Source organism: Streptomyces sp. NBC_01198 (genome assembly GCF_036010485.1).
Lineage (GTDB): Bacteria > Actinomycetota > Actinomycetes > Streptomycetales > Streptomycetaceae > Actinacidiphila.
Genome location: NZ_CP108568.1, coordinates 3271580 through 3328215, shown reverse-complemented (window position 1 = coordinate 3328215; position 56636 = coordinate 3271580). Strand labels below are relative to the sequence as shown.

The 56636-nt window shown below is 72.3% G+C and carries 55 protein-coding genes and 1 pseudogene (1 of these 56 cut by a window edge); 35 read left to right on the top strand and 21 right to left on the bottom strand.

Annotated elements, in window-relative coordinates; genetic code table 11:
• The 3 genes from OG702_RS14850 to argS all read right to left on the bottom strand — a co-directional run.
• Nucleotides 1-704, bottom strand: the 5' portion of a protein-coding gene (locus OG702_RS14850; protein WP_327289356.1) for an acyltransferase family protein. The gene continues 367 nt to the left of window position 1, outside the view; only the first 704 of its 1071 coding nucleotides appear in the window; its start codon is at nt 702-704; the stop codon falls past the left edge of the window.
• 243 nt (nt 705-947) lie between these two features.
• On the bottom strand, nt 948-2168 hold the full coding sequence (locus OG702_RS14845; RefSeq protein WP_327293233.1) for a PP2C family protein-serine/threonine phosphatase: 1221 nt from the start codon (nt 2166-2168) through the stop codon (nt 948-950).
• 117 nt (nt 2169-2285) lie between these two features.
• The gene (gene argS, locus OG702_RS14840) at nt 2286-4094 is read right to left on the bottom strand and encodes an arginine--tRNA ligase (protein WP_327289355.1); all 1809 of its coding nucleotides are present in this window, start codon (nt 4092-4094) and stop codon (nt 2286-2288) included.
• A gap of 231 nt (nt 4095-4325) precedes the next feature.
• Between argS and lysS the strand changes: the two genes are divergently transcribed.
• Nucleotides 4326-6050: a lysine--tRNA ligase gene (gene lysS / locus OG702_RS14835; protein ID WP_327289354.1), complete on the top strand. Its 1725-nt coding sequence runs from the start codon at nt 4326-4328 to the stop codon at nt 6048-6050.
• A gap of 166 nt (nt 6051-6216) precedes the next feature.
• On the opposite strand, the gene OG702_RS14830 is transcribed toward lysS, so the two are convergent.
• From OG702_RS14830 to OG702_RS14820, 3 genes are all read right to left on the bottom strand, one after another.
• Nucleotides 6217-7764, bottom strand: a complete 1548-nt coding sequence (locus OG702_RS14830) for a DUF2637 domain-containing protein (RefSeq protein ID WP_327289353.1) — start codon at nt 7762-7764, stop codon at nt 6217-6219.
• Nucleotides 7765-7974: 210 nt separating this feature from the next.
• Complete coding sequence (locus tag OG702_RS14825) at nt 7975-8697, bottom strand: DUF3558 domain-containing protein (RefSeq protein ID WP_327289352.1); 723 nt, start codon at nt 8695-8697, stop codon at nt 7975-7977.
• Nucleotides 8698-8853: 156 nt separating this feature from the next.
• Entirely contained in the window at nt 8854-9651 is a 798-nt protein-coding gene (locus tag OG702_RS14820) for a hypothetical protein (RefSeq protein WP_327289351.1), read from the bottom strand.
• A 249-nt stretch (nt 9652-9900) separates the two neighbouring features.
• Here OG702_RS14820 and OG702_RS14815 point away from each other — a divergent pair, with 249 nt between their 5' ends.
• The 3 genes and pseudogenes from OG702_RS14815 to OG702_RS35460 all read left to right on the top strand — a co-directional run bounded on the left by OG702_RS14815 (nt 9901) and on the right by OG702_RS35460 (nt 12467).
• Complete coding sequence (locus OG702_RS14815) at nt 9901-11094, top strand: RtcB family protein (protein WP_327289350.1); 1194 nt, start codon at nt 9901-9903, stop codon at nt 11092-11094.
• Nucleotides 11095-11279: 185 nt separating this feature from the next.
• Nucleotides 11280-11693, top strand: a pseudogene (locus OG702_RS35465) (ricin-type beta-trefoil lectin domain protein); the annotation flags it as partial.
• A gap of 51 nt (nt 11694-11744) precedes the next feature.
• Complete coding sequence (locus OG702_RS35460) at nt 11745-12467, top strand: polysaccharide lyase family 7 protein (protein WP_442814711.1); 723 nt, start codon at nt 11745-11747, stop codon at nt 12465-12467.
• Between the two features lie 55 nt (nt 12468-12522).
• On the opposite strand, the gene OG702_RS14805 is transcribed toward OG702_RS35460, so the two are convergent.
• The 4 genes from OG702_RS14805 to OG702_RS14790 all read right to left on the bottom strand — a co-directional run bounded on the left by OG702_RS14805 (nt 12523) and on the right by OG702_RS14790 (nt 15575).
• On the bottom strand, nt 12523-13287 hold the full coding sequence (locus OG702_RS14805) for an SDR family oxidoreductase (protein WP_327289348.1): 765 nt from the start codon (nt 13285-13287) through the stop codon (nt 12523-12525).
• Nucleotides 13288-13396: 109 nt separating this feature from the next.
• A complete protein-coding gene (locus tag OG702_RS14800) occupies nt 13397-13912 on the bottom strand; it encodes a hypothetical protein (RefSeq protein ID WP_327289347.1) in 516 nt (171 codons plus the stop codon).
• A gap of 69 nt (nt 13913-13981) precedes the next feature.
• Nucleotides 13982-14848, bottom strand: a complete 867-nt coding sequence (locus OG702_RS14795) for a bifunctional 5,10-methylenetetrahydrofolate dehydrogenase/5,10-methenyltetrahydrofolate cyclohydrolase (protein ID WP_327289346.1) — start codon at nt 14846-14848, stop codon at nt 13982-13984.
• An 88-nt stretch (nt 14849-14936) separates the two neighbouring features.
• Nucleotides 14937-15575: a cyclodeaminase/cyclohydrolase family protein gene (locus OG702_RS14790; protein ID WP_327289345.1), complete on the bottom strand. Its 639-nt coding sequence runs from the start codon at nt 15573-15575 to the stop codon at nt 14937-14939.
• 206 nt (nt 15576-15781) lie between these two features.
• On the opposite strand from OG702_RS14790, the gene OG702_RS14785 reads away from it, so the two are divergent.
• Nucleotides 15782-16348 carry a dihydrofolate reductase family protein gene (locus OG702_RS14785; RefSeq protein ID WP_327289344.1) on the top strand — a complete coding sequence of 189 codons (567 nt, stop codon included), beginning with the start codon at nt 15782-15784 and terminating at the stop codon, nt 16346-16348.
• Nucleotides 16349-16432: 84 nt separating this feature from the next.
• Nucleotides 16433-16720, top strand: coding sequence for a hypothetical protein (locus tag OG702_RS14780; RefSeq protein ID WP_327289343.1), 288 nt, complete (start codon nt 16433-16435; stop codon nt 16718-16720).
• On the opposite strand, the gene OG702_RS14775 is transcribed toward OG702_RS14780, so the two are convergent.
• Nucleotides 16707-17588 carry a LysR family transcriptional regulator gene (locus OG702_RS14775; RefSeq protein WP_327289342.1) on the bottom strand — a complete coding sequence of 294 codons (882 nt, stop codon included), beginning with the start codon at nt 17586-17588 and terminating at the stop codon, nt 16707-16709. The two genes, OG702_RS14780 and OG702_RS14775, sit on opposite strands and share 14 nt — an antisense overlap.
• Before the next feature lie 43 nt (nt 17589-17631).
• Nucleotides 17632-18060 (bottom strand): hypothetical protein, encoded by a 429-nt coding sequence (locus OG702_RS14770; RefSeq protein WP_073501961.1) that lies wholly within the window; start codon nt 18058-18060, stop codon nt 17632-17634.
• Nucleotides 18061-18442: 382 nt separating this feature from the next.
• Between OG702_RS14770 and hemL the strand changes: the two genes are divergently transcribed.
• The 9 genes from hemL (at nt 18443) to mqnP (ending at nt 28645) form a co-directional block, all read left to right on the top strand.
• Nucleotides 18443-19750, top strand: a complete 1308-nt coding sequence (hemL, locus tag OG702_RS14765) for a glutamate-1-semialdehyde 2,1-aminomutase (protein ID WP_327289340.1) — start codon at nt 18443-18445, stop codon at nt 19748-19750.
• Nucleotides 19747-20406 carry a histidine phosphatase family protein gene (locus tag OG702_RS14760; protein ID WP_327289339.1) on the top strand — a complete coding sequence of 220 codons (660 nt, stop codon included), beginning with the start codon at nt 19747-19749 and terminating at the stop codon, nt 20404-20406. The genes hemL and OG702_RS14760 overlap by 4 nt, the downstream gene beginning before the upstream one ends.
• 204 nt (nt 20407-20610) lie before the next feature.
• Complete coding sequence (locus OG702_RS14755) at nt 20611-21891, top strand: hypothetical protein (protein ID WP_327289337.1); 1281 nt, start codon at nt 20611-20613, stop codon at nt 21889-21891.
• A 126-nt stretch (nt 21892-22017) separates the two neighbouring features.
• On the top strand, nt 22018-22629 hold the full coding sequence (locus OG702_RS14750; RefSeq protein ID WP_327289336.1) for a TlpA family protein disulfide reductase: 612 nt from the start codon (nt 22018-22020) through the stop codon (nt 22627-22629).
• Between the two features lies 1 nt (nt 22630).
• Nucleotides 22631-23407, top strand: coding sequence for a cytochrome c biogenesis CcdA family protein (locus OG702_RS14745; protein WP_327289335.1), 777 nt, complete (start codon nt 22631-22633; stop codon nt 23405-23407).
• Between the two features lie 4 nt (nt 23408-23411).
• The gene (gene resB, locus OG702_RS14740) at nt 23412-25130 is read left to right on the top strand and encodes a cytochrome c biogenesis protein ResB (RefSeq protein WP_327289334.1); all 1719 of its coding nucleotides are present in this window, start codon (nt 23412-23414) and stop codon (nt 25128-25130) included.
• A complete protein-coding gene (gene ccsB / locus OG702_RS14735) occupies nt 25127-26239 on the top strand; it encodes a c-type cytochrome biogenesis protein CcsB (RefSeq protein WP_327289333.1) in 1113 nt (370 codons plus the stop codon). Before resB ends, ccsB begins: the two co-directional genes overlap by 4 nt.
• A gap of 34 nt (nt 26240-26273) precedes the next feature.
• Complete coding sequence (locus OG702_RS14730) at nt 26274-27725, top strand: menaquinone biosynthesis decarboxylase (protein ID WP_327289332.1); 1452 nt, start codon at nt 26274-26276, stop codon at nt 27723-27725.
• The gene (gene mqnP, locus OG702_RS14725; protein WP_327289331.1) at nt 27722-28645 is read left to right on the top strand and encodes a menaquinone biosynthesis prenyltransferase MqnP; all 924 of its coding nucleotides are present in this window, start codon (nt 27722-27724) and stop codon (nt 28643-28645) included. The genes OG702_RS14730 and mqnP overlap by 4 nt, the downstream gene beginning before the upstream one ends.
• Before the next feature lie 86 nt (nt 28646-28731).
• On the opposite strand, the gene OG702_RS14720 is transcribed toward mqnP, so the two are convergent.
• Nucleotides 28732-29955 carry a hypothetical protein gene (locus OG702_RS14720; RefSeq protein ID WP_327289330.1) on the bottom strand — a complete coding sequence of 408 codons (1224 nt, stop codon included), beginning with the start codon at nt 29953-29955 and terminating at the stop codon, nt 28732-28734.
• Between the two features lie 229 nt (nt 29956-30184).
• Entirely contained in the window at nt 30185-30781 is a 597-nt protein-coding gene (locus OG702_RS14715) for a rhomboid family intramembrane serine protease (RefSeq protein WP_327293232.1), read from the bottom strand.
• Nucleotides 30782-30933: 152 nt separating this feature from the next.
• Between OG702_RS14715 and OG702_RS14710 the strand changes: the two genes are divergently transcribed.
• The 6 genes from OG702_RS14710 to OG702_RS14685 all read left to right on the top strand — a co-directional run bounded on the left by OG702_RS14710 (nt 30934) and on the right by OG702_RS14685 (nt 35344).
• Nucleotides 30934-31701 (top strand): UbiX family flavin prenyltransferase, encoded by a 768-nt coding sequence (locus OG702_RS14710; protein ID WP_327289329.1) that lies wholly within the window; start codon nt 30934-30936, stop codon nt 31699-31701.
• A gap of 50 nt (nt 31702-31751) precedes the next feature.
• Nucleotides 31752-32207, top strand: coding sequence for an Lrp/AsnC family transcriptional regulator (locus tag OG702_RS14705; protein ID WP_251500241.1), 456 nt, complete (start codon nt 31752-31754; stop codon nt 32205-32207).
• A 53-nt stretch (nt 32208-32260) separates the two neighbouring features.
• Nucleotides 32261-33424, top strand: coding sequence for an aminofutalosine synthase MqnE (mqnE, locus tag OG702_RS14700; RefSeq protein ID WP_327289328.1), 1164 nt, complete (start codon nt 32261-32263; stop codon nt 33422-33424).
• 45 nt (nt 33425-33469) lie between these two features.
• On the top strand, nt 33470-33991 hold the full coding sequence (locus OG702_RS14695) for a GNAT family N-acetyltransferase (RefSeq protein WP_327289327.1): 522 nt from the start codon (nt 33470-33472) through the stop codon (nt 33989-33991).
• 397 nt (nt 33992-34388) lie between these two features.
• Nucleotides 34389-34706, top strand: a complete 318-nt coding sequence (locus tag OG702_RS14690) for a DUF4229 domain-containing protein (protein ID WP_327289326.1) — start codon at nt 34389-34391, stop codon at nt 34704-34706.
• The gene (locus tag OG702_RS14685; RefSeq protein ID WP_327289325.1) at nt 34706-35344 is read left to right on the top strand and encodes a TetR/AcrR family transcriptional regulator; all 639 of its coding nucleotides are present in this window, start codon (nt 34706-34708) and stop codon (nt 35342-35344) included. Before OG702_RS14690 ends, OG702_RS14685 begins: the two co-directional genes overlap by 1 nt.
• Here OG702_RS14685 and OG702_RS14680 read toward each other — a convergent pair.
• Nucleotides 35310-35891: a TIGR03086 family metal-binding protein gene (locus OG702_RS14680; protein ID WP_327289324.1), complete on the bottom strand. Its 582-nt coding sequence runs from the start codon at nt 35889-35891 to the stop codon at nt 35310-35312. The two genes, OG702_RS14685 and OG702_RS14680, sit on opposite strands and share 35 nt — an antisense overlap.
• A gap of 49 nt (nt 35892-35940) precedes the next feature.
• On the opposite strand from OG702_RS14680, the gene OG702_RS14675 reads away from it, so the two are divergent.
• Nucleotides 35941-36393: a MarR family winged helix-turn-helix transcriptional regulator gene (locus tag OG702_RS14675; protein ID WP_327289323.1), complete on the top strand. Its 453-nt coding sequence runs from the start codon at nt 35941-35943 to the stop codon at nt 36391-36393.
• Between the two features lie 47 nt (nt 36394-36440).
• On the opposite strand, the gene OG702_RS14670 is transcribed toward OG702_RS14675, so the two are convergent.
• Both OG702_RS14670 and OG702_RS14665 read right to left on the bottom strand, forming a co-directional pair.
• A complete protein-coding gene (locus OG702_RS14670) occupies nt 36441-37262 on the bottom strand; it encodes a MaoC family dehydratase (RefSeq protein WP_327289322.1) in 822 nt (273 codons plus the stop codon).
• Nucleotide 37263: 1 nt separating this feature from the next.
• Nucleotides 37264-38508, bottom strand: a complete 1245-nt coding sequence (locus OG702_RS14665) for a 3-oxoacyl-ACP reductase (RefSeq protein WP_327289321.1) — start codon at nt 38506-38508, stop codon at nt 37264-37266.
• 82 nt (nt 38509-38590) lie between these two features.
• On the opposite strand from OG702_RS14665, the gene OG702_RS14660 reads away from it, so the two are divergent.
• Both OG702_RS14660 and OG702_RS14655 read left to right on the top strand, forming a co-directional pair.
• Nucleotides 38591-39871, top strand: a complete 1281-nt coding sequence (locus tag OG702_RS14660; protein WP_327289320.1) for an acetyl-CoA C-acetyltransferase — start codon at nt 38591-38593, stop codon at nt 39869-39871.
• Nucleotides 39872-40083: 212 nt separating this feature from the next.
• Entirely contained in the window at nt 40084-41997 is a 1914-nt protein-coding gene (locus OG702_RS14655; RefSeq protein WP_327289319.1) for an AMP-dependent synthetase/ligase, read from the top strand.
• A 96-nt stretch (nt 41998-42093) separates the two neighbouring features.
• Here the strand turns inward: OG702_RS14655 and OG702_RS14650 are convergent, their stop codons facing one another.
• Nucleotides 42094-42297 (bottom strand): cold-shock protein, encoded by a 204-nt coding sequence (locus OG702_RS14650; protein ID WP_033177709.1) that lies wholly within the window; start codon nt 42295-42297, stop codon nt 42094-42096.
• Between the two features lie 278 nt (nt 42298-42575).
• Here OG702_RS14650 and OG702_RS14645 point away from each other — a divergent pair, with 278 nt between their 5' ends.
• The 5 genes from OG702_RS14645 to OG702_RS14625 all read left to right on the top strand — a co-directional run bounded on the left by OG702_RS14645 (nt 42576) and on the right by OG702_RS14625 (nt 48677).
• Nucleotides 42576-43436: a menaquinone biosynthetic enzyme MqnA/MqnD family protein gene (locus tag OG702_RS14645; protein ID WP_327289318.1), complete on the top strand. Its 861-nt coding sequence runs from the start codon at nt 42576-42578 to the stop codon at nt 43434-43436.
• Between the two features lie 70 nt (nt 43437-43506).
• Nucleotides 43507-44700 carry a cyclic dehypoxanthinyl futalosine synthase gene (gene mqnC, locus OG702_RS14640; RefSeq protein ID WP_442814710.1) on the top strand — a complete coding sequence of 398 codons (1194 nt, stop codon included), beginning with the start codon at nt 43507-43509 and terminating at the stop codon, nt 44698-44700.
• Between the two features lie 43 nt (nt 44701-44743).
• Nucleotides 44744-45451, top strand: coding sequence for a demethylmenaquinone methyltransferase (locus tag OG702_RS14635; protein WP_327289316.1), 708 nt, complete (start codon nt 44744-44746; stop codon nt 45449-45451).
• Nucleotides 45452-45569: 118 nt separating this feature from the next.
• Complete coding sequence (locus OG702_RS14630; protein ID WP_327289315.1) at nt 45570-47252, top strand: zinc ribbon domain-containing protein; 1683 nt, start codon at nt 45570-45572, stop codon at nt 47250-47252.
• 138 nt (nt 47253-47390) lie between these two features.
• Nucleotides 47391-48677 (top strand): geranylgeranyl reductase family protein, encoded by a 1287-nt coding sequence (locus tag OG702_RS14625; protein ID WP_327289314.1) that lies wholly within the window; start codon nt 47391-47393, stop codon nt 48675-48677.
• Nucleotides 48678-48741: 64 nt separating this feature from the next.
• Here the strand turns inward: OG702_RS14625 and OG702_RS14620 are convergent, their stop codons facing one another.
• Together OG702_RS14620 and OG702_RS14615 are read right to left on the bottom strand one after the other, a co-directional pair.
• Nucleotides 48742-50682 (bottom strand): serine/threonine-protein kinase, encoded by a 1941-nt coding sequence (locus OG702_RS14620; protein ID WP_327289313.1) that lies wholly within the window; start codon nt 50680-50682, stop codon nt 48742-48744.
• 119 nt (nt 50683-50801) lie between these two features.
• Nucleotides 50802-51239 (bottom strand): VOC family protein, encoded by a 438-nt coding sequence (locus OG702_RS14615; protein ID WP_327289312.1) that lies wholly within the window; start codon nt 51237-51239, stop codon nt 50802-50804.
• Here OG702_RS14615 and OG702_RS35455 point away from each other — a divergent pair.
• The 6 genes from OG702_RS35455 to OG702_RS14590 all read left to right on the top strand — a co-directional run bounded on the left by OG702_RS35455 (nt 51217) and on the right by OG702_RS14590 (nt 55620).
• Nucleotides 51217-51765 (top strand): ATP-binding protein, encoded by a 549-nt coding sequence (locus tag OG702_RS35455; RefSeq protein ID WP_442814422.1) that lies wholly within the window; start codon nt 51217-51219, stop codon nt 51763-51765. The genes OG702_RS14615 and OG702_RS35455 overlap by 23 nt on opposite strands.
• Nucleotides 51766-51813: 48 nt before the next feature.
• Nucleotides 51814-51957, top strand: a complete 144-nt coding sequence (locus OG702_RS14610; RefSeq protein WP_327289310.1) for a hypothetical protein — start codon at nt 51814-51816, stop codon at nt 51955-51957.
• 505 nt (nt 51958-52462) lie between these two features.
• The gene (locus OG702_RS14605) at nt 52463-52930 is read left to right on the top strand and encodes a pyridoxamine 5'-phosphate oxidase family protein (protein ID WP_327289309.1); all 468 of its coding nucleotides are present in this window, start codon (nt 52463-52465) and stop codon (nt 52928-52930) included.
• Between the two features lie 148 nt (nt 52931-53078).
• Nucleotides 53079-54455 carry an IS1380 family transposase gene (locus tag OG702_RS14600; RefSeq protein ID WP_327289308.1) on the top strand — a complete coding sequence of 459 codons (1377 nt, stop codon included), beginning with the start codon at nt 53079-53081 and terminating at the stop codon, nt 54453-54455.
• Nucleotides 54456-54737: 282 nt separating this feature from the next.
• Nucleotides 54738-55172: a hypothetical protein gene (locus tag OG702_RS14595; RefSeq protein WP_327289307.1), complete on the top strand. Its 435-nt coding sequence runs from the start codon at nt 54738-54740 to the stop codon at nt 55170-55172.
• 19 nt (nt 55173-55191) lie between these two features.
• Nucleotides 55192-55620 carry a hypothetical protein gene (locus OG702_RS14590; RefSeq protein ID WP_327289306.1) on the top strand — a complete coding sequence of 143 codons (429 nt, stop codon included), beginning with the start codon at nt 55192-55194 and terminating at the stop codon, nt 55618-55620.
• A gap of 76 nt (nt 55621-55696) precedes the next feature.
• Here OG702_RS14590 and OG702_RS14585 read toward each other — a convergent pair whose 3' ends face one another.
• Entirely contained in the window at nt 55697-56584 is an 888-nt protein-coding gene (locus OG702_RS14585; protein WP_327289305.1) for a C40 family peptidase, read from the bottom strand.
• Between the last annotated feature and the right edge of the window lie 52 nt (nt 56585-56636).

The window sequence follows — 56636 nt, the reverse complement described above, 5'->3', positions numbered from 1 at the left end:
AGCCCGCTCATCTGGTGCAGCCCGTCGAGCCAGGAGGCGGCTATCAGCAGCCACGGTCCGGTGCGGTGGCCGAACCGGTACAGCAGATACATGGCGACACCGCCGATGAAGAACGGCGCGTAGACGGGGTCGGCGAGCACGGTCAGCAGGTCGTTGTCGGCGTGCTCGGCCACCAGGGCGGCGACCAGCCAGATGACGCAGAAGCTGACGACCCGCCGGTAGGTCGCGCCCATCACGGCGACGACCGCGAAGATCAGATAGAAGCGCAGCTCCGCCCACAGCGACCAGTACACGCCGTCGATGTTCGGAGTGCCCAGGCCCTGCTGGATCATGGTCGCGTTGGTCAGCACGTCGGTGAGCCGCGGATTCGACACGTCGGGGCTCAGCCACAGCATGGTCGACGTCGCGATCAGCGCGACCCAGTAGGCCGGGTAGAGGCGTATGAAACGTGACACCGCGAACTGCCGCGGGGTGCGCCCCCAGCAGGACATGCAGATCATGAACCCGCTGATCAGGAAGAACAGATACACCCCGAGCCAGCCGTAGACGGCGAAGCGGTGCGGCAGCGGGAAGATCTCCTGGTTGTCCCTGCCCCACGGATACGACCGGTTGTAGCCGAGGTAGTGGTAGGCGACCACCATCAGCGCGGCGACCAGCCGCAGCCCGTCGAGGACGTACAGCCGCCGCTTCGTGGGATGTCTCACCGGGGGCTCGGGGCTGGGGGACGCCTCGGGGCGGGGCCCGGGTATCTGCGGCGACCCCGGGCGGGGCTCGGAGATCTGCGGCGACCCCGGGCGGGATCCGGGCTCAGGCATCGGCACGGCTGCCTGCCGGGGGAGGATCCGATCCTCGTCCACGGGTGAAGTCATTCGGGGGTCCTGCCCGCTCGCCATGTCCGTACACGTGCCATCAAGCTATCGCACGTGCATGTGCGGCCCGGGGGGCGATCAGAGCCGCAGCACGACCAGGGCCGTGTCGTCGGTCGAGCCGGTCGGCGGGATCAGCTCGGTAAGCAGCAGGTCGGCCAGCGTCTCCGGGTCCGCCAGCGGGTGCCGGTGCAGCGTGGCCGCGAGCCGGGCCAGGCCCACGTCGATGTCCTCGCGGCGGCGCTCGATCAGGCCGTCGGTGTAGAGGACGAGGGTGGACCCCGGGTTGAATCCGACGCCTGCCTCCGGGCGGTCCTCGTGCTGCGGGCGCGCGCCGAGCGGCGGGTCGGTGGCCCCGTCGAGGAACTCCACCGTGCCGTCGAGGTGCAGCAGCGCGGCCGGCGGGTGCCCGGCGTTGCTGTAGGTGATGGTGCGGGCGGTCCAGTCGATGAAGGCCTTGACCACGGTGGTGGACTCGGCGCCCTCCACCGACCTGGCGTAGAGCCCCAGTGCGTTGAGCGCTTCCGCCGGACCCGAGGTGACCCGGGCGGCGGCGCTCAGCGCGCTCCTGAGCTGGCCCATCACGCAGGCCGCGGTCAGCCCGTGGCCGACGACGTCACCGACGGCGATCGCGATCCGGTCGCCGGGCAGGTCCACCAGGTCGTACCAGTCGCCGCACACGTTGAGCGCGCTGACCGCCGGCTGGTAGCGCACGGCCGCCCGGTGGCCGACCGGGCTGGGCGCGGGCAGCAGCGCCGCCTGGAGGGTGAGCGCGACCTCCCGCTCCCTGGCGTGCGCCTTGCGCATCCGCTCGTTGATCTCCTGCAGCTCGCGGGCCCGCATGTACACCTCGGCCTGCAGGCTGCTGTCGCCGTGCCCGCCGCTCCTGGTCCGCATGAAGGCGGTGACCTCCTCGACGCGGTGGACGATGAGGACGACCTCGCCGTCGCTGTCGAGGATCGGGGTGTTGATGGTGCTCCAGTACCGCTCCTCGTACGTGCCCGGGCGGTCGGACCGCTCGACGTCGTAGCGCTGGAGGGCGAGGCTGTCGCGCTCCCCGGTGGCGAGCACGTGCTCCAACGAGGCGCCGAGGGTGGTCGGGCCGTTCGCCGTGTGCGCCCTTTTCGGGCTGTCGGGGAAGACGTCGAAGATGTACTTGCCGAGGAGGTCGCCGAGGTGGTGGCCGGACAGGACCAGATACGCCTCGTTGGCGTCGGCGAACAGCAGGTCAGGGGTGAGTAGCGCGATACCGGCGGGCAGCTTGTTGTACACCGCCCGGTAGTCGATCTCCGGATCCGTCACGTGCAGCCCGCCCGCTCGCCTCGGTGCCGTCATTGCCGTACCCACCATCGGATCACAGGTGGCGGCGGCCCGCCCGCCGGAATACGGCGGGCGGGCGGGCGACGGCGCCGGCTGGGGTCAGAGCCGTTCGGGCGTGCGGATGCCGAGCAGGCCGAGGCCGTGGTGCAGGGTGCGGGCGGTCAGGTCGCACAGGAACAGCCGGTTCTCCACCTGGGCGGGCCCGCCCGCCGCGGTGAGCACCGGGCACTGCTCGTAGAAGGTGGTGAACAGCGAGGCGAGCTGGAAGAGATACGACGCCAGCCGGTGCGGCTCGTAGACCTCGGCGACCTCGGCGAGGGTGTCGCCGAACGCGTCCAGGTGCAGCCCGAGCGCCCGCTCGGCCGGCTCCAGCGCCAGCTCCGGGTGCGCCACCGCCCGCTGCCCTTCCGCGGCCTTGCGGAAGATCGACCGCGTCCTGGCGTAGGCGTACTGGATGTAGACGCTGGTGTCGCCGTTCAGCGACACCATCCGGTCCAGGTCGAAGACGTAGTCCCGGCCCAGCGACGTGGACAGGTCGGCGTACTTCACCGCGCCGATGCCGACCTGGGTGCCGTTGGCGGTGATCTCCTCCTCGGTCAGGCCGATCTTCTCGCCCTTCTCCCGGACCACCGCGGTGGCCCGCTGCACCGCCTCGTCCAGCAGGTCCTCCAGCCGGACGCTCTCGCCGGCCCGGGTCTTGAACGGCTTGCCGTCCTTGCCCAGCAGGGTGCCGAACGGCAGGTGCCTGGCGGTGACCCCGTCGGTCAGCCAGCCCGCCCGCCTGGCGGTCTCGAAGACCATGCGGAAGTGCAGCGACTGCCGCACGTCGACCACGTAGAGCAGGGTGTCGGCGTGCAGGTCACCGGTCCTGTTGCGGATCGCGGACAGGTCGGTGGCCGCGTAGCCGAAGCCGCCGTCGGTCTTCCTGACGATCAGCGGGACCGGCTCGCCGTCCTTGCCCTTGATGTCGTCGAAGAACACGCACAGTGCTCCGTTCGACCACACCGCCACGCCGGACTTCTCCAGCAGGTCGCAGGTCTCCACCAGCATGTCGTTGTAACCGGACTCGCCGACGATGTCCTGCTCGCGGATCTCGATGTCCAGCTTCCGGTAGACCGAGTCGAAGTAGATCTTCGACTCGTCCACGAACCGCTGCCACAGCGCGACCGTCTCCGGATCGCCGGCCTGCAGGTCCACCACCCGGCGCCTGGCCCGCTCCTTGAACTCCTCGTCGGACCTGAACAGCGCGCCCGACGCCTTGTAGAGCCGGTCGAGCCGGGACATCGACGCCTCGCCGGTGTCGCCCTCGTCCTCGCTGTGGTCCAGCTCGTGCGGGTGCTCGATCAGATACTGCACGAGCATGCCGAACTGGGTGCCCCAGTCGCCGATGTGGTGCCTGCGGACGACCTGCTCGCCGCCGAACTCCAGGATCTTCACGATCGCGTCGCCGATCACCGAGGACCGCAGGTGGCCGACGTGCATCTCCTTGGCCACATTCGGCTGGGCGTAGTCGACGACCGTGGTGCCCGGGTGCTCCTTGACCGGCACACCGAGCCGGTCGTCGGCGGCCCTGGCGGCGAGATTGCGGGTGATGGCGGCGTCGGCCACCGTGATGTTGAGGAAGCCGGGACCCGACACCTCGACGGCGGCGATCAGGCCGTCGTCGGCGCTGCCGCCGTCCGCTGCGTCGCTCCCGCCCTCGGGCAGCGCGGCGACCACCTCGGCCGCGAGCGCCTGCGGGTTGGTCTTCTGCCGCTTGGCAAGGCCGAGCACCCCGTTGGCCTGGAAGTCCGCCCGGTCGCTGCGTCGCAGCAGCGGGTCGGCGGCGGCGGCCGACGGCACGGCCGCCGCGAGGGCGGCCGAGACACGCTGCTGGAGCGAAGCGGAAAGGGAAGCGACCGAGACCATGGAGGTGCCGTTTCGTGTGTCGGGATCGTGGGCTTGCGGCACGTGGCCGCGCCACGGGCTGCGAACCTCCAGTCTCCCATGCGCGCCGGCCCCGGCGAGCGGGTTATCCACAGGGGGGCGGGCGGCGGCCCGGGTTGTCCACAGGGGTGGCCGGGCGCGGTCGCGGGTCTGGGAGACTGGAGCGGTCGGGGCACCGGTAGGAGCGGCCCCGCCGACCAGGAAGGAAGAGCCGTGGCTGGCAGCACCGAGACCGACTGGGTCTCCCGTTTCGCGGACGACGTCATCGCCGAGTCGGAGCGCCGCGCCCCCGGGAAACCCGTTGTCGTCGCGTCCGGGCTCAGCCCCTCAGGGCCGATCCACCTGGGCAATCTGCGCGAGGTCATGACCCCGCACCTGGTCGCGGACGAGATCAGGCGGCGCGGCCACCAGGTCAGGCACCTGATCTCCTGGGACGACTTCGACCGCTACCGCAAGGTGCCCAACGGTGTGGACGGCGTCGACCCCTCCTGGAGCGAGCACATCGGCAAGCCGCTGACCTCGGTGCCGGCCCCGGCCGGATCCCCGTATCCGAACTGGGCGGAGCACTTCAAGGCCCAGATGTCGGCGTCGCTGGCCGAGCTCGGCGTCGAGTACGACGGCATCAGCCAGACCGCGCAGTACACGTCGGGTGCCTACCGGGAGCAGATCCTGCACGCCATGCGGCACCGCGCCGACATCGACGCGATCCTGGCGCAGTACCGCACGAAGAAGGCCCGCGCCAAGCAGTCGCAGAAGCCGGTGGACGACGCGGAGCTGGCGGCCGAGCAGGGCTCGGGCGCGGCCGAGGAGGACGACGGCGGCGGCAGCGGCGCCGGGTACTTCCCGTACAAGCCGTACTGCGGGCAGTGCGGCAAGGACCTCACCACGGTCACCGCCTACGACGACGAGACGACCGAGCTGACGTACACGTGCGCCTGCGGGCACGGCGAGACGGTGCTGCTGAGCGAGTTCAACCGCGGCAAGCTGGTCTGGAAGGTCGACTGGCCGATGCGCTGGGCGTACGAAGGGGTCGTCTTCGAGCCGTCCGGGGTGGACCACTCCTCGCCCGGGTCGTCCTTCCAGGTCGGCGGGCAGATCGTCGGGCCGATCTTCGGCGGCCGGCAGCCCATCGGGCCGATGTACGCCTTCGTCGGCATCTCCGGGATGGCGAAGATGTCCTCGTCCAAGGGCGGGGTGCCGGTGCCGGCCGACGCGCTGCGGATCATGGAGCCGCAGATCCTGCGCTGGCTCTACGCCCGCCGCCGCCCCAACCAGTCCTTCAAGATCGCCTTCGACCAGGAGATCCAGCGGCTCTACGACGAGTGGGACGCGCTGACCCGCAAGGTCGGGGAGGGCACCGCGCTGCCCGGCGACGTGGCCGCGCACACCCGTGCGGCCGGCACCGCCGCCGGGGACCTGCCAGGTACGCCCAGGCCGCTGCCGTACCGGACGCTGGCCTCGGTGGCCGACATCACCGCCGGCGCCGAGCAGCAGACGCTGCGGATCCTCTCCGAGCTGGAACCGGACCGGCCGCTGGCCTCGCTCGACGAGGTGCGGCCGCGGCTGGACCGGGCCGAGGCGTGGATCTCCACCCAGGTGCCCGCCGAGCAGCGGACCGTGGTGCGGGCCGAGCCCGACGCGGCCCGCCTCGCCTCGCTGGACGACGGCGAGCGGGGCGCGCTGAAGCTGCTGGCCGACGGGCTCGGCTCGCACTGGTCGCTGGACGGCCTGACGACGCTGGTCTACGCGGTGCCGAAGGTGCAGGCCGGGCTGGCGCCGGACGCCAAGCCGACGCCCGAGCTCAAGGTCGCCCAGCGGTCGTTCTTCGCGCTGCTCTACGAGCTGCTGGTCGGCCGTGACACGGGCCCCCGGCTGCCGACACTGCTGCTTGCGGTCGGCCAGGACCGGGTGCGGGCACTGCTCGGCGCCGGCGGTTGACAGCCGCCGCGGTGGCCGGGCCGCCCTTCGCGGGCGGGCCCGGCCCCACCGGGCGGGCCGTCAGGGTGAGAGGCGGTTCAGGGCGTCGGGCAACGGCCCGGGTGGACGGTGTCCACCCGGGCCGTTCGCCGTCGTCCTCGCCGTGCCGCGGTCCTCGGCGGCGGGCCTACGGGATGTGTTCGGTGTCGGCCTCGGACTGGAAGCGGTAGCGCATGTCGCGGATGGACGCGACCAGGTGGCGCTCCTCGGGGGCGGTGCCGCCGTAGAGGCCGGGCAGATACCGGGCGAACTGCCGGGCGTTGGGGAAGTGGCCCTGCTCGCGTACGTACTGGCGGTACGCGGCGAAGTACGCCTCCTCCACCGACACGCCGTCGGGGATCTCAAGACCCGACTCGGGTACGGGCTCCGGCACGACCACCGGCTCCGGCACGATCTCCTGCACCGGCTGCGGCTGCGGCTGCGGCTGTTGCTGCTGCGGTTGCTGCAGCGGCGCCGGTGAGGGGATCTCCTCGGCGCGCGGGCCGGGGATCGTCCGGGCGTGGGTGCCGTTGACGCCGTTCGCACCGTTCAGGGGGGTGGCGCCGCCCAGCGGGCGGGTGCGGTTCGGCCCCGCCGGGACCCGTATCTGCCCGGCCGGCTCCGGCTCCGGCACCGGCTCGGGGACCACGCCCTGCTGCGCCTGGTACTGCTGCTGCTCCTGCAGGTAGCTCTGCTGGGCCGCGAACCACGGGCTGTTGTGCGGCGCGCCCTGCCACTGCTGCATCTGCAACTGCTGCTGGTCGTAGGCGTACCTGGGGTCGTACCGCGGGTCGTACCTGGGGTCGAAGTGCGGGTCGTAGCGCGGATCGTACGGGTGCCCGTAGACCTGCTCGGCGAACAGCGGCTCGGGCACGTCCACCGGCTCGGCGAGCTGCGCCGCCACGGCCTCGGCGGGCCCCTCGGCGGTCACCGCCGGCACCGGCGCCGTCACCGCGGGCGCCGCGGCCGGCTCCGGCGCCGCCGGCAACTCCTTGGCCGCCGCCTGCGGTTCGATGCCCGCCGCCGCCAGCCCGGCCTCCGCGGTCTCGGTCAGCGGGACGCCGTAACGGGCGAGGCGCAGCGGCATGATGGCCTCGACCGGTGCCTTGCGGCGCCACGCGACGCCGTAGCGGGCCCGCAGCCTGGCCCGGTACACCAGCCGGTCCTGCTCGCGCCTGATGACCTCCTCGTACGACCGCAGCTCCCACAGCTTCATCCGCCGCCACAGCCGGAAGGTCGGGAAGGGCGCGAGCAGCCAGCGGGTGAAGCGGACGCCCTCCATGTGCTTGTCGGCGGTGATGTCCGCGACCCGGCCGATCGCGTGCCGCGCGGCCTCCACCGACACCACGAAGAGCACCGGGATGATCGCGTGCATGCCCACGCCCAGCGGATCCGGCCAGGCCGCGGCGCCGTTGAAGGCGATCGTGGCGGCGGTCAGCAGCCACGCCGTCTGCCGCAGCAGCGGGAACGGTATGCGCAGCCACGTCAGCAGCAGGTCGAGTGCCAGCAGGACCACGATGCCCGCGTCGACGCCGATCGGGAAGACGTTCGCGAACCAGCCGAAGCCCTTGTCCAGCGCGAGGGAGCGCACCGCGGCATAGGAGCCGGCGAAACCGATGCCGGCGATCACCACGGCGCCGGCGACGACCACCCCGACCAATATCCGGTGTGTCCGGGTCAAACGTATCGCGGCCACCCGCGACCCCTCCTGCCGCTCGGCAACTGGCGGCCCCAGACTGCCATACCCGAACCCGGCTCCGGCGGCCACTCCGGTGGACAAACGCACGGATTGCCGATGGATTGCGGACGGGCGGGGCGCTGTTCGTTACGCGTTCGCCGCCGCGCCCGCCCGATCCGCGGGCCCCGGGGGCGCCGCCGGGCCGCCGGGCACGACCCGCCGCCGATGTCAGCCGTTGGCGCCGGCGACCGCCGCGACGGCGTCCTTGGCCGCCCGCTCGGCGCCGCTGCGTACCGCGGTCGCGGTCGGGTTCTTCTTGCCCTCCAGCCCGGCGCCGTTGTATTCGACGATCACCACGACGTTGCCGGTACGCGCCACGAGCGTGTCGTTCTGCGAGGTGACCTTGGCGGCGGTCGCCTTCTCCGTGACCGTGCCCGCCTGGTCGCCGACGCCCTGCACGGCCGACGTGGCGGCGCCGGGCGCCTTGCCGAGCCGGGCGAGCTGGTCGGTGAAACGGTCCTTGGCCTGCTGCTCCGCCGAGGCGGTCGGGGTGGAGGTGAAACGCTGCAGGGTTATCGACAGCCAGCGGTACTGGTAGCCGTCCGAACCGTTCCCGGTCCAGGAGCAGCCGGCCCGGTCCCGGGCGTCCACCGACCCCGCCGGGGTGCCGCCGGGGTTCTTCGCCTTCGGGACCAGCGCGGTGATGGTGGCCTTGCCCGCCGTCGCGCAGTCGCCCGGCAGCGTCGCGTACTTCGCCGGGGCGAGCGCCGGGGTCGTGGGGGTGCCGGCCGCGGAGCCGGTGCCGGAGCTGGCGGAGCTGGCCGCGTTGCCGGAGTCTCCGGAGCCCGAGCCGCCGCCCGAGGAGCAGCCGGCGAGCAGCATCGCGGGGACCGCCACCGCACAGGCGAGCAGCAGGGCCGGCCGCGGGGCGGTGCGTCGTCGTCGTTCCATGGGGTTCAGTCCTTGTGTCTCTGGCTGTGCGGACGCCCGGCCGGCTGTCCCGGGGGGTTCGGGCCGGTCGGCCCTCCACCCTAAGGGGTCCGCGCTGGGGGGCGTGCCGGGCGGCCGCGGCGGGCGATCGTGCCGGGTGATCGTGCCGGGCGGCCCTCAGCCCTCGACCTTGTGCTCCAGCAGGTCGGCCACCTTCCGGGCACCCGCCTGCAGGTCGGCGCTCACCGGCGCCGGGGCGGCGGACGGCGAGGACTGCTCGTAGTGGATGCTCACCACGACGTTCGCGGTGCGGAAGACCAGCGTCACATCGCGGCGGGCGGCGCCCTTCGGTTTCGAGGGCACGTCGTTGATGAACGCCGCGTCCCCCACGTCCGTCAGCCGCCGCGGCGACAGGTCGGTGCTGCTGCCGTCCGAACCGGCCGGCGAGGTGGCGCCGTTGCCCGGCGTGGTGGCCGGGGGGCTCGTGGTCGGCGAGCTGCCCGGCAGCGGGAGCGGGGGGATCGACGCGGCAGCAGCCAGGTCGTCGAAGTCCGACCGCGCCTCGACCTCGTCGCTCACCGCCGGGTCGTACGACACGACCCGCTCCAGGTCGATGGCCAGCGTCCTGCTCCGCCCGTCGGGGTCCGTCGCCCGCCAACTGCACCCGACCCGGCGCTCGGTGTCGTACGTCAGCGACTCCGTGCCGGAGTAGTCGACGCCGCCGGGTACCAGTGCCTTGAGCGTGTCCTGGTCGACCGTGGCACACGGCTGCGGCAGCGTCTTGTACTTCCCGGGCGGCGCCGGGGAGATGGTGCCCCCGCCGGGCAACGCCTCGGACTTGCCGTCGTTCCCCGCGTCGTCCGCGCCGCCGCCCGTACAGGCGCCGAGCGCGCCGACCGCGACCACCAGCACCAGTGCGCCGAGCGCGACCTGCGGCCTTCGCCTTGACCGCGCTGGGCGGAGCCCTTGCCTCACGTGCCGCCTCTCGATCGGAATGCGCCCGGATTGCGCCGGATTCTGCCGGACGGTGTACGCCGGCGGACCCGCCGCGGTAATTCCTTGGCGCGCATGAGCGAACCCTGGACACAATGTCTACCGCACGCCTCGCCGAAACCGCCCGCTGGGGTTGGTTTATCGGGCGACGCGCTCGCTTATTCGACGAATCCGGCGATTGTGCCGATTCACCTCATTCATCCCTGAAAGTCGATGTGCCGGGGGGCAGTCATGTCGTACACCGAAGTGCCCGGCGTCCGGGTACCGATCCGCATGTGGGCCGACCCGTCCACCGTCGAGGGCGGCGCGATGCAGCAGCTCCGCAACGTCTCGACGCTGCCCTGGATCAAGGGCCTCGCCGTGATGCCCGACGTCCACTACGGCAAGGGCGCCACGGTCGGCTCGGTCATCGCCATGCACGGCGCCGTCTGCCCGGCCGCGGTCGGCGTCGACATCGGCTGCGGCATGAGCGCGGTGAAGACCTCGCTGACCGCGAACGACCTCCCCGGCGACCTGTCCCGCCTGCGCGCCAGGATCGAACAGGCCATCCCGGTCGGCCGCGGCCTGCACCGCGACCCGCTCGACCCGGGCCGCTTCCTCGGCCAGTCGACCGCGGGCTGGGACGACTTCTGGGCCCGCTTCGACGGGGTGGCGGGCGAGGTGCGGTTCCGCCGCGAGCGGGCCGCGCAGCAGATGGGGACGCTGGGGTCGGGAAATCACTTTGTCGAGGTTTGCCTCGATGAGTCGGGTGATGTCTGGCTGATGCTGCACTCCGGCTCCCGGAACATCGGGAAGGAGCTGGCCGACTTCCACATCGGCCAGGCACAGCGGCTCCCGCACAACCAGGGCCTGGTCGACCGGGACCTCGCGGTCTTCATCGCGGAGACCCCGCAGATGGCCGCATACCGCAACGACCTCTTCTGGGCGCAGGAATACGCCAAGCGCAACCGGGCCCTGATGATGGGACTGTTGCAGGACGTCGTCCGCAAGGAGTTCAAGAAGGCCAGAGCCACCTTCGACCAGGTGATCTCCTGCCACCACAACTACGTGGCCGAGGAGCGCTACGACGGGATGGACCTGCTGGTCACCCGCAAGGGCGCGATCCGCGCCGGCGCTGGTGACTACGGCATCATCCCCGGCTCCATGGGCACGGGTTCCTACATCGTCCGGGGCCTCGGCAACACGGCGGCCTTCAACTCGGCCTCCCACGGCGCCGGCCGCCGGATGAGCCGCAGCGCGGCGAAGAAGCGCTTCACCACCCGCGACCTGGAGGACCAGACCCGCGGCGTCGAGTGCCGCAAGGACTCGGGCGTGGTGGACGAGATCCCTGGCGCGTACAAGTCCATCGACACCGTGATGAGCCAGCAGCGCGACCTGGTCGAGGTGGTGGCCAAGCTGAAGCAGGTCGTCTGCGTCAAGGGCTGAGCCAAGGGCTGAACCCCTCACCGGGCGGCGGTGCCGCCGCCCGGTGAGTGGCCGCAGGACGCGGCGGCTCCGCCGCGGAAGCGGTGGAGTGTCGTCGCTTCCGTTGACGCACTGGTGAGGCCGTGTTATTCAACTGGGGCGCACCCTTTGGACTAGACCATCCTCTAGGCTTAAGGACCCCCCACATGAAATGGCGTTCAAAAGTGCTCGCGGCGGTCAGCGCCGCGGGTGTCGTCGGCGCGGTCGGCGTGCTGGGTTCGCCCGGTGCCGCGGCGGCGGGTGCCGGGCCGATCACCGGGCTCGGCGGGAAGTGTGTGGACGTGGCTGCCGCGTCGAGTGCCAACGGGGCGCATGTGCAGCTGTACGACTGCAACGGGTCGTCCGCGCAGAGCTGGACGGTCGGGAACGCCGACAACTCGGTGCGGGCGCTGGGCAAGTGCCTGGACGTGACCAGTGCTTCGACGGCGAGCGGCGCCAAGGTGCAGCTGTACGACTGCAACGGCACCGCGGCGCAGCAGTGGACCGTCAGCAACGGCGCGCTGGTCAACACCGGCTCGGGCAAGTGCCTGGACGCCACCGGCCAGTCCTCGGCCAACGGCAACCAGCTGCAGATCTGGACCTGCACCGGTGCCGCCAACCAGAAGTGGACGCTGCCCGGCGGGTCGACGCCGCCGTCCGGCGGGCTCAACACCGGGGTGGCGCCCGGCGGGAACTTCAACCTGTCGGTGTGGGAGCTGCAGGAGCCGGTGGGCTCGCCCGGCTCGCCCACCACGATCTCGTCGTCGCGGCTGCAGGGCGCGGGCGGCTACCAGGACTCGTACTTCTCCACCGACGGGTCGGACGGCGCCATGAGCTTCTGGGCGCCGGAGAAGGGCGTCACGACGCCGAACTCCAACTACGCCCGCTCCGAGCTGCGCGAGATGAACACCAACGGCAGCGCCGCCGACTGGTCGCTGGCCGGCACCCACCGGCTGAACGCGACGCTGCGGGTGGTCTCGGTGACGTCGAACGTGTGCGTCGGGCAGATCCACCTCGGCTCGGGCGGCACGTCGACCAAGCCGCTGATCGAGCTGTACTACCACTCCAACGGCGACATCGTCGCGGGCGTGGAGAACTCCCCCGACGGCGGGCAGACCACGCACACCGTCGGGCATGTCGCGGTCGGCACCAAGTGGAGCTACACGATCGGCGTGTCCGGCGGCAACACCATCGACCTGACGGTCAACGGGAGCACGACGCACTACGCCATCCCGTCGTCCTTCAACGTCTACAAGCAGTACTTCAAGGCCGGTTCCTACAACCAGTCGTCCTCCGACAGCACCACCAACGGCGCCCGCGTCGCCTTCTACGCGCTCACCGTCGCCCACAGCTGACGGCGCCGGCGGGCCGGGGCCCTGTCGAGGCCCCGGCCCGTCCGGGCTGCGAGCGTCACTGCTCGCGGTGCACCTTGTAGTTGGACGCCTGGGCGCGCGGGCGCAGCACCAGCAGGTCGACGTTCACATGGGCCGGGCGGGTGACCGTCCAGGCCACGGTGTCGGCGACGTCGTCGGCGGTCAGCGGCTCGGCCACGCCGGCGTAGACGGCCTCGGCGCGGCCGGCGTCGCCGCGGAAGCGGGTCAGGGCGAACTCGTCGGTCTTGACCATGCCGGGGGCGATCTCGATGATCCGCACCGGCCGGCCGTTCAGTTCCAGCCGCAGCGTCTCGGCGATGACATGTGCGCCGTGCTTGGCGGCCACGTAGCCGCCGCCGCCCTCGTAGGTCGCCAGGCCCGCGGTCGAGGACATGATGACGACGGTGCCGTCGCCCGAGGCGGTCAGCGCGGGCAGCAGGGCCTGCGTGACATTGAGCACGCCGAGCACGTTGACCTCGAACATCGTCCGCCAGTCGGCCGGGTCGGCGGTGGCGACCGGGTCGGTGCCGAGCGCGCCGCCCGCGTTGTTCACCAGCACGTGCAGTGGCGGATACGCGTCCAGGCCGGCGGCGAAGGTGTCCACCGCGGCCCGGTCGGTCACGTCCAGGGCGTAGACGGCCACGCTGTGGCCCTCGGCGGTCAGTTCCGCAGCGAGCGCGTCGAGGCGCTCCGCGCGGCGCGCGGTGAGCACGACATGGAAACCGGCCTCGGCGAGCCTGCGGGCGCTCGCGGCGCCGATGCCGCTGCTCGCGCCGGTGACCACTGCGGTACGGGTGCTCATCTCGTGCTGCCTCTCGGGTGGGGCGCGCTGCTTTCCACCGCAGCATATGCGGCCCGCTCAGCGGCCCGTACGCCCGTGTGCCGTGGGGCGGCCGCCCGCCGCGGGCGGCTCAGGCGGCCGCCAGCGCACGCAGCATCACCCGCTGGTCGAAGGCCAGCAGCGCGACCGTGGCGGCGCACATGACGGCGGCCAGCGCCAGGTGCGCCGGGCCGGAGGTCGCCTGCATGCCGACCGCGCCCAGCGCGATGTGCACCCCGGCCCGCAGCGCGATCAGGCCGACCGCGAGCTTGCGGGTGCGCTTGCCCTTGAGTATCGCCTTGGCCATCTTCAGCCGCCCGCGCAACACCGTGCGGGCCAGCACGATGTTCACCGCGGCCGACGCGGCGAGGAAGACCCAGGCGTGCGGGGAGGTCTTGACGACGTCGTAGGACGCGCCGATCAGGCCTTCGAAGGCGAAGAACCACACGGGGATCGGCGTGAAGCGGGGCGTGTCGCCGTCACCGTGTACGTCGCCGCTGCCCTGGACCGCGCCCTGGTGGACGGCGCCGTCCATGGTGCCGTCGGCGGGGCGGCTGTCCAGGGTGTCGCTGCTCCGGCGGATGCGCGGTGCGTCGGTGATTGCCATGGCACGAGCATCGCCGGTGGCCGGGGTACGGCGGCAGAGCCGTCCGTCCGTCTTCGTCCATGACCGATGTCACGGGTGCGCGCCGACCGCCCGCTGCGCCGCAAGCGCGGTGTGCTGGAGGAGCAGCGCGGTGGTGACCGGGCCGATGCCGCCCGGCACCGGGGACAGGGCGGCGGCCACGCCCGCCACCGACTCGGCGTCCACGTCGCCGGTGAGGCCGCCGTCCTCGGTCGGGTTGGTGCCGACGTCCACGACGACCGCGCCCGGGGCGAGATGGGCGGCGGTGATCAGTCCGGCGCGGCCCGCCGCGGCGACCACGATGTCCGCGGTACGGGTCACGGCGGCCAGGTCGGCCGTCCGTGAGTGGCAGACGGTGACCGTCGCGTCCCGGTCGAGCAGCAGGTGCGCGAGGGGCTTGCCGACGACGGTGGAGCGGCCGACGACGGCGACGCCGCGGCCCGCGATGCCGATGCCGTGCGCGTCCAGCAGGGCGACCACGGCCTCGGCGGTGGCTGGCGCGAAAGCCGGCAGGCCCGCGGCCAGCCGGCCCAGGCTCAGCGGGTTCGCGCCGTCCACGTCCTTCTCCGGCGCGATGGCCCCGGCCAGGTCCGCGGCGGACGTGCCGGGCGGCAGCGGCGTCTGCAGGATCACCCCGTGCACGCCCGGGTCGGCGCTCAGCCCGGCCAGCCGCGTGCGGATGGCGGCCGCTTCGGCGTCCGAGGGCAGCCGTACGGTGTCGCAGGCGATGCCGGCCCTGGCGGCGGCCCGGGTGATCGACCGTACGTACCAGGCGGTGCTCTCGTCCTCGGTGGCCACCACGACCACCAGGCGCGGCCGCACGCCGTGCTCCTGCTCCAGCCGCTCGGCGATCCCCTGCGCCTCGTCGCCCAGCGCGGCGGCGCGTGCCGCGCCGGTGAGGGGGGTGGTGTCGGTCATGGCGACGGCTCCTCGGATACGCCCCGGCGCGGCCGGGCGGCTTGCGGTACGGACCGGCCGCGGGCCCGATCGGGGTCCGCGGCGGGTGTCATCGGGCCAGGGTCGCGCGGACCGCCTCGGTCACCGCGCCGGCGCGGGCGGCGAGCACGTCCACGTCCCCGGTGGACGCCGACAGTTCGGCGCGGGCGGCCGGGTCCTTGATGCCGCCCAGATTGATCTCGACGTTCACCCGGGCGGTGGTGGCGGCCGCGCGGGCGGCCTCCGCGGCGGCGGCCACGTCGGTGACGACGTTCGGGTTGCCGATCGGCAGCAGCTCCTCGGCGAGCGCGATGATCCGCCGGGCCACGCCGATGACGTCGGCGGGCGGCCGGGCGGCCCCCGCCAGCGCCAGGGCGATGGCCGCCGACCTGGCCGCCTTCTGCTCGTCACCCTCGCGCGGCAGCGCGTAGGCGTCGGTGACGGCGGTGAAGGCCGCCGCGTCGGCGGCGGCCAAGTCCAGTGCGGCCGCCCGCAGTTCGTCGCTCTGCCCGGTGATCCGCGCGATCGCCTCGGCCTGGGGCTGGTACTTCCCGCCGGTGGTGTAGCGGGCGACCATGCCCAGCAGGGCGGCACCCTGGGCCGCGTGCAGCGCTGCCGCCGCGCCGCCGCCGGGGGCCGGCAACCGGGCGGCGAGCCGGTCCAGGTAGCTGCCGACCGTCTCGTCCTGGATCTGCGCCTGCTCGTGCACCCGGGCCGCCCTCTCGTGCTGCCGTCCTCGTGCGTCCGAGCCTATCGCGCGCGCCGAAAGCGCTGGTGACGGGCGATTGTCGGACCCCCACGGCACAATTCGGATGGCGGCGGACGCACGGCACGGAGAAACACGGAGAAGCGCCGAGAAACACCGGCAAGTACGGAGAAGTACCGAGCAGCCCTGAGCAAAGGAGCAGCACCGCGATGCGAAAGATCGTATTGATGATGTCGGTATCGCTCGACGGTTTCATGGAGGGGCCGAACCGCGACATCGACTGGCATCAGGTGAGCGAGGAACTGCACAACTACTTCAACGCCCACCTCGGCACCATGGGCGCGTTTCTCGACGGCCGTGTCACCTACGAGCTCATGGCCGATTACTGGCCGACCGCGGACGAGGACCCGTCGAGTCCGGAGCCGATCAAGGAATTCGCCCGTATCTGGCGGGAGATGCCCAAGATCGTCTACTCCCGGACGCTGGAGCGCGCGGACTGGAACTCCACGATCGTCCGCGAGGTCGTGCCCGCCGAGGTCGAGGCGCTCAAGGCCGGGTCGGGCGGCGATCTCGCCCTGGGCGGCGCGGACCTGGCCGCCGTCTTCGCCGAGCACGACCTGATCGACGAGTATCTGATCTACGTGCACCCGGTGCTGCTCGGCGCCGGCAAACGGCTCTTCCCGGGCGCCGCGGACCGGGCGAAACTGCGGCTGATCGAGACGCGCCCGTTCGGGAACGGCGTCGTGCTGCTGAGATACGCCCGCGCGCGCGGGTGACGTGACCGGTACGGCGCGACACGCGGGGGTCAGGACCGCCCCGGGTCTCGTACAAGCGTTCGAACGTGTGCGAGAATCCGGAACATGCACCACCACACCTTCCCCGCCGACCTCGTCCAGGCGCAGCGCGACTGGTACGCCACGTATCGCCAACTCGCCGGCGCCGCCGGCACCCAGACCACCGTGCTGCGCCGACGTCTGGTGCGGCTGTCGGTCCAGGTCACCGCGCATCCGTACTGGGCGACGGTGCCCAACAGCGCGCCGGCCGCCCGCATGCAGCTCAAGGCGCTCGCCTGGCACGACGACGGCGACGCGCCAGGCCGCACGGTCGGCGGCACGGCCGGGGACGAGGCGGGCGTTACGGCCGGCTGAAGGCCCGCCGGCAGCCGGCCAGCAGCTCGCGCAGGGCCGGTGCGTGCGTGCCCCGCCATACCAGCGCGAGCACCGCGGGGGTGTCGACGTCCGCGACCGTGCGGGCGGTGAGCCGGTCGGTGTAGCGCGCCGCCATCGACTCGCTCAGCACGGCGACCCCGAGCCCGCGCGCCGCGAGGTCGGCGATCGCGTCGGGGGCGCTGGCCTGGAGCGCGATGACCGGGGCGAGCCGCTGCTCCGCGCACGCCTGGTCCAGGACCCCGCGCAGCCCGGTGCCCTGCGGCATGCAGATCAGCGGATACGCTGCCACGTCCCGCATCGCGACCCCGCCCTGTCCGGCCAGCGGATGGCCGGGCGGCACGGCGGCGGCCAGCGGCTCGCTGATCACGGTCAGGGCGTCGAGGCCGTCGGGCGTGCTGCCGGCGCTGCCGATCAGCGCCAGGTCCACGGTGCCGTCCCGTACCCCCTCGACCAGCCGCTCCGAGGTGTCCTCGACCAGGGCGAGCTGCACGCCGGGGTGCGCCTGGTGGAAGCCGGCCAGCGCGTCGAACAGCGGGGTGAGCGTGCATCCGACGACCATGCCGACGACCAGCCGGCCGCGGATGACGTCGGTGACCTCGCCGACGGCCTGCGCCACCGCCCCGGCGGCGGCCAGCGCGGCCCTGGCGTGTTCCAGCGCGGCCTTCCCCGCCACCGTCAGCCGCGCCACCCGGCCCGAGCGGTCGAACAGCTCGGCCCCCAACTCCCTTTCGAGCTGCCGGATCTGCGAGCTGACGCCGGACTGGCTGATGTGCACCCGCTCCGCGGCCCGGGTGAAGTTCCGCTCCTCGGCGACCGCGACGAAGTATTCGAGCTGCCTGAGGTCCATGACCGCGAGGCTACCCAGTGCCGGCCGCCGTCCGGCGCGGGTCCTACGGCCAGACCAGGCAGTACAGCTGGTGGCCCGACTCCTGGCAGCGGCGGGCGAAGTCCTGCCACTCGTGCAGCATGCGGTAGATGACGAACGCGTCGCGCGGGCCGCGGCGGTCGGGGACGGTCGACCAGATGAAGGCGGCGGCGCCGAGGGATTCCTCGTTGGCGTTGCGCAGCGGCTCCACGACGGAGGCGGGCAGCCGGACGACGGCGTAGTCCGGGTGCAGGACGACCAGTTCGAGCGGCGGGACCTTGGCCGGGGGTATGCCCTCGATGCCGGTGAGGACCATCGCGGCCATCGTCTCCGGCTTGACCTTGGTGTACAGGCCCTGGCCGAGTTCGTCGCCGCCGAGTTCCTCCGGGCGCATCGAGATCGGGACGCGGGCCGCGGTGGCGCCGTCGGGCGCCCCGAAGTACTTGTAGGTCACCCCCACTCGGCCACCCCTGCTCCTGCCCTCTGCGGTCGTTCGGCGTTCGTTCGTGTCGCGCTGTCCGCGGTGATCGCGTTGTTCTCGGTGTTGCTGTTGCTCGTGGTGTTCTTGATCGCGTGCTTCCGGACTGCTCGGCTCTGCGGTGGGTCGATGCTGCGAGTTCTGCGAGTCCTGCGGGGTGCGGCGGCGCTTGCCGGTGGGGCGGGCGCCGTCGGGATCGGGTACGTGTTCTCCCGGTCCCTCGTCCGGACCGCCGCCACCCGTCTGCTGCATTCCACTACCCGACCATCTGCCGCCCCAACCATGCAACCCGATCATCGTCTCAGATGCACGGTTGAGACGTTGTGGCGCAACGCCCGGGGTTTGAGAGCATGTGTCTGTGAGCTATCCCTACGAAGCACCAGTGTCCCAGGAACTGTTCGACCGCGCGGCGGCCGTGACCCCAGGAGGCGTGAACTCTCCGGTGCGGGCCTTCCGTGCCGTGGGTGGTACACCCCGCTTCATGGTGTCCGGTACCGGTCCGTACCTGACCGACGCCGACGGCCGTGAGTATGTGGACCTGGTCTGCTCGTGGGGACCGATGATCCTCGGCCACGCGCATCCCGAGGTGATCGCCGCCGTCCAGGCGGCGGTGACACATGGTACGTCCTTCGGCACGCCCAGCGAGGGCGAGGTCACGCTGGCCGAGGAGATGGTGGCCAGGGTCGAACCGCTGGACCAGGTACGGCTGGTGTCGTCCGGCACCGAGGCGACGATGAGCGCGATCCGGCTGGCCCGCGGCTTCACCGGCCGGGCCAAGGTCGTCAAGTTCGCGGGGTGTTACCACGGTCACGTGGACGCGCTGCTGGCCGCCGCCGGTTCCGGGCTCGCCACGTTCGGGTTGCCCGACACCCCCGGGGTGACGGGCGCGCAGACCGGCGAGACGATCGTGCTGCCCTACAACGACCTCGACGCGGTACGCGCCGCCTTCGCCGCGCACCCCGAGGAGATCGCCTGCGTCATCACGGAGGCCTCGCCCGGCAACATGGGCGTCGTGCCGCCCCGGGACGGCTTCAACGCCGGGCTCAAGGAGCTGTGCGCGGCCGACGGCGCCCTCTACGTCTCGGACGAGGTGATGACCGGCTTCCGGGTCAGCAAGGCCGGCTGGTACGGGCTCGACGGTGTGCGCCCCGACCTGATGACCTTCGGCAAGGTGATGGGCGGCGGCTTCCCCGCGGCCGCGTTCGGCGGGCGGGCCGACGTCATGGCGCAGCTCGCGCCGGTCGGCCCGGTCTACCAGGCGGGCACGCTGTCCGGTAACCCGGTGGCGACCGCGGCCGGTCTCGCGCAGCTGCGGCTGCTGGACGACGCGGCCTACCGGACGGTGGACGCGGTCTCCGCGGAGATCCAGGGGCTGGTGACGGCGGCGCTCGGCAAGGAGGGGGTCGCGCACCGGCTGCAGACGGCAGGCAGTATGTTCTCCGTCTTCTTCACGGACGAGGAGGTCCGTGACTTCGAGGCGGCGAAGCGGCAGGAGGCGTACCGCTTCACCCCGTTCTTCCACTCGATGCTGGCGCAGGGCGTGTACGTGCCCCCGTCCGCCTTCGAGTCCTGGTTCGTGTCGACCGCGCACGACGAGCGGGCCGTGGAGCGTATCGCCGCCGCGCTGCCCGCCGCCGCACGTGCCGCAGCGGAGGCCCAGGCATGAGCAGTGACGAACTGACCGTGGTGCACGTGGTGCGGCACGGCGAGGTCCACAACCCCGACGGGATCCTCTACGGCAGGGCGCCCGGCTTCCACCTGTCCGAGCTGGGCCGGAAGATGGCCGAGCGGGTCGCGGAACACCTCGCGGAGCGGGACGTGACGTACGTCGTCGCCTCGCCCCTGGAGCGCGCGCAGGAGACGGCGGCGCCGATCGCCGAGGCGCACGGCCTCGACGTCGCCGAGGACCCCCGCCTGATCGAGGCCGCCAACGTCTTCGCGGGCAAGACCTTCGGGGTCGGCGACGGGGCGCTGCGCAAGCCGGCCAACTGGAAGTACCTCACGAACCCGTTCCGGCCGAGCTGGGGGGAGCCGTACGTCGACCAGGTCGTGCGGATGACCGCGGCGCTGGCCGCCGCGCGGGACGCCGCAAGGGGGCACGAGGCGGTGTGCGTCAGCCACCAGTTGCCGATCTGGGTGGTGCGGTCGTACGCGGAGCGGCGGCGGCTCTGGCACGACCCGCGTCGGCGCCAGTGCACGCTGGCCAGCGTGACGAGCTTCACGTATCGCGGTGACGAGATCGTCTCCGTCGGCTACGCCGAGCCCGCGATCGCCCTCGTCCCCCTCCACCTCCGCGGCGCTACCCCCAAGCCCGTGGCCTAGCCCCGGCGAGGGTTCCCTGCCGGCGGGGGCCGGGGGGGCGGCGCGCCGCGCGAAGGGGGGATTGCGGGGGGCCATCTGGGGGTCAATGAGATGATTTGACCAAAATAGGAGTAATCGTGAGGAACGTGTGGACGTCATGGTGGGCGTCCACGCTTCCGCCCGCCTCAGCCGCACGGCATGCACGCCGAGAGACGGGGATCACGCATGAGTGGGATGAGCCGAAGGAGTCTGCTGACGACAACCGCGGGGGCGGCGGCCGGCCTGGCCGTCGCGGGGTGCGGGGCCGGGAAGAAGAGTGGCGCGGACCGGACGGGCCAGCCGTCGGGGGCCAGCGGGGCGCACGCCCCGGCCAAGACGGTGACCCTGATCGGCGACGGCTCGACCGCGCACACCGGGGAGCAGCCGAACCAGCCCGCCGTGCACCGGCTGGAGCCGGGCCAGACCCCCCCGCAGTTCGTGATCTTCTCCTGGGACGGCGCCGGCGAGGTCGGCAACGGCCTCTTCCCCCGCTTCCGCAAGCTCGCCGCCGACCACGGCGTGTCCATGACCTTCTTCCTGAGCGGGCTCTACCTGCTGCCCGAGGACAAGAAGCTGGAGTACGCCCCGCCCAACAGCCCGCTCGGCGCCTCCGACATCGGCTACCTCGCCGACGACCACCTGCGGATGACGCTGGACAACGTCCGGCAGGCCTGGCAGGAGGGCCACGAGATCGGCACCCACTTCAACGGCCACTTCTGTGCCGGCGCCGGCAGCGTGGGCCGCTGGACCCCGGCGGACTGGAAGAGCGAGATCGACCAGGCGAAGTCCTTCGTGACCACCTGGAAGACGCAGACCGGCTGGCACGGGGAGGACCCGCTGCCCTTCGACTACGAGAAGGAGCTGATCGGCGGCCGCACCCCGTGCCTGCTCGGCCAGGACCAGTGGCTGCCGACCGCCGCCGCGCTCGGCTTCCGCTACGACGCCAGCTCGCCGGGCGGCAACCAGATCTGGCCGTCGAAGAAGCAGGGCGTGTGGGATCTGCCGCTGCAGCTCATCCCCTTCCCCGGCCACACCTTCGAGGTGCTGTCCATGGACTACAACATGCTGGCCAACCAGTCGCACGCGGCGACCAGCAGCGACCCGCGCAACTACCCGTACTGGCGCGAGCAGGCCACGGCGTCGTACATCGCCGGGTTCGAGCGGGCGTACCAGACCAACCGGGCGCCCTTCTACATCGGCAACCACTTCGAGCAGTGGAACGGCGGGATCTACATGGACGCGGTCGAGGACGCGTTCAAGTACATCGCCGCGGCCGGGCACGACGACGTGCGGATGGTGTCGTTCCGGCAGTTCGTGGACTGGCTGGACGCGCAGGATCCGGCGGTGCTCGACCGGCTGCGGGGGCTGGAGGTCGGCCAGGCGCCGTCGCAGGGGTGGAAGGACTTCATGACCCTGCCCGCCCCGGTGCCGGCCGCCACCACGCCCTCGTCGGCGGCCGTCGCCTGACCCCGGCGGCCCGGCCGCGCGCGGCCGGGCCGCCATCATCTGGTCCTTACTTGGGGCGATTGCCGCTTTTGGTGCCGGTGTCGGGGGTGTGGAAGATCGCCGGAAGGCTCATGCGAAACTTTTCACATGAGTCCTACGCGCGCCCCACGACGCCGCCCGTTCCGCAGTGCTGTCGCGCTGGTCGGAGCCGCCGTCGTGGCGCTGACGCTCGCCGCCTGCTCGTCGTCCTCGACCGGCTCGGACTCGGGCAGTTCCAACTTCGTCAGCGGCAGCGGCGCGATCAACGTCATCAAGGCCGCCGACCGCAAGCAGGCTCCCGAGCTGTCGGGGAAGACGATCACCGGCGGACAGGACAGCCTGGCGGCGTACAAGGGCAAGGTCGTCGTCATCAACATCTGGGGTTCGTGGTGCGGCCCCTGCCGCGCCGAGGCCCCCCACCTGGCGAAGGTCTCCGCCGCGGACCAGGCCAAGGGCGTGCAGTTCCTCGGCATCAACACCCGCGACCTGACCGTCTCCAACGCCGCCGCCTTCGCGAAGCGGTACGGGATCACCTACCCCAACCTCTTCGACCCGTACGGCAAGCAGATCCTGCACTTCCCCAAGGGCAGCCTCAACCCGCAGAGCCTGCCCGCCACGCTGGTCGTCGACCGGCAGGGCCGGCTCGCGGCCCGGGCGCTCAAGCCGCTGGGCGAGGACGACCTGAACGAGCTGATCGACCCGATCGCCGCGGAGAAGTGACGTGGGCGGCAACGACGCGCTGACCGCCCTGGCGGTCGACCCGAGCCAGACGGTGCTCACCGGGGCGCTGCTGGCCGCGATCCCGATCGCGATGTTCGCCGGCCTGATCTCGTTCTTCTCGCCCTGCGTGCTGCCGCTGGTGCCCGGCTACCTGTCGTACGTCACCGGGGTGACCGGTACCGACCTGGCCGAGGCCAGGCGGGGCAGGATGCTGGCGGGCGCCTCGCTCTTCGTGCTCGGTTTCAGCGCCGTCTTCGTCTCCGGCGGCGCCCTTTTCGGCAACTTCGGGCAGACCCTCCAGGTCCACCGCGAGGTCCTGACGAGGGTCTTCGGCGCGCTGACCATCGTGCTGGGCCTGGCCTTCATGGGTTTGGTCGGCGGCATCACCCAGCGCGAGTTCCGCTTCCACACCCGGCCCGCCATGGGGCTGGCCGGGGCGCCGCTGCTCGGGGTGCTGTTCGGGCTCGGCTGGGCGCCCTGCGTCGGCCCCACCCTGGGCGCGGTCAACAGCCTGGCCTTCGACGACGCCAGCGCCGTCCGCGGCGCCGTGCTTATGGCGTTCTACTGCGCGGGCCTCGGAGTGCCCTTCATCGTGGCGGCCATGGCTTTCCGCCGTACGCTGGGCGCCTTCGCCTGGGTCAAGCGGCACTACGCCTGGGTCATCAGGATCGGCGGGGGCATGCTCGTGGCGGTCGGCGTCCTGCTGGTCACCGGAGTGTGGGCACACATCACCTACCAGATGCAGATCTGGTCGAGCAGCTTCACCCCAGGGGTCTGAACCCATGAGCATCACGGAGAAAACCGAGCGCGAAGACCTCGGCGCGGCGGGAGCGCAGCTCAGCACCGCCCCGGCCGACACCTTCGCGGAGGCCCCCGCGCTCGGGGTGCTGGGCTGGACGCGGTGGATGTGGCGGCAGCTCACCTCGATGCGGGTCGCGCTGATCCTGCTGTTCCTGCTGTCGCTCGCCGCGATCCCGGGCTCGCTGATCCCGCAGCACAGCGACCAGCTCAAGGTCGAGGCCTTCAAGGTCAAGCACCCCACGGTCAGCCCGATATACGACCGGATCGGGCTCTTCCACGTCTACAGCTCGCCGTGGTTCTCGGCCATCTACATCCTGCTGTTCATCTCGCTGGCCGGCTGCATCGTGCCGCGCAGCTGGCAGTTCGTCGGCCAGCTGCGCTCCCGGCCGCCCGGCGCCCCGCGCAACCTGACCCGGCTGCCCGCGTACAGCACCTGGCGCACCGAGGCGAGCCCGGAGGAGGTGACCGAGGCGGCCCGCAAGGCGCTGCGCGGGCGCAGGTTCCGTAGCGACGTCACCGCGACCTCGGTGGCCGGCGAGAAGGGCTACCTGCGGGAGTTCGGCAACCTGCTCTTCCACATCTCGCTGTTCGGGCTGCTGATCGCGTTCGCGCTGACCTCGCTGGAGAAGGCCGAGGGCGGCAAGCTGGTGGTGGAGGGCGACGGGTTCGTCAACAACCTCACCCAGTACGACGACTTCAGCGGCGGCACCCTTTACGGCGCCGACGATCTCCAACCGTTCGGCTTCGACCTGGACAGCTTCGACCAGAAGTACGCCACCAGCGGCCCCGAGAAGGGCACCGCGCTGGAGTTCAAGGCCAACATCCACTACTACAGCGGAACCGACGGCAAACCCGTCAAGGGCGAGATCTCGGTCAACCACCCGCTGAGCATCGGCGGCGAGAAGGTCTATCTGATCTCGCACGGCTACGCCCCGGTCGTCACCATCAGGGACGCCAAGGGCAACACCGTGAAGTCGGTGGTGCCGTTCCTGCCGCAGGACACCGCGCTCACCTCGATCGGCGTCATCAAGGCCCCCGAGACGCTGGACAAGAACGGCAAGCTCGACCAGCTGGGCTTCCGCGGCATCTTCACGCCGACCTTCGCCGTGGACGCCACCAGGGGCTGGTACTCGACCTTCCCGACCCTGCAACAGCCGGCACTCATCCTGAACGCCTTCCACGGCGACCTCGGCATCGACGCCGGCGGCCAGCAGAACGTGTACCAGCTCGACACCACCCACATGAAGCAGTTCACGGGTACCGACGGCCAGCCGTTCGCCAAGATGATGCAGCCCGGCGACACCATGACGCTGCCGAACGGCGCAGGCAGCCTGACCTTCGACGGCGTCAAGACCTGGGCCAGCTTCACCGTCTCCCACCAGTCCGGCAACGAGGCCGCCCTGATCAGCGGGGTCGGCGCGATCCTGGGCCTGGCGGGCTCGCTGTTCATCCAGCGCCGCAGGATCTGGGTGCGGGCGGCACGCGCCGAGGACGGGGTGACCGTCGTGGAGATGGGCGGCCTGGGCCGCAGCGAGTCCGCGAGGATCGCCGACGAGATCGGCGACGTGGCCCTGCAACTGCTGCCCGACGCACCCGTCAAGCCCGACGGCGACCCACCACCGTCCGCCGATGACGAAGCCGGTACCGAGCCCGGAGCCGAGACCCCAGCCGTGAACGACGACGAAGGAGCGCGCGCGTGAACATCGCTGCCGCGGTCAACGAGAACTTCGCGAACTACAGCAACTACCTGATCCGCTCGGCGATGTTCGTGTACGCCCTCGCCTTCCTCGGCCATCTGGCGGAGTGGGTCTTCGGCGGGCGCAGCAAGATCGCCGTGCAGTCCGCGGCCCTGATCGCCGAGGCGCAGGCCAAGGAGGCCGAGGCCGAGGCGGCGAAGCTGAAGGCGGCGCAGCAGGTCACCGTCAAGACCGCGGCCGGCAGCACGGTCACCCTGGAGCGCCCCACCGTCGTCACCCGCGCCTCGGCCAGCGACCGCGGTATCGCGGACGGCCCCGGCGCCGCGGGCGGCAACGAGAAGGGCGACCTCTACGGCCGCATCGCGGTGTCCTTCACGGTGCTTGCCTGGGTGCTGCACGCCTCGGGCGTCGCCTTCCGCGCGGCCTCCGTGCAGCGCGCCCCCTGGGGCAACATGTACGAGTTCTCCACCACCTTCGGCGCGGTCGCCGTCGGCGCGTACCTGCTGCTGCTCGCGCTCAAGAAGGACGTCCGCTGGATCGGGCTCTTCCTGGTCACCTCGGTGCTGCTCGACCTGGGCCTGGCACTGTCGGTGCTCTACACCTCCAGCGAGCAGCTGGTGCCCGCGCTGCACTCGTACTGGCTGTGGATCCACGTCTCGTGCGCGATCATCTCCGGCGCGATCTTCTACCTGGCCGCGGTCGGCACGATGCTCTTCCTCTTCCGCGACCACTACGAGGTCGCGGTGACGGCGGGCAAGGCGAGCGACGGGCGCTGGGGCGACATCATGCGGCGGCTGCCGTCGGCGGCGAGCCTGGACAAGTTCGCGTACCGGATGAACGCCCTGGTCTTCCCGCTGTGGACGTTCACCATCATCGCGGGCGCGATCTGGGCGCAGGCCGCCTGGGGCCGCTACTGGGGCTGGGACCCGAAGGAGACCTGGGCGTTCATCACCTGGGTGGCCTACGCCTGCTACCTGCACGCCCGTGCCACGGCCGGCTGGAAGGGCCGCAAGGCGGCGTATCTGGCGCTGATCGCCTTCGGCTGCTTCCTGTTCAACTACTACGGCGTGAACATCTTCGTCAGCGGAAAGCACTCCTACGCCGGGGTCTGACGAAGCTGCCGGACCGGGATGCGAGACTGGCGCCATGGCTTACGACGATCTCCGCTCGTTCCTCCGGGCGCTGGAGAAGGAGGGCGACCTCCGGCGGATCACCGCCGAGGTCGACCCGTACCTGGAGGTCGGCGAGATCACCGACCGGGTGAACAAGTCCGGTGGCCCCGCACTGCTCTTCGAGAACGTGCGGGGCTCCGTCGCACCGCTGGCGATGAACGTCTACGGCACCGACCGGCGGCTGCTGAAGTCGCTCGGCCTGGAGGCGTACACCGACATCGGCGAGAAGATCGCCGGGCTGCTCAAGCCCGAACTGCCGCACGGCTTCGTCGGTGTGCGGGAGGCGTTCGGGAAGCTGGCCGGGATGGTGCACGTGCCGCCCAGGAAGGTCAAGGACGCGCCCGTGCAGGAGGTCGTGCTCACCGGTGACGACGTCGACCTCGACGCGCTCCCGGCGCTCTTCACCTGGCCGCAGGACGGCGGGTCGTTCTTCAACCTGGGCCTGACGCACACCAAGGACCCCGACAGCGGGGTGCGGAACCTCGGCCTGTACCGGCTGCAGCGGCACGACCGGCGCACCATCGGCATGCACTGGCAGATCCACAAGGACAGCCGCAACCACTACCAGGTCGCCCGGCGCCGCGGCGAACGCCTGCCGGTCGCCATCGCCTTCGGCTGCCCGCCCGCCGTCACCTACGCGGCGACCGCGCCGCTGCCCGGCGACATCGACGAGTACCTCTTCGCCGGCTTCGTGCAGGGCAAGCGGGTGGAGCTGGTCGACTGCAAGACCGTGCCGCTCCAGGTGCCCGCGCAGGCCGAGGTGGTGGTCGAGGGCTGGCTGGAGCCCGGCAAGATGCTGCCCGAGGGGCCGTTCGGCGACCACACCGGCTTCTACACCCCGCAGGAGCCCTTCCCCGCGCTGACCGTGGAGTGCGTGACGATGCGCAAGCGGCCGGTGTTCCAGTCGATCGTGGTGGGCCGGCCGCCGACCGAGGACGGGCCGCTGGGGCGGGCCACCGAGCGCTTCTTCCTGCCGCTGCTCAAGATCATCGTGCCGGACATCGTGGACTACCACCTGCCCGAGGCCGGCGGCTTCCACAACTGCGCCATCGTCTCGATCGACAAGAAGTACCCCAAGCACGCGCAGAAGACCATGCACGCGGTCTGGGGCGCCCACATGATGTCGCTCACCAAGCTGATCGTGGTCGTGGACGCCGACTGCGACGTCCACGACCTGCACGAGGTCGCCTGGCGGGCGCTCGGCAACACCGACTACTCCCGCGACCTGACCGTCGTGGAAGGGCCCGTCGACCACCTGGACCACGCCTCGTACCAGCAGTTCTGGGGCGGCAAGGCGGGGATCGACGCGACCCGCAAACTGCCCGAGGAGGGCTACACCCGGGACGGGGGCTGGCCGGAGATGGTCCTCTCCGACCCGGAGACGGCGGCGAAGGTCGACCGCCGATGGAGGGAGTACGGCCTGTGAGCGCGGAATCCGCCACTTCGGACCTGTTCGGCCGGCAGCCGGGCCCCGACAGCCGGGTCAAGGCCTTCCTGCGGCTGGTGATGATCGAGCACTCGGTCTTCGCGCTGCCCTTCGCCTACATCGCCGCCCTCACCGCGATGTTCCGCGACGACGGCTCGGTGCACTGGGGCGAACTGCTGCTGATCACCGTGGCGATGGTGGGCCTGCGCACCTTCGCGATGGCCTGCAACCGGATCATCGACCGGGAGATCGACGCCCGCAACCCGCGCACCGCGACCCGTGAGCTGGTCACCGGCGCCCTGTCGGTACGGTCCGCGTGGACCGGCGCGCTGATCGCCGTGGTGGTCTTCCTGGGCGCGGCGGCGCTGCTCAACCCGCTGTGCCTGGCGCTCGCGCCGGTCGCGGTGGTGCCGATGGTGGTCTACCCCTACGGCAAGCGCTTCACCGACTTCCCGCACGCCATCCTCGGGCTCGCGCAGGCGATGGGCCCGATCGGGGCGTGGCTGGCGGTGACCGGGTCCTGGTCGTGGGACGCGGTGATCCTGGGGGTCGCGGTCGGCGTGTGGATCGGCGGCTTCGACCTGATCTTCGGCTGCCAGGACGTGGCCGCCGACCGCGCTCACGGTGTGAAGTCGGTGCCGGCCCGCTTCGGCATCCCGGCCGCGCTGTACGGCGCCCGGGTCTGCCACGCCGTCACCACGGCGCTGCTGGTCTGGTACGGCCTGGCCACCCACGCGGGCGGCTTCTGGTGGGCGGGCCTCGCGGTGGTCGCCGCCGCCTTCGTCTACGAGCACTCCATCGTCCGGCCGCACGACCTGGGCCGGCTCAACCGGGCCTTCTTCACCGTCAACGGCGTCATCGGCATCACGCTCTTCGTCTTCGCGCTGCTCGACCTGCTCACCCGCGGTCTCGGCAGCTGAGCCGCCGGGGCCGCGCGGACGCCCGCGCGGTCTCGGCGGCTGCTCAGCCCTGGCGCCCTCAGCCCTGGCTCAGCCCTGGCGCCGGCTCACAGGCCGCTGAGGTCCATGTCCAGGCCCTGGAAGAGGGCGTCGGGGGCGCCGGCCGCACCTGACGTCCCCGCGCCGGGCTTGCCGGCCTTCCCGCCCAGGCCACCCAGGTCGCCCAGCTGCGACATCACCAGGCCCATCAGGTCCTGCGGGTTGAGCTGCTGGGCGCCGGAAGGCGCCTTGACCGGGCCGGCGCCGCCCTGCACGGACAGGCCGAGCGGAAGCGTGCCGTGGATCGAGTCGTCGAACTGCGCGAGGTCGACGCTGACATGGTCGAGCTTGCCGCCCTTGACCGCGAGATCCACCGCCACCGTCTTGTTCGGCGCGTTGTCCAGGCTGTGCCGCAGGTCGCCGGGCAGCTCCTTGGTCATCGAACCGAGGCCGGCCTTGAGGTCCTGGGCGAGCTCCCTGGCCGGCACCGCGACCTTGAGATGGTCGGCGCCGTCCTTCGAGCCCAGGTCGGTGACCGCCCCGTCCTTGGCCAGCGACTTCTGCAGCGGGGCCAGCAGTTGGGCGAAGGTCTTGTGCGCGAGGCCGGTCGGCAGCGCCGACGGCAGGCCGGAGGGCAGCCCGAGCCCGCTCAGCGGGGAGTCCCCGGAGCCGGCGCCGTCGTCGGACCCGGCGGAGCCCTGGCCGCCACCCAGGGACTTGCCGAAGCCCTCGAAGGCCTTGGGGTCGATCGACACCCAGCCGCCCTTGGCGAGGGTCTTGACCGAGCCGAAGGACGGCGGCAGCCTGTCGACGGAGCCGAGCATGGCGGTGAGGTCGGACAGCCCCGCGTCGCCGGTGGTGTCAAGACCGGCGAGGCCCTTGACGTCCACCCGGACGTAGACCTTCTTGTCCACCGAGCGCACCCCGAGCAGCGTCTTGCCGCCGGAGCCGGCCTTGGCGCCGCCGGCCAGCTCCAGGTCGAAGGAGCCGACCTTGTCGTCACCGGTGACCTCGGCCAGCGGCTTGTCCGAGCTGAACGAGGTGGACACGTGCAGCCCGGCGAGCATGTCCGCGTCGGCGCGCTTGAATTCGTCCTGGTCCTTGAGCGCCGCGTAGATCTGGGCGGGCGTGCCCTCGAAGGCCAGCCCCACGGTCACCGACTTCTGCTCGCCCAGCTTGGTGAAGGCGTTGTCGACCTTGCCCTGCGGGGTGCCCGGCTCCTCGCTGCCGCACGCGGCCGCCCCGGTGGTTATCAGCGCGACCACTCCGGCGGCGGCGAGACCCTTGCGCATGGTGATGATGACGAACTCCTCTGACGTCGCGACCGGGTCGCGAAGGGCGATGGGTGTGTCGGTGTGGGGTTGGCAGAAGCGTAGCTGTGAAGAGCCTGTGATCCCGCGGGGGTTTCCGGCTGACTTGTGGTGACCCGCGTTGCCGGAACACGGCAACGGGCGGCCGGGCGACCGGCGGTGGGCGGGGCGCGGCCCAGGCGGGGGGTGCGGGCCGGTCAGCGGGCGGGGCTCAGGAGGACACCGCGACCGTGCGCTCCCGGAAGAGGAACGCCGCGACCACGCCGCCGATCAGCCCGAACAGATGCGCCTGCCAGGACACCCCGTCGGCGGTCGGCAGCACGCCCCACAGGATGGAGCCGTAGAGCACGCCGACGATCAGGCCCACGACGACGTCCAGCGGCCGCCGGTCCACGAAGCCGCGGCTCAGCAGATAGCCGAACAGGCCGAATATCAGACCCGACGCGCCCAGCGTCGTGGTGTGCGCGGGGGCGATCAGCCAGACGCCCAGACCGCTGATGACCACGATGGTCAGCGCCACCGCGAGATAGCGGCCGATGCCGCGCAGCGCGGCGATGAAGCCCAGCACCAGCAGCGGCAGGCTGTTCGACATCAGATGGGCGAAGCCGACGTGCATGAAGGCGGCCGGCACGATGTCCAGCAGCTCGCTGCCCTTGCGCGGGGTGATCCCGAAGGTGTCGAGCCGCTGGCCGCTCAGCGCGCTGATGCCCTCGATGATCCACAACAGGGCCAGCCAGCCCACCATCAGCACGGCCGCGGCGACCGCCTGGCCGCCGCCCCGCAACGGCGTGAGCAGCGTGCCGACCATGCCCGCCCGCGGCTTCACGGCCCGCTGCGCCGTCTGTCCGTATGCCACCGAAACCCCCCTGAGTCCAGTGCCTTCCGCCCTGAACAACGCCCGTCGCACGTGTGCGGTTCCCGCTTCGGCGGCTTCGCCCCGGTCCGGTTACGCTCGTCGGCGTGGACGACAACCCGGACGGCACCCCGCAGGGCCGCGCGCGCAATCCCTGGGTGGTCGGCGTGTCCGGGGCCTCGGGGACGCCGTACGCCGCCGCCGTGCTGCGGGCGCTGCTGCACGCCGGGGAGCAGGTCGACCTGGTGGTCAGCCGGGCGGCCAGGCTGACCGTGCTCGACGAGACCGGCGCCGCCTTCCGCGACGCGCACTGGCGCGAGGACCTGGCCCGGCTGCTGGCCCGCGGCGCCGACGGCACCCCGGACCGCTACCCGCCCGCGGACCTGTCGGGCGTACGCCACTGGCCGGCCGGCGACCTGGCCGCCGGACCGTCCTCGGGGTCGTACCGCGCCAAGGGCATGCTGATCGTGCCGGCCAGCACAGCGTGCGTGGCCGGGGTGGCGCTCGGGCTGTCCAAGGACCTGCTCCAGCGGGCGGCGAGCGTCACGCTCAAGGAGCGGCGGCCGCTGGTGGTCGCGGTCCGCGAGACCCCGCTCGGCGGCCAGACGCTGCGTCACCTGGTGGCGCTGGACGACGCCGGGGCCGTCGTCCTGCCCGCCTCGCCCGCTTTCTACACCGGCGCGGCGCACATCCAGGACCTGGTGGACTTCGTCGCGGGCCGGGTGCTGGACGTGGCGGGTGTGCCGCACAAGCTGTACCGGCGCTGGCAGGGCGAGCTGGGCGCCGCGACCCATGAGGCGGGTGCGGCACATGTGGCGGGTGCGACCGAGCCGGGACGAACAGATGCGCAGGGCACGGGGCCGTTCATGCCTTAGATTCGTGTCCTGACAGCGCAGTCGTGGCACGAACGGGAGGGTCCCTTCTGATGGACGCGGTGGACAGGCAGCTCATCCAGGCGTTGCGCGAGAACGGCCGGGCGTCTTACGCGGAGCTGGGCCGGCTGGTGGGCCTGTCGGGCCCCAGCGTCACCGACCGCATCAACCGTCTCGAACAGGCCGGCGTGATCACCGGCTACCGCGCCACGGTCGCCCCCGCCGCGCTGGGCCTGGGCGTGACCGCCCTGGTCGGGCTGCAGCTCAGCGACGCCGCCGACCACGAGGACGTCGCGGGCCGGCTGCGCGACCTGGACGAGATCGAGGACTGCTGGTTCATCGCGGGCGACGACTCGTACATGCTCAAGGTCAGGGTCGGCGACGTCGACGGCCTCGAACACACCATCCGCCGGCTGTCCGGCACGAAGGGCGTCGCCCGAACCCGTACCACGATCGTGCTGTCCACGAAGTGGGAGAACCGGGTCGGCGCGCTGCCCGAGGAAGCCTGAGCGTACTGTCGGAAAACCGATGACCCGGCGGGAGCCGGCAGGAGGAGGAACGCATGGACGCGGGGCTCAAGCGGGAGCTGGAGGAGAAGGTCCACGCCGGCGAGCGGCTGACCCGGGAGGACGGCATCGCCCTCTACGAGTCCGACGACCTCGCCTGGCTGGGCGGACTCGCGCACCACGTGCGCACCCAGAAGAACGGCGACGTGGTCCACTTCAACGTCAACCGCCACCTGAACATGACGAACGTGTGCACCGCCTCGTGCGCGTACTGCTCCTTCCAGCGCAAGCCGGGCGAGAAGGACGCGTACACCATGCGGATCGAGGAGGCCGTGCGGCTGGCCAAGGCGATGGAGGCCGACAGCCTCACCGAGCTGCACATCGTCAACGGCCTGCACCCGACGCTGCCGTGGCGCTACTACCCGCGCTCGCTCAAGGCCCTCAAGGAAGCGCTGCCCGACGTCTCGCTCAAGGCGTTCACCGCCACCGAGATCCACCACTTCGAGACCATCTCCGGCCTGTCCGCCTCCGACATCCTCGACGAGCTGATCGACGCCGGCCTGGAGTCGCTGACCGGCGGCGGCGCGGAGATCTTCGACTGGGAGGTGCGCCAGCACATCGTGGACCACCGCACCCACTGGGAGGACTGGTCCCGGATCCACCGGCTCGCGCACTCCAAGGGCCTCAAGACCCCCTGCACCATGCTCTACGGCCACATCGAGGAGCCCAGGCACCGCGTCGACCACGTGCTGCGGCTGCGCGAACTGCAGGACGAGACCGGCGGCTTCCAGGTCTTCATCCCGCTGCGCTACCAGCACGACTTCGTGGACATGAAGGACGGCAAGGTCCGCAACACCCTGCAGGCCCGCACCACGATGGCCACCGGCGCGGAAGCGCTCAAGACCTTCGCGGTCTCGCGGCTGCTCTTCGACAACGTGCCGCACGTGAAGGTCTTCTGGGTCATGCACGGGCTGTCCACCGCCCAACTGGCCCTCAACCACGGCGCCGACGACATGGACGGCTCGGTCGTGGAGTACAAGATCACCCACGACGCGGACGACTACGGCACGCCGAACAAGCTCACCAGGGACGACATCCTGGACCTCATCCGGGACGCCGGCTTCCGCCCGGTCGAGCGCAACACGCGCTACGAGATCATCCGCGAGTACCCCGGCCCCGACGGGTCGCGGCGGGAGTCGCCGCAGCCGATGCGGGTGTGACCCGGACCACGGCGACAGCGCCGCGGTAATGATTACCCTGCTCACATGACCCTTACGTGCGAGCTGGATCCGCTGGTCGACGAGGAGTTGCGCGAGCAGGTGCTCGCGCTGTGGGCCGACGTGTCGAACGCGGGCGGTGCGGTCGGCTTCGTGCCGCCCGTCACGCCCGAGGACATCCGGCCCGACCTCGACCGGGCGCTCGCCGCGGTGGCCGAGGGGCGGCGGCGGCTGATCGTCGGCCGCGACGAGGACGGCCGCGTCGCGGCCTCGGCCTTCCTGGCGTACAACGACCACCGGCTCATGCGGCACTGGCTGTGGGTCTACACGGTGATGGTCCATCCCGGCTCCCAGGGCCGCGGTTACGGCCGCACGCTGATGGCCGCGGTCGAGCAGGCCGCCCGCGGCTTCCCCGGGATCGAGGCGATCCGCCTCACGTGCCGCGGCGGCACGGGCGCCGACGCGTTCTACTCGGCCTGCGGTTACAAGGAGGTCGGCCGCGTCCCGGCGGCGATCCGGGTCTCCCCGGGCGACGACCGCGACGACGTGATCCTCCTCCTCCACCTCTGACTCCCTCAGGGCCGGACGTCCAACGTCCCCTCTGCGGCAGAGGGTGCCCATCCGCGGGGCGCGGCGGTCGTGCGGTTCCCCTGCGCAGGGGGTGCCCCACCCGGGGCGCGGGGAGCGGCGCGCTCAGCCGGTCACCGGCCGGTGGTCCGGGTCGGACCGAACAGCCCCTTCGGGTCGGTGGCGACCCGCGCCTCGGTGGGTGGTTGGTCGCGCAGTTCCCCGCGCCCCTGATGGCTTGCCCGCTGCGGCAGAGGAACGGCGGGCTTGGCCGGGCAGCGGGCCGTGGTCCGGGGCGGACCGGGCTGCCCCCTCGGGTCGGTGGCGACCCGCGCGTCCGGGGGGCGCCCCGTGTGGGGGCGGGGGTCGAGTCCCAGTGAGGCCGTGCTTCACTGGGACCATGCTCCGATACACCGCCCTGCGCTTCGGCCTCATCGTCGCCAGCTTCGGTGTCATCTGGGGCCTGGTCCGCGTGCACGTCCTGCCGGCCGGGCTCGGTGACTCGAACTACCTGTGGGTCGCACTCCTGGCCCTCGTCGTCTCCGCACCGCTGAGCTGGGTCCTGCTGCGCGGCGTGCGCGAGCAGGCCGCGCAGCAGGTGTCGCAGCGGGTCGAGCGCACCCGCCTGAACCTGGCGGCCAACGCCGAGCAGGAAGACGCCGCCGACGACGCCGCGCGCGGCGAAGCCGCGAGGGACAGCGCCCCGCGTACCGCCTGATGGCGGCTGCCGGCAGCAGGCGGGTGCCGCGCGCGGAACGCGAGCAGCAGATGCTCGACGCGGCGGTGGCCACCTTCGCCCGGCGCGGCTACCGGGCCGCCTCCATGGACGAGATCGCCGAGGCGGCCGGGGTCAGCAAGCCGCTGGTGTACCTCTACCTGAGCTCCAAGGACGCCCTGTTCACCGCCTGCATCCGGCGCGAGGCGGCGGCCCTCACCCAGGCCGTGCGGGACGCCGTCGAGGAAGGGGCCACGCCCGAGCGCCAGTTGTGGGGCGGCCTGCTCGGCTTCTTCGAGCACACCTCGGCCCACCCCGACGGGTGGACGATCCTCTACAGCCAGGCCCGTACCGTCGGTGAGCCCTTCGCGGCGGAGGTCGCCGGCCTGCGCTCGGAGATCGTGGACTACGTCGCCGGGCTGATCGCGGCCGCCTGCGGCTCGCAGGACGTGGCCGGATACGCCCACGCGCTGGTCGGCGCGGCCGAATCCCTCGCCGGGTGGGCGGCCTCGTCCGCCTCGCCGGGCCTGTCCGGCAAGGACCTCGCGGCCACGCTGATGAACTTCGCCTGGTCCGGCCTCGCCGCACTGCTCCCGCCGGAGGCGGTCAATCCGGCGCCGCCTGCCGCCCCAGCCTCGTGAGGATGCGGCTGAGCGTGTCGCCGCCGGGCGGCGCGGGCAGTTCCGGGGCGAAGGCCGCCGAGCCGGGCGGGACGGCCAGCGCCAGCGGGAGCGCGGCGTCCAGGAGGTCGGCCTCCGGGGTGAAGGGGACGCCGAGGGCGGCCGCGACGTCCCAGGCGTGGACGACGTAGTCCAGGAAGTGGAAGCCGATCGCCCGGGCGGCGGCGAAGTCCCGGACCGCGCTGAACTCGGGCAGGACGAACGGCCGCTCCTCCTCCCGCACCTCCGCGAAGGCGGCGAGTACGTCGCCGGCGGCGGCCTCGTGGGCCCCGACCGGGTCGGCGGCCGGCGCGGCGGCCCAGAGCGCGAGGTCCCCGCCGTGCCCGCGTGCGGCGGCGGCGAAGCCGCGGTGCTGTGCGGTCATGTGCGCGAGCAGGTCCGCCAGGTCCCATCCGGCGCACGGCGTCTCCCGCCGCAGATCGGCTACGGTCGTCTGCCGGACGAGTCCGGCGCTCAGCCGGACCGCCCTGGCGTCCAGTGCGCGGATCCGCTCCAGGTCGGTAGGCATGTGCTTATCGTGTGCTCACGCACATCATCTGTCAAGGGAGCACCTTGCTATGTCCGCCCCGCCCCGCAGGGACCTCGCGGCGATGATCGTCCCGCTCGGCCGCGCGCTGACCGCGGCAGAGCTGCCGGTGCTGCGCGAGCACGGCCTGACCATGTGGGCGTACTCCGTCCTGCTCCGGCTCGACGAGCGCCCGTTGCGCAGCCAGGCGGCGCTGGCCGAGGCGATCGGGGCCGACAAGACCCGGATCATCGACGTGCTTGCCGGCCTCGGCGACCGGGGACTGATCAGCCGCACCCCCGACCCGGCCGACCGGCGGGTGCGGCTGCTGGCGCTCACCCCGGAGGGCCGCCGGGTGCGTGACGCGGCGCAGGCCGCGATCCAGCAGCGCGAGAACCGCCTGCTGGACCGGCATCTGACGCCGTCCCAGCGGGCGGGCCTGCTCGACGCGCTCGCGGTGCTTGCCGAGTTGCCGCCGGAGACGGTCGGCGACCCGGAGCCGTGAGCGGTCCGGCGACCGGGGCCGTCCCGCCCTGCGTGACGGCCCCGCACTCAGCGGCCCTGGCCCGGGCCCGTGACCGTACCGGTGACGTGGACGTGGGTGCCGGAGCGGACCTCGAAGCGGTCGCCCGCAGCGGCGTAGTCGACGGTCGCGGGCAGCAGCACGGGCCGGCGGAAGTCCGCCGTGATGCCGGTCGCGCCCGGGTGCTCGGCCGCGCACCGGGCGACCGTCCACATGCCGTGCACGATGGCCCGGCGGAAGCCCAGCGGCCGCGCGGTCAGCGGGTGCAGGTGGATCGGGTTGTAGTCGCCGGTCACCCGGGCGTGCCGCCGCCCGAGGCCCGCGCCCAGCGACCACCGCGCCACCAGCGGCAGTCCGGCCGCCTCGGGGGCGGCCGGGGGCGGTTCCTGCGGCCCGGGGACCCGGTGCCTGGCCAGATAGGTGCTGCGGTCCTCCCACACCAGCTCGCCGTCCAGCCGCGCCTCGGTCACCATCGTGACCTCGGTGCCCCGCCGGTGCGGGCGCAGCCCGGCCGGGTGGACGGCCAGGTCGGGCCGGTCGGCGACGCCGAGCGGCCCCCGGCTGCGGATGGCGATCGAGGTGTGGACCAGGCCGAGCAGCGGCAGCGGGAAGGCGCGGGCGGCCATGAGGCGGGCCGCGAGCGGGAAGCCGAGGATGTGCGGGTAGGTGAGCGGGAGTTCAGGCCCGGCCTGCGGGAAGCCGCACACGCGGGCGTAGGCGGCGACGCGCTCCGGGTCGATGCCGACCGCGGCCCGGGTCAGGGCCGCCCGCGGCAGCTCGGCGGCGGGGGAGGGGTGCTTGCCGAGGCCGGTGACGACGCCCCGGCCCAGGGTCAGCAGCAGCGGCGCCATGTCAGGCGCCCAGCAGGGACTGGCCGCAGACCCTGACGACCTGCCCGTTGACCCCGCCGGAGGCCGCTGCCGCGAGCCAGGCGACGGTCTCGGCCACGTCGACCGGCAGCCCGCCCTGCCCGAGCGAGTTCATCCGGCGGCCCGCCTCGCGGATCACCAGCGGCACGGCCGCGGTCATCCGGGTCTCGATGAAGCCGGGGGCCACGGCGTTGGCGGTGATGCCGCGCTCGCGGACCTTAGGGTCGGCGGCGAGCGCGCGCACGTAGCCGATGATCCCGGCCTTGGAGGCGGCGTAGTTGGTCTGGCCCGCGTTGCCGGCGATGCCCGCGATGGAGGCGGTGCCGACGATCCTGGCGTGCTCGTTGAGGGTGCCGGACGTGAGCAGGTGCCCCGTGGTCCGCAGCACGCTGCCGAGGTTGACGTCGATGACCGCGTCCCAGCGGTCGGCGGGCATGTTCGCGAGCCTGCGGTCCCGGGTGATGCCGGCGTTGTGGACGAGGACGTCCAGGCCGTCCGGCAGCGCGGCGGCGACGCGCTCGCCCGCGTCGGGCACGGTGATGTCCAGCGGCAGCGCGGTCCCGCCGAGCCGGGCGGCGGCCGCGGTGAGCGCGTCGGCGGCCTGCGGCACGTCGAGCAGGACGACCCGGGCGCCGTCGCGTACCAGCGTCTCCGCGACGGCCGCGCCGATGCCGCGGGCGGCGCCGGTGACCAGCGCGGTCCTGCTGCCGCCGGCCGGCACCTCCTCGGCGGGGCCGACCTCGACGACCTGGCCGCTGACGTAGGCGGACCTCGGCGAGAGCAGGAAGTCCAGGGTGGAGCCGGCTGCCGCGCCCGGTGCGAGCCGCACCAGCTGGACGGTGCAGCCGCGGCCGATCTCCTTGCCGAGGGAGCGCACGAAGCCCTCAAGTGCCTGCTGGGCGGCGGCGGTCGCCAGGTCGCCGTCGGCGGGCCGCGAGCCCAGGACGACGATCCGCCCGCACGGGGTGAGGGAGCGGGCCAGCGGGTGCAGGGCCGCGTGCACGTCCCGCAGCCCTGCCGGGTCCGCGACGGCGGTCGCGTCGAGCACCACGGCCCCGTACGTCCCCGCTGCCGGCGTCTCGCCCGCGGCCAGCCGCAGGACCGGTCCCGGCAGGTCGGGGGTCTGCCGCGACCAGCGGCGCAGGGCGGTGGGCTGCGGAAGGCCGAGGCGGCGGGTGACGAAACGGCCGGGGGCCGTGCCGGTCAGGCGGAGATAGCGGTCGGCCATTGGCCTTCTCCTTACTCTGGAGTAAGTTTACCGGCGGTAAGGCTACTGGTGAGTCACGCAGATCGGAAGTTCGGGAGACCGCATGCAGACCGTCCGCCGGGTCGCCGTCATCGCCGGCAACCGCATCCCCTTCGCGCGTTCGGACGGCCCCTACGCCACCGCGTCCAACCAGGACATGCTCACCGCCGCGCTCGACGGACTCGCCGCGCGCACCGGGCTCGACGGCGCGCGGGTCGGCGAGTTCGCCGCGGGCGCGGTGCTCAAGCACAGCCGGGACTTCAACCTCGCACGGGAGACCGTGCTCGGGTCCGTGCTCGACCCCGCCACCCCCGCGCACGACCTCCAGCAGGCGTGCGGCACCGGCCTGCAGGCGGTCTTCGCGGTCGCCGCGAAGATCGCGCTCGGCGTCATCGACGCCGGGATCGCCGGCGGGACCGACACCACGAGCGACGCGCCGCTCGGGGTCAACGACGAGCTGCGCCGGGCGCTGCTCGCGGCCCGGCGGGCCAGGACCCTGGGCGGACGGGCCCGGGCGTTGGCCGCGGTACGCCCGCGGCACCTCGCGCCCGACATCCCGCGCAACGCCGAGCCCCGCACCGGGCTCTCGATGGGCGAGCACGCCGCCCTCACCGCGGCGCGCTGGGGCATCGGCCGGCCGGAGCAGGACGAACTGGCCGCGGCCAGCCACCAGCGGCTCGCCGCGGCCTACGAGCGCGGCTTCTTCGACCCGCTCGTCACGCCTTACCGCGGGCTCACCCGCGACCAGAACCTGCGGCCCGACTCGACCGTCGAGAAGCTCGCCAGGCTCCGGCCGGTCTACGGCGGCCCCGACGGCACGATGACGGCGGGCAACTCCACGCCGCTCACCGACGGTGCGGCCGTCGTGTTGCTCGCCTCGGAGGAGTGGGCCGCCGAGCACGGCCTCGAACCGCTCGCCTTCCTGACGGCGTACGAGACCGCGGCGGTGGACTACGTGTCCGGCGAGGAGGGGTTGCTGATGGCGCCCGCCTACGCCGTGCCGCGCATGCTCGCCCGAGCGGGCCTCGGGCTCGGCGACTTCGACTTCTACGAGGTGCACGAGGCCTTCGCCTCGCAGGTGCTGGCCACGCTGGCCGCGTGGGAGGACAAGGCGTACTGCGCCGAGCGCCTGGGCCTGGACGCGCCCCTCGGCCCGGTCGACCGGGCCCGCCTCAACGTCACCGGCTCCTCCCTGGCGACGGGCCACCCCTTCGCGGCCACCGGAGCCAGGATCGTGGCGACCCTGGCCCAACTCCTCGCCGCCCGGGGCCGCCCCGGACGCGGCCTGATCTCCATCTGCGCGGCAGGCGGCCAGGGCGTGACGGCGATCCTCACCCGCCCATGACCTCCCGCCGGCCGGCGTTTCCCGGATCCGCCCTCCGCGGCGCGGGTCGCCACCGGCCGGGAGGGGCTGTTGCTGTCGTATCCGGACCACCGGCGGGTGGGTGGTTGCGCACGCGGTTCCTCGCGCCCGACGCGCAGGGGTGCTCGGGCGGGGCAGCCCGCCGTCTACCGACTTGAGCTCGGCCGCAGGCCGTGAATGGGAGGAGTCGTCGTATGGCAGGACGTCTGGATGTGGTGCCCCCACCGGGGGGCGGGGGAAAGCCGCAGCTCACCCTCGAAGGGGGGAGGGTCGTGGAAGCGGCGGTGGCGGCATTGGTGGCGGCGCCGTCGCAGGGGAGCCTGGGGGACATACCGTTCGCGAACGCCGCCGAGGCGCCCTCGGACGTGGTGATGAGCCGGAAGGGGACGGACGGCCGGTGGCGGGACGTCACCGCGGCGGCCTTCAGGGACGAGGTCGTCGCCGTCGCGAAAGGGCTGATCGCGGCCGGGCTGCGCCCGGGCGACCGGCTCGCGGTGATGGCCAGGACGTCGTACGAGTGGACGCTGCTGGACTTCGCGGGCTGGGCCGCGGGCCTGGTCACCGTACCGATCTACCCGACCTCCTCCGCGTCCCAGTGCGAATGGATCCTCGCCGACTCCGGCGCAGCCGCCTGCGTGGTCGAGAACGTCGACCAGGCCCGGCTGGTCAGCGCGGCCCGCGCGGGCCTGCCCGCGCTCAGGGAACTGTGGCAGCTCGACACCGGCGCCGTCGGCCAGCTCGCGGCCGGCGGCCGCACGCTGCCCGACGCCCTGGTCACGTCCCGCCGGCAGGCGATGGCCCCGGACACCGTGGCCACGCTGATCTACACCTCGGGCACCACCGGCCGGCCCAAGGGCTGCGTCCTCACGCACGGCAACTTCTTCGCCGAGGTCGACAACGCCACCGAACTGCTGCACCCGGTGTTCAGGTCGGTGAGCGCCGAGCCCGCCTCGACGCTGCTCTTCCTGCCGCTCTCGCACGTCTTCGGGAGGATGGTCGCGGTCGGCTGCCTGCGGGCCCGGGTGCGGCTCGGGCACGCGCCGAGCATCGCCACCGACGACCTGTTGCGGGATCTCGCCGGCTTCCGGCCGACCTTCCTGCTGGCGATCCCGTACGTCCTGGAGAAGGTCTACAACACCGGCCGCGCCACCGCGGAGAAGCTCGGCCGGGCCGCGTCCTTCGACCGGGCCGCCCGGATCGCGCAGGCGTACGGCACCGCGGCCGTCGCCGGGCACACCGGCACCGGGGCGGGTCCCGGGCTCGGCCTGCGGCTGGCGCGGGCGCTGTACGACCCGCTGGTCTACCGGCGGATCAGGGCCGCGCTGGGCGGCAAGGTGCGCTACGCGATCTGCGGCGGCTCACCGCTGGGCACCCGGCTCGCCGCCTTCTACGCCGGGGCCGGGGTGCTGGTCTTCGAGGGCTACGGCCTCACCGAGACCACCGCGGCCGCCACGGTGACACCGCCGCTGAGCCCGCGGCTCGGCACGGTGGGCTGGCCGCTGCCCGGCACGGCGGTGCGGATCGCCGAGGACGGCGAGGTGCTGCTGCGCGGCGGGCAGATCTTCGCCGGCTACTGGAACGACGAGGGCCCCTCGCCCGCCACGGCGGGGAGCTCCGGGGGATGGTTCCCGACCGGTGACATCGGCGAGCTGGACGCGGACGGCTATCTGACGATCACCGGCCGCAAGAAGGAGATCATCATCACTGCCGGCGGCAAGAACGTCGCCCCCGCCCCGCTGGAGGACCGGCTGCGGGCCCACCCGCTGGTCGGCCAGTGCATGGTCGTCGGCGACAACCGTCCGTATGTGACCGCGCTGATCACCCTGGAGCCGGACGGCCTGGCGCACTGGCGGCGGATGCGGCACAAGGAGACTGTGCGCCTGGCGGACCTGGTCCGGGACGAGGAGCTGCTCGCCGAGCTGCAGCGGGCCGTGGACGACGCGAACGCGTCCGTCTCGCAGGCCGAGTCGATCCGCCGCTTCCGGGTGCTGGCCGCGGATTTCACCGAGGACGCCGGGCATCTCACCCCGTCGATGAAGCTCAGGCGCGCGGCGGTGGCCCGGGATTTCGCCGCCGATATCGAGCGGTTGTACCGCGGGCGCAAATAGCGGGATATGAGGCAGGGGCCGCCTCATGAAGTGAGGCGGCCCCTTGGGTACTGCAGGTTCCGGGCGCGATGCGCCGTCTGACCGGACTAGTGAGGACTAGTTCGGGGTGACGTTCTCCGCCTGCGGACCCTTCGGGCCCTGCGTGACGTCGAAGGTCACCGGCTGGTTCTCCTCGAGGGAGCGGAAGCCGGAGGCGTTGATCGCGGAGTAGTGGACGAAGACATCCGGGCCGCCGCCGTCCTGGGCGATGAAGCCGAAGCCCTTTTCAGCGTTGAACCACTTCACGGTTCCGGTAGCCATAAAGCCCTCCTTGGGCCCAAAGGGTTGCCCTGCTCCAGAACCTGCAACTGCGAAGTCTGAAAACTACAAAAGCCTGCGGGTTACATGCTCCGCAGGCTCTGTACTGCAAGGGAAACCAAACTGCAACTTGCGAGGAGCCTAGCACGGTGGGTCTCGGCCGGGGAAGGGTCTCAAGATCCGTTTTTACGGGTCGCCGCGGGGTCGCCGCGGGCCCGTACTCGGGGCCGTACGGGGGGCCCTGCACGGGTCAGGCGACGACCAGGAGTAGCGTCCAGCAGGTGGACACTTCAGCGCGAACCGACGGCAGTGGGCCGACCCGTCCCCGGGTCGGCCACATCCAGTTCCTCAACTGCGTCCCGCTCTACTGGGGCCTGGCCAGAACCGGCACACTGCTCGACATCCAGCTCACCAAGGACACCCCGGAGAAGCTGAGCAAGCAGCTCATAGACGGTGACCTGGACATCGGCCCCGTCACCCTCATGGAGTATCTGCGGCACGCCGACGAGCTGATCGCGCTGCCCGACATCGCCGTCGGCTGCGACGGTCCCGTCATGTCCTGCGTCATCGTCAGCCAGCTGCCGCTGGACCGGCTGGACGGCGAGCGGGTCGCCCTGGGGTCCACCAGCCGCACCTCGGTACGGCTGGCCGAGCTGCTGCTCACCGAGCGCTACGGCGTCACCCCCGACTACTTCCGCTGCCCGCCCGACCTGTCGCTGATGATGCAGGAGGCACAGGCCGCCGTCCTCATCGGCGACGCCGCCCTGCGGGCGTCGCTGCACGACGCGCCCCGGCTCGGCCTTGAGGTCCACGACCTCGGGCAGATGTGGAAGGACTGGACCGGCCTGCCCTTCGTCTTCGCGGTATGGGCGGTCCGCAAGGACTACCTGGCCGCGCACCCCGAGGCCGTCCACGCGGTGCACAAGGCCTTCCTGGCCTCCCGCGACCTGTCGCTGGACGAGGTCGAGAAGGTCGCCGAGCAGGCCGCCCGCTGGGAGTCCTTCGACGCCGACCTGCTGCGCCGCTACTTCACCACCCTCGACTTCTCGCTCGGCGCCGAGCAGCTCGCGGGCCTGGCCGAGTTCGCCCGGCGCGTCGGCTTCCCGCCCGAGGCCCGGGTCTCGCTCCTCCCGCCGAGCTGACGGCGGGTCGGCGTACGCTGGCCTGGTCCGTCGTCAAGCTCCTCGTCATGCTCCTCCGGAAGGGACCTCCCTGGTGAGCGACATCGCAGCCGTCCTCGAACGCGCCGCCGACGGCGGCCGTATCACCCCGGAAGAGGCCCTCGACCTCTACCGCGACGCCCCCCTGCACGCGCTGGGCGCCGCCGCGGACGCGGTGCGCCGCCGCCGCTACGCCGGGACCGAGCACATCGCGACGTACATCATCGAGCGGAACATCAACTACACGAACGTGTGCGTCACCGCGTGCAAGTTCTGCGCGTTCTACGCGGCGCCCAAGGACGCCGGGAAGGGCTGGAGCCGCGGTCTTGACGACATCCTGCGGCGCTGCGCGGAGACCGTCGAGCTGGGCGGCACCCAGATCATGTTCCAGGGCGGCCACCACCCGGACTACGGCGTCGAGTACTACGAGGAGCACTTCGCCGCGATCAAGCGGGAGTTCCCGCAGCTGGTGATCCACTCGCTGGGCGCGTCCGAGATCGAGCACATGTCGCGGATCTCCGGGGTCAGCGCGGAGGAGGCGATCCGCCGTATCCATGCCGCGGGTCTTGACTCCTTCGCCGGCGCCGGCGCCGAACTGCTCCCGGAGCGGCCCCGCAAGGCCATCGCGCCGCTCAAGGAGTCCGGCGAGCGGTGGCTGGAGATCATGGAGACCGCGCACCGCCTCGGTGTCGAGTCCACCTCCACCATGCTGATGGGCACCGGCGAGACGAACGCGGAGCGCATCGAGCACCTGCGGATGATCCGCGACGTCCAGGACAGGACCGGCGGCTTCCGCGCCTTCATCCCGTACACGTACCAGCCGGAGAACAACCACCTCAAGGGCCAGACGCAGGCCACCCTCTTCGAGTATCTGCGGATGATCGCGATCGCCCGGCTCTTCCTGGACAACGTCGCCCACATCCAGGGCTCCTGGCTCACCACCGGCAAGGAGGTCGGGCAGCTGTCGCTGCACTACGGGGCGGACGACCTCGGCTCGGTGATGCTGGAGGAGAACGTCGTCTCCTCCGCCGGGGCCAAGCACCGCTCGAACCGGATGGAGCTGATCCATCTGATCCGCGCGGCCGGACGCGTGCCGGCGCAGCGCGCGACGACGTACGAGCACCTGGTCGTGCACGACGACCCGGCCGACGACCCGGTCAACGACCACGTCGTCTCGCACCTCTCCTCGACGGCCATCCCGGGCGGCACCGCCCACCCGGAACTCACCCTCCTCGCCGACCGCTAGGGCCCTGCCCGCGCGGCTGCGGGGTGGCGCATAGGGTAGGGGAGTGACCCGTGCATCCCTGGAGAAGCAGCCGCAGGCGGTGGCCGCGATGTTCGACGACGTCGCCGCCAAGTACGACCTGACCAACGACGTCCTGTCGCTCGGGCAGGCCAGGCTGTGGCGGCGGGCCGTCGCCCAGGCACTGGACGTGGCGCCGGGGGAGCGCGTGCTTGACCTGGGGGCGGGGACGGCCACGTCCTCGCTGCCGATGGCCGCGGCCGGCGCCTCCGTCGTCCCGTGCGACTTCTCCCTCGGCATGCTGCGCGAGGGCAAGAAGCGGCACCCCGAACTGCCGCTGACCGCGGGGGACGCGACCCGGCTGCCGTTCGCCGACGACGTCTTCGACGCCGTCACCATCTCCTTCGCGCTGCGCAACGTGCAGGACACCGACGCGGCGCTACGCGAGATGCGGCGGGTCGCCAAGCCCGGCGGGCGGCTGGTGATCTGCGAGTTCAGCCACCCCACCTACCGGCCCTTCCGCACCGTCTACACCGAGTATCTGATGCGCGCGCTGCCGCCGGTCGCCAAGTCGGTGAGCAGCAACCCGGACGCGTACGTCTACCTCGCAGAGACCATCCGCGAGTGGCCCGACCAGCGGGCGCTGGCCGGGCGGTTGCAGGACGCGGGCTGGTCGGGGGTGGCCTGGCGGAATCTGACCGGCGGCATCGTGGCGCTGCACCGGGCGAAGAAGGCGCTTCCGGCGGGCGGTTGAGCCGGTGTCGAGCCGCCGTTGAGGAGTCGGGCATTCCGGTGCGGGCGCGGCGAGTCGCCCCCTAAGCTGCGGTGTGCGTGCTGGGGACGACCGGACCCCGCGACTCCCGGAGTGGCCAATGTCGTTCTGCCCCGCGTGCGGGATCCCGGTCTCGGACAGCACTGCCCGCTTCTGCATGAAGTGCGGGCACGAACTCCCGGCGGCGCCGGCCTCCGCCACGCCGCCGCCCGGCGCGACGCCCCCGCCCGCCGCACCGCCGCCGCCCAACGCGCCGCCCACGCCGACCTATGGCGCACCGCCGCCTCCGCCGCCTCCCGCGTACACGCCGACCGGCGCCTACCCCGGTGCCGGGCCCGGGTATCCGGCCGCGCCGCCGCCCGGAACGCCGCAGCCCCCCGGACCGCCGTCGCCCGCCGGGCTGTTCGTGCGCCGGGTCTTCGCCGGCCGGTGGGACGGCCCCCTGCTGGCCGCGCTGGTGCCCGCGCTCGTGCTGCTGGTGGCGGCCGGCGGCCTCGGCGCCTGGTCGCAGCACGCCTTCAAGGGCTCGGCCATCGGCTGGTTCAAGCGCAGCCGGGTCGCCCTCGCGCTGGCCGTGCAAGGTCTCGGCGGTCACCTGAGCGTCGACGTCCCCGGCCGGTTCGGGGTGTACGGCTCCGGCGACGCGGACTGCATGGAGACCTCCGACTCCGACGGCGACGAGTTCGACGGCTACGACGGCTACGACGACACCGGTATGTGCGACTCCGGCGCGGGCGTGGGATCGGTCTCCGTCGTCCCGCTGACCTTCACCCTGCTCTGGCTGCTCGCCCTCGTGCTGGTCCTGCGGTCGGTGCGCCGGCGCCACTCAGGACCCGAGGCGGCCGTGCGGGTCGCGCTGCTCAGCGCGGCCGTGGCGACCGTGCTGAGCTTCGTCGCGCAGCCCGGCTTCGAGGGGGTCACGCTGCACAGCGGCCCGTTCCGGGTGCTGCCGTGGTCCTTCCTGCTCAGCCTGGCGACCGCGCTGGTCGTCCTCGACGGCCCGGCCCTGCGGGCGCGGTTCGCCGCCGCGTGGCGGGTGGCGGGCACGGCGCTGATCGCCCTGGTGGTCACCGTGCTCTTCGCCGGCGTCGTCGTCTTCATGGTCGCCGTGGGCAACATCGACAACGGCGTGGACAGCACGACCCTGGTCGTGCTGGCCGCCGTGCTGCCCAACCTCGGCCTGTCCGGGCTCGCGCTGGGCTGGGGCGCCCCTGCCGAGGCGCACCGGGGTCTCGGCGCCGGCACCGGCACCGACCGCGTCTCCTTCGGACTGTCGGAGCTGAGCCACTTCTGGAACGGCTGGTCGACCGTGCTCGCGCTCATCGGCGGGGCGCTGTGCGCGCTGGTCATCGGCCTGCTGGCGGCCGCGCGCTGCCGTGAACGGTCGGAGCAGTTCGCCGTGGCCGGCGTCTTCAGCGCCATGTTCACGGCACTGGTCGTGATCGGCGGGGTGAGCACCAGCGGCATCAGCTCGCTGAACGGCTTCGACAGCGGCCTCGGCTCCTCGCACGCCGCGCTGGGCTCCGACGTCCCGGAGTCGCTGCTCTTCGCCCTGCTCTGGTCGATCGGCGGGGTGCTTGCCGCCCCGTACGTCCGCCGCGTCCTCGGTCTGGCCCCGCCGGCCCCGGCGCCGCCCTCCCCTTACGCGCCGCCGCCGTTCCCGCACGTCCCCCAGCAGCCGCCCCCGCCGCAGCAGGTCCACGAGCTCGGCATCGTCCAACCCGAGCGGCTGGCCAAGGAAGCGGAGACCCGCCGTGAGGAAGGCGGCGGCCGCCACCAGTGACCGCGGCCGCGGCGCGGCGGGACGCGCGGACCCGCCCCGCCAGCGCCACGCGGCATCCGCTGCTCATAGACTCGGGGGCAACCCGGGCCGAGGCCCGGATGCCGTAAAGCCGTCCTCGCCGCAAACGGGAGTGCCACCGTGCCCGACACCGCCCTGTCCGAGCGCACCGCCGACGTCATCGTCGTCGGCGCCGGCCCCGCCGGTTCGACGACCGCGTACTACCTGGCGAAGGCGGGCCTCGACGTCCTGCTGCTGGAGAAGACCGCCTTCCCGCGCGAGAAGGTCTGCGGGGACGGGCTGACGCCGCGTGCGACCAAGCAGCTGGTCTCGATGGGGATCGACGTCTCCGAGGAGGCGGGCTGGCTGCGCAACAAGGGCCTGCGCATCATCAGCGGCGGCCTGCGCCTGGAGATGGACTGGCCGGAGCTGGCCGCCTATCCGAACTACGGACTGGTGCGCAAGCGCGAGGACTTCGACGACCTGCTGGCGCAGCAGGCGGTGAAGGCGGGTGCGCGGCTGTACGAGCGGTGCAACGTCGGCGCCCCGATCACCGACGAGCGCACCGGCCGTATCACCGGCGTCCAGGCCAAGCTCGGCGAGGAGAAGACCCCGGTGGTCTTCAGCGCTCCGCTGGTCGTCGCCGCCGACGGCAACTCCACCCGGCTCTCGCTCGCGATGGGCCTGCACCGCCGCGAGGACCGCCCGATGGGCGTCGCGGTGCGTACGTACTTCACCTCGCCGCGGCACGACGACGACTACCTGGAGTCCTGGCTGGAACTGTGGGACCGGCGCGGCCCGCAGGCGCGCCAACTTCCCGGATACGGCTGGATCTTCGGCCTCGGCGACGGCACGTCCAACGTCGGCCTCGGCATCCTCAACTCCTCCGCGGCCTTCCGCGAGCTGGACTGGCGCGAGGTGCTCAAGGCGTGGGTCGCCGGCATGCCGGAGGACTGGGGCTACACCCCGGAGAACATGACGCAGCCGATCCGCGGCGCCGCGCTCCCGATGGCCTTCAACCGCCAACCGCACTACACCCGCGGCCTGTTGCTGGTCGGCGACGCGGGCGGGCTGGTCAACCCCTTCAACGGCGAGGGCATCGCCTACGCGATGGAATCCGGTCAGCTCGCCGCCGACGTGATCACCCAGGCGCACGCCCGCGCGACCTCCTCGCAGCGCGAACTCGCCCTCCAGCGCTACCCGAAGGTCCTCAAGGACACCTATGGCGGCTACTACACGCTCGGCCGCGCCTTCGTGAAGCTGATCGGCAATCCCAAGGTGCTCCAGCTGTGCACCGAACGCGGCCTGACCCACCCGATGTTGATGCGCTTCGCCCTCAAGCTGTTGGCCAACCTGACCGATCCGACCGGCGGCGACGCGATGGACCGCGTGATCAACGGCCTGACGAAGATCACTCCTCGCGCCTGACGCCTGCTCCCGCCGCCCGGCGGCCCTGGGGACCTTGCGCAGGACCTTGCTGAGGTGCTTGCCCTCACTGGCCGTCGGTCGGCTGGATCGCGTTGCGCCAGACCGTGACGTCGATGACGACGTAGGTGCTGGCCTCGGTGCTCTTCGAGGCGCGCTGGAAGGTGATCAGGGCGACGGTGCTGCCGGTGCTCGCGCAGATCTGCGAGCCCGCCGACAGGCGCGACAGGTCCACCCGGCCGTTGTAGCGGGTGACCTGCATGCAGGTCTCGAGAGAGCCGGTCTCGTTCCCGTTGAGCAGCACGAGCCTGCCGGAGTCGGTGCCGAGGAAGCAGTCGCCCTGCGTGACGCAGTCGTAGAAGAAGTCGCCGCTCGGGCCCCCCACCGGCTTCAGGTCGGGGTCGGCGAACTGCAGGTCGTACTGGTCGGCGAGCTCGATGCCGGGGTGCGGCTCCGGGCTCGGCGCGGGGACGCCGTCGGTCGGCGTGGTGGCCGGGGCGGTGTCCGGCGTGCTGGGGGTCGCCCCGGGCGCCCCGGTCGTCCCGGCGGACGCCGCCGGAGCGCTGGTGGGGGTGCCGGCCGGGTCGGCGACGACACCGTGGTCGTTGCTGTTGGTCAGCGCGAGGGTGCTGCCGACGGCCGCGGCGATCACGATCAGGGCGGCGAGCGTGGCCAGCACGATGTTGCGCCTGGTCTTCCGGCGCGGCTGCGGCTGCGGGTGCGCGACCGGGTAGGGGTACTGCGGCGGGTAGCCGTACGCCGGGTGCGGGGCGGCCTGGTGCTGCACCGGCGGTTGCTGGACCGGCGGCCCCGCGTACGGCGGCTGCACCGGCTGGACCTGCGGCTGGGCCGCGGGCTGCGTCGCCGGGTGGGTCGGCGGGCCGGGCGGGGCGGCCGGGGCGGGAGGCTGGGCCTGCGCGGCAGACTGCCCCGCGGGCCGGGCGGGCGGCTGCGCGGGGGCCTGGGACGGCGGCTGGACGGGCGGCCGGGACGGCGGTGCCGCGACCGGCCGGGTCACCGGGGGCGGCGGCACCGCGTCAGCAAGGGGCGAGGCCGGCGGCACCGCGTCGGCGGGCGGCGGGGTCGCGGGCGGCGAGCCCGGGGCCACGTGCCGGGCCGGGATCTCCGCGGCCAGCGCACCCGGCAGCCACTGCTCGGGCCGGCGCAACTCCGTCTGCTCCGACGCCGCCTGGCACATCCGCACCACCTCGGCCAGCGACGGCCGCTCGGCCGGGACCTTCGCCAGGCAGCGGGTCACCAGCGGCCGCAGCTCCGACGGGAGGGTGGCGAGGTCCGGCTCCTCGTGGACGATGCGGTAGAGCACGGCGTGCGAGGGGCCCTCGCCGTACGCGGGCATGCCGAGCGCCGCGTAGGCGGCGACCTGGCCGAGCGCGAAGACGTCGGTGGCCGGGGTGATCTCCCGGCCGGCGGCCTGCTCGGGCGACATGAAGGCGGGCGTGCCGATGGTGACGCCGCTGCCGGTCAGCGCGGTGGCGTCGGCGGCGCGGGCGATGCCGAAGTCGATGACCCGGGGGCCGTCGGAGGCGAGCAGCACGTTCGACGGTTTGAGGTCGCGGTGCACGAGTCCCGCGCCGTGCACGGCCTCCAACGCCTCGGCGATCCCGGCGATCAGCAGCAGCACGGTCGGCACCGGCATCGGCCCGTGTTCGGCGACCGCGGAGGACAGCGTCGGCCCGGGGACGAAGGCCGTCGCCAGCCAAGGCCGGGTGCCCTCGGTGTCGCTGTCGATGACCGGCGCGGTGTAGAGGCCCTGCACCCGCTGCGCCGCCTGCACCTCCTGCCGGAAGCGGCGGCGGAATTCGGCGTCCTCGGCGAACTCCGGCCTGATCACCTTGATGGCGACCGGCCGGCCCGCAGGGGTGTGGGACAGGTAGACCTTGCCCATGCCGCCGGCGCCGAGCTTCGCCGCCAGCCGGTACGCCCCCACCGACACCGGATCGTCCGCGTCAAGTGGCTGAAAGACCTCGCCGGACCCCGCCCCACTCATCCCTGACCGCCTCGTCCCCATCGCTGCTGCTGGAGGCTCGGAGACTACCGGTCACGGCCCCGAATTCCCGCCCCCTGTCGCGCAGTTGTGCCCCGACGGCCACCCACCGGTGACCCGCCTCAGGCCGCGGGGCCGGCGGCGACGCAGAACTCGTTGCCCTCGGGGTCGGCCATGACGACATGGTGGCCGTCGAAGACGCCCAGCACGCTGCCGCCCGCCGCCCCCAGCCGGGTGGCCTCGGCCTCGATCCGCGCCCAGCGCTCGGCGGGCGTGCCGTCCCCGGACACCCGGATGTCCAGGTGCAGCCGGTTCTTGGCCGTCTTCCCCTCGGGCACCTTCAGGATCGCCAGCCGCGGCCCGTCCCCGTCCGGGTCGCACAACCAGGCCCCGTCATCAACGGAGTCGTCCTCCCCCAGCTCGAAACTGGCATGCCACTCCGCCCGCGTCGCAAACGGCGCGGGCGCCGGCTCGTCCACGTACCCGAGTGCCGTCTTCCAGAAGACGGCGAGCGTCGGTGCGTGCACGGCGTCAAGGGTGAGGTCGATACGAGCAGCCATACCAGCCACGCTAGTCCCTGCGTGTGACAACGCCCGGCCCCGCACCCCCGTCAGGGGCCGGGACCCACACCTCAACGACCCGCAGCCACGGAGTCCGCTTGAGACAGCGCTTCGGCACCGGGACCAGTCCCCGTCTTCGGTGCCCGCCGCGCTGGACCAGGTGCGTGACGCGTTGCGGAACTGGGGTCCGGCCGACCTGGCCGACGACTCGGCGCTCGTGCTCTCGGAACTGCTGTCCAATGCCGTGGAGCACTCGCGTAACCCCGGCGGGAGGGTGCGCACACGGTTCAGCCGCCTCCCCGCCGGGTGCGGTGTCCGGATCGAGGTGCTGGACGCGGACGCCGACCGGTTGCCCCGCCTGCCGTCCGAGGTGGACGACGAGGACGTACGGGGGCGCTCCGGACGCGCTGGCAGGACGAGGCGGAGCCGGACACGTTCGCGCTCCGGCCCGACTGCGTTGACCGCTCCGAGGCGGGCACAGCGTGCGGGCACTTTGCCGGGCACCCGGGGCCGCACTCCTGGGTGATCGAAACAGAGTGTGTCGCCATGACCGACGATACGAACGGCGCCAGGCATGAGAGATTCGCCGCTCGACGCGGGCCCGGGTGACCGGGCCGGATACCCGCGGCGCGCTCCGTACTCACGGATCATCGCCACCGCCGCCCTGCGCTCCGTTCCCCAAGCCCTCCCTCGGGGCCGGGGTTCACGGACCCGGTGAGCCGGGGACGATCCCAGCGGCCCGCTGGTCCAGTTCCTCGGCGGCGTCCCCGCCGTGCTGCAATCCGGTCGGGGCACCGATCAGCGGACCCTTGTCGAGTTGGTCACCCTCCCACCGGGCGCGCCTCCCGCGTCGTTCGTCGACTTGGCCGGCGCCCTCCGCGGCCTTCAGACCACCTACCTGGGTCACCACATCAGCGGGCCGAAACTGCCCACCACCACGCCCAACCCGGCCAACGGCCTCTACATCGGCGTCCACGTCGACAACCACGACCGTCTGCCTACCAAGCCCGCCACCTCGGGCGGCGCCGCTTGTGCTTCAACCCTGGTATGGGAGCCGGATGCCGCGGGGGTGCTCCAAGGCCCCAGGACGCAGCCCAGAGCCTCGTCGCGATTGGCCATTCGACGCGGCGGCGAGCCTTCCCCCGGGGGCGGGCTACCGGCCTCCGGTCCTACGCCCTGCGCCCGATGCGCGGCTCGCGGGCGCGTCGCTAGCGTGGGGCGGCATGACGGAGAACGAGCAGTCCGCGGGGCCCCGCAGTCGCGAGGAGCGCAAGCGCAATGCGCTGCGCCTGTTGGAGAGCGAGTTCGACCTGTGGGCGGCCAGCGCCGATGCGGCGGGGGTGCCGACGCTGATGCCGCTGACGTTTCTGTGGGACGGCGAGGCCGTGTGGCTGTCGACCCGGCCGACGAATCCGACCGGGGCGAATCTGGCGGCCTCCGGCACCGTGCGGCTGTGCCTGGGGACCACGCGGGACGTCGTGCACATCGAGGGCGTCGTCACCGCCTTCACCGGGGACGAGTTGCCGGACGGCGTCGGGGACGCCTTCGCGGCGAAGGACGGCTGGGACCCGCGCAAGGAGGCGGACCGCTACGACTTCTACCGCGTCGCGCTCGACAACCTCCGTGCCTGGGGCACGGTTCCCGAGCTCAGGGGCCGACTGCTGATGAAGGCCGGCCGCTGGCTGGTGTGACGCCGTGACCTGCCGCTCCCCGCTAGCCTCGGGCTTTCACGAGGGGCGCTGTCCGGCAGGTGATCAAGAAAGCAGAAAGTGCCTCTGAGCTGCAACGATAGGACTTGCTGAGGGTCCTGTACGTGGTAGCAAAAGAGGCACTTCCCAGGTGAAGAAGAGTATCGGGTCGTATCCGCCTGTCCGTGTCCAGGGTGACGGGGGCGGGGTGGTCTCGCAGGCCGGCGGGGTGCTGCTGGTGGAGACCGTCCGCAAGACGGGGCTGGACACGGCCATATCGGCGGCACTGGCGCCGTGGCGCAAACCGCGGGCCGTGCACGATCCGGGCAAGATCCTGCTAGACCTCGCTGTGGCGGTGGCACTGGGCGGGGACTGCCTGTCGGACATCGGCGTGCTGCGGGCCGAACCCGCACTGTTCGGCCCGGTGGCATCCGATCCGACCGTCTCACGGCTGGTCGAGACCCTGGCCGGGGCCGGCCCCCGCGCGCTGACCGCGATCCGCCGGGCCAGGGCCGAAGTCCGCCAGCGGGTCTGGACGTTGGCCGGCACCGACGCGCCCGACGCGGACGGGCAGGTGACCGTGGATATCGACGGGGTGCTGGTCCTGGCGCACTCCGACAAGCAGGACGCGACCGCGACGTGGAAGAAGACCTTCGGCCACCACCCGCTGGTCGCGTTCGTCGACCACGGCCCGGCCGGGTCCGGGGAGCCGGTGGCCGCCGTGCTGCGGCCCGGCAACGCGGGAAGCAACACCGCCGCCGACCACATCACCACCACCAAACTGGCCCTGGCCCAACTGCCCAAGCAGCACCGGCGGGGCCGCTCGACGCTGATCCGCACCGACTCAGCGGGCGGCACCCACGCGTTCCTGAACTGGCTCACCGCACGGGGCCGGTGGCTGTCCTACTCGGTCGGGATGACCATCACCGACGCCGTCCACCACGCCGTACTGCAGATCCCGGCCCCGGCATGGACCCCGGCGGTCGAACCCGACGGCCAGGTCCGCGAAGGCGCCTGGGTCGCCGAACTGGCCGGCGACGTCCTGAACGGCTGGCCCGCAGGCACGCGGCTTATCGTCCGCAAAGAACGGCCCCACCCCGGTGCGCAGTTGCGGTTCACCGACGCAGACGGCATGCGCCTGACGTGCTTCGCGACCAACACCACCGGCACCGCGATCGCTGCCCTGGAACTGCGGCACCGCCAGCGCGCCCGAGCCGAGGACCGCATCCGGGCCGCCCGTGCCACCGGCCTGCACAACCTCCCCCTGCACCACACCACCAGCAACCAGCTGTGGCTGGAGGTCGTCCAGCTCGCACTTGACCTGCTGGCCTGGATGCCGATGCTCGCCCTGACCGGCCCCGCCCGCCGGTGGGAACCCAAAAAGCTCCGCCTCAGGCTGTTCTCCGCCGCCGCCCGCCTGGTCACCACCGGCCGCCGGCGCATCCTCCGCCTCGCCCGCCACTGGCCCTGGACCCACGTGATCACCAGCGCCTTCACCCGGCTGCAAGCCCTGCCAGACCCCGGCTGACCAGCAGGATCAACCCATCCCGACGAGCACCCGATTGCCTCCGGAACCGTGGAACCCGGCGCCCACCCGACACGACAGCCGGGCCACCAGCCTGCCCACCCTCAAAACAACCCGAGAACTGCCAAGCAAAAAGCCCCCGTCAACATCGAACGAGGGCTCATGCAAGATCGAGGCTAGGCCGCCGTCAAGGTTGATGCCGGAGGGATATTCCCCAAAGTCCTATGGAAGTCGTATGGTCCCTTCATGTTGTCCGCACTCGGACAACATGTACTGGGAGGCACCATGAACAGCAAGAAGGCTGTCCGGGCACTGGCGACCTGCGCCGCCGCGCTGGGGCTGGCGACGGGCGTCACGAACAGCGCCCAGGCGGAGGACGGCTACACCAACGGCGGATACATCGCGGACAGTTACGTGTCCTTCGTCGGCTGCTCGGCCGAGATCCAGATGGGTACGTCCAACGCCAACGGCCAGGAGTACGCCCGCGCCTGGTACTACCTCAGATACAGCACCCGTGACCAGCCGTGCCAGGGGTGGATGCAGCGCAAGAAGGACAGCGAGACCACCTGGACCATGATCGAGGGATTCACCGTCGCGCCCTCCCACGACCTCCAGACAGTGGGCACCTTCTACTACTACGACGGCCCCGGCTACAAGGTGCGCGTCTGCACCGGTGACCGGATCTACGGGAACTCGTATTCGTGCGGCGAAGGCTTCTGAGCCGGCCGGAGGAATGACCATGAACAAGAAGAAGGCCGCCCGGGCACTGGCGACCTGCGCCGCCGCGCTGGGGCTGGCGACGGGCGTCACCAACAGCGCCCAGGCGCAGGCCGGGTACACCGACGGATACGTCCAGCTCACCACCGAGGTCGTGTTCGTGAACTGTGGCGGCGCCGTCCAGTTCGGGACCTCCGACAGCAACGGCTCGCTCTACGCACGCGGGGTGTTCACCCTCAACCTGAGCAGCCGGGCCCGTGAGTGCCAGGGCTGGCTGCAGCGCAGCACGAACAAAGGCGCGTCGTGGACCACCATCTCGGGCATCCACCACTCGGCCAACGGCGAGGTCCAGTACACCGACTACTACTGGGACTCGACCGGTTACATGGCCCGGGTCTGCGTCGGCGACATGCTGTACAGCAACTCGTATTCCTGCGGCCCCGGCGTCTGAACCGGATACCCGCCCCTCTCCCGGCGCCGGCGGTCCGGACCGCCGGCGCCGGGAGAGCCGGAGGGGCCGGGCGGGGTCAGAGGACCCGGACCGCCCAGTCGGGCTCGTAGTCCACCATCTGGTGGATGCCCACCGGCGTCGAGGAGTTCGCCGCGTCGAGGTACTGGCCGTTACCGATGAAGACGCCCACGTGGTAGGCGCTGCCCTCACCGCCCCAGAAGATCAGGTCGCCGGGCTGCAGGCTGCCGAGCGCGACCGGCGTGCCGACCGTCGACTGCTCCTGCGAGGTGCGCGGCAGGTTCACGCCCACCGTGCCGAAGGCGACCTGGGTCAGACCCGAGCAGTCGTACGAGCCCGGTCCGGTGGCGCCGTAGACGTACGGCTTGCCCAGTTGGGACTTGAGGAACGCGATCAGCTTGTCGACCTTGGTGCCGGACGCGGCCGGCACCGCCGCGGCGGCGGTCGAGGGCGCCGGCGAGGTGGACGCCACCGGCGTCATCGTGAGCTTCGCGCGCTTGGCCGAGCGCGAGGCGCTGATCGCGCTCGCGGTGGCGCGGGCCTTGGCGGCCTTGGCGGCGACGGCGGCCTTGTGCTTCGCGGCGGCCGCGGCGGACGCCGCCTTGGCCTGCGCGGCGGCCTGGTCGGCGGCGTGCTGCTGCTGCGCGGCCATCGTCATCTCGATCGCGTCCTGCGCGACCGCGTCGGCGGCCTGTTCACCGGTGACGGTGGTGGCCAGCGTGCCGTTCAGGGCGCGGGCGGAGACGTGTCCGGCGTCCCGCGACTTGGTGGAGTGGTTGTCGGCCAGGGCCGGAGCGGTCGCACCGCCGAGGGCGATCGCGCTGACGACACCGCCGACGATTCCGGCCCGCCGCGTCCAGTTGGGACGGGGCGGTGCGGCATGCCGCCGGCGGCCGGTATGGATCTGCGAGGCGGACGCATGGGTCCGTGGTCTGTTCTGGGGCATGCGTCTCTGGCTATCAGGAATGAAAGGTTCCGTTCAACAAAGGTGTGATGCG

Coding starts and splice junctions, on each gene's coding strand:
- argS (WP_327289355.1), bottom strand. CDS start 4,094: ATGGTCTCGGTCGCTTCCCTTTCCGCTTCGCTCCAGCAGCGTGTCTCG.
- OG702_RS14825 (WP_327289352.1), bottom strand. CDS start 8,697: ATGGAACGACGACGACGCACCGCCCCGCGGCCGGCCCTGCTGCTCGCC.
- OG702_RS14815 (WP_327289350.1), top strand. CDS start 9,901: ATGTCGTACACCGAAGTGCCCGGCGTCCGGGTACCGATCCGCATGTGG.
- OG702_RS14805 (WP_327289348.1), bottom strand. CDS start 13,287: ATGAGCACCCGTACCGCAGTGGTCACCGGCGCGAGCAGCGGCATCGGC.
- OG702_RS14800 (WP_327289347.1), bottom strand. CDS start 13,912: ATGGCAATCACCGACGCACCGCGCATCCGCCGGAGCAGCGACACCCTG.
- OG702_RS14795 (WP_327289346.1), bottom strand. CDS start 14,848: ATGACCGACACCACCCCCCTCACCGGCGCGGCACGCGCCGCCGCGCTG.
- OG702_RS14785 (WP_327289344.1), top strand. CDS start 15,782: ATGCGAAAGATCGTATTGATGATGTCGGTATCGCTCGACGGTTTCATG.
- OG702_RS14780 (WP_327289343.1), top strand. CDS start 16,433: ATGCACCACCACACCTTCCCCGCCGACCTCGTCCAGGCGCAGCGCGAC.
- OG702_RS14775 (WP_327289342.1), bottom strand. CDS start 17,588: ATGGACCTCAGGCAGCTCGAATACTTCGTCGCGGTCGCCGAGGAGCGG.
- OG702_RS14760 (WP_327289339.1), top strand. CDS start 19,747: ATGAGCAGTGACGAACTGACCGTGGTGCACGTGGTGCGGCACGGCGAG.
- OG702_RS14755 (WP_327289337.1), top strand. CDS start 20,611: ATGAGTGGGATGAGCCGAAGGAGTCTGCTGACGACAACCGCGGGGGCG.
- OG702_RS14750 (WP_327289336.1), top strand. CDS start 22,018: ATGAGTCCTACGCGCGCCCCACGACGCCGCCCGTTCCGCAGTGCTGTC.
- resB (WP_327289334.1), top strand. CDS start 23,412: ATGAGCATCACGGAGAAAACCGAGCGCGAAGACCTCGGCGCGGCGGGA.
- OG702_RS14730 (WP_327289332.1), top strand. CDS start 26,274: ATGGCTTACGACGATCTCCGCTCGTTCCTCCGGGCGCTGGAGAAGGAG.
- OG702_RS14720 (WP_327289330.1), bottom strand. CDS start 29,955: ATGCGCAAGGGTCTCGCCGCCGCCGGAGTGGTCGCGCTGATAACCACC.
- OG702_RS14715 (WP_327293232.1), bottom strand. CDS start 30,781: ATGGTCGGCACGCTGCTCACGCCGTTGCGGGGCGGCGGCCAGGCGGTC.
- OG702_RS14705 (WP_251500241.1), top strand. CDS start 31,752: ATGGACGCGGTGGACAGGCAGCTCATCCAGGCGTTGCGCGAGAACGGC.
- mqnE (WP_327289328.1), top strand. CDS start 32,261: ATGGACGCGGGGCTCAAGCGGGAGCTGGAGGAGAAGGTCCACGCCGGC.
- OG702_RS14695 (WP_327289327.1), top strand. CDS start 33,470: ATGACCCTTACGTGCGAGCTGGATCCGCTGGTCGACGAGGAGTTGCGC.
- OG702_RS14690 (WP_327289326.1), top strand. CDS start 34,389: ATGCTCCGATACACCGCCCTGCGCTTCGGCCTCATCGTCGCCAGCTTC.
- OG702_RS14685 (WP_327289325.1), top strand. CDS start 34,706: ATGGCGGCTGCCGGCAGCAGGCGGGTGCCGCGCGCGGAACGCGAGCAG.
- OG702_RS14680 (WP_327289324.1), bottom strand. CDS start 35,891: ATGCCTACCGACCTGGAGCGGATCCGCGCACTGGACGCCAGGGCGGTC.
- OG702_RS14675 (WP_327289323.1), top strand. CDS start 35,941: ATGTCCGCCCCGCCCCGCAGGGACCTCGCGGCGATGATCGTCCCGCTC.
- OG702_RS14670 (WP_327289322.1), bottom strand. CDS start 37,262: ATGGCGCCGCTGCTGCTGACCCTGGGCCGGGGCGTCGTCACCGGCCTC.
- OG702_RS14665 (WP_327289321.1), bottom strand. CDS start 38,508: ATGGCCGACCGCTATCTCCGCCTGACCGGCACGGCCCCCGGCCGTTTC.
- OG702_RS14660 (WP_327289320.1), top strand. CDS start 38,591: ATGCAGACCGTCCGCCGGGTCGCCGTCATCGCCGGCAACCGCATCCCC.
- OG702_RS14655 (WP_327289319.1), top strand. CDS start 40,084: ATGGCAGGACGTCTGGATGTGGTGCCCCCACCGGGGGGCGGGGGAAAG.
- OG702_RS14650 (WP_033177709.1), bottom strand. CDS start 42,297: ATGGCTACCGGAACCGTGAAGTGGTTCAACGCTGAAAAGGGCTTCGGC.
- OG702_RS14630 (WP_327289315.1), top strand. CDS start 45,570: ATGTCGTTCTGCCCCGCGTGCGGGATCCCGGTCTCGGACAGCACTGCC.
- OG702_RS14620 (WP_327289313.1), bottom strand. CDS start 50,682: ATGAGTGGGGCGGGGTCCGGCGAGGTCTTTCAGCCACTTGACGCGGAC.
- OG702_RS14615 (WP_327289312.1), bottom strand. CDS start 51,239: ATGGCTGCTCGTATCGACCTCACCCTTGACGCCGTGCACGCACCGACG.
- OG702_RS14610 (WP_327289310.1), top strand. CDS start 51,814: ATGAGAGATTCGCCGCTCGACGCGGGCCCGGGTGACCGGGCCGGATAC.
- OG702_RS14605 (WP_327289309.1), top strand. CDS start 52,463: ATGACGGAGAACGAGCAGTCCGCGGGGCCCCGCAGTCGCGAGGAGCGC.
- OG702_RS14595 (WP_327289307.1), top strand. CDS start 54,738: ATGAACAGCAAGAAGGCTGTCCGGGCACTGGCGACCTGCGCCGCCGCG.
- OG702_RS14590 (WP_327289306.1), top strand. CDS start 55,192: ATGAACAAGAAGAAGGCCGCCCGGGCACTGGCGACCTGCGCCGCCGCG.
- OG702_RS14585 (WP_327289305.1), bottom strand. CDS start 56,584: ATGCCCCAGAACAGACCACGGACCCATGCGTCCGCCTCGCAGATCCAT.